The 57671-nt window shown below is 68.6% G+C and carries 53 protein-coding genes and 1 tRNA gene (2 of these 54 only partly in view); 25 read left to right on the forward strand and 29 right to left on the reverse strand.

Going from position 1 to position 57671, the window contains the following annotated elements; all coding sequences use genetic code 11:
• A protein-coding gene (locus tag ACWDXS_RS14505) for a PucR family transcriptional regulator (protein WP_378995345.1) crosses the window boundary here: on the reverse strand, positions 1-569 show its 5' end (the start). It extends 625 nt beyond the left edge of the window; 569 of the gene's 1194 nt are visible here — the first part of the coding sequence; the start codon lies at positions 567-569; its stop codon lies beyond the left edge, outside the window.
• Positions 570-775: 206 nt separating this feature from the next.
• On the opposite strand from ACWDXS_RS14505, the gene ACWDXS_RS14510 reads away from it, so the two are divergent.
• The 6 genes from ACWDXS_RS14510 to ACWDXS_RS14535 all read left to right on the forward strand — a co-directional run bounded on the left by ACWDXS_RS14510 (position 776) and on the right by ACWDXS_RS14535 (position 6686).
• A complete protein-coding gene (locus tag ACWDXS_RS14510; protein ID WP_449965767.1) occupies positions 776-1693 on the forward strand; it encodes an SMP-30/gluconolactonase/LRE family protein in 918 nt (305 codons plus the stop codon).
• Between the two features lie 49 nt (positions 1694-1742).
• On the forward strand, positions 1743-3002 hold the full coding sequence (locus ACWDXS_RS14515; RefSeq protein ID WP_449965770.1) for an acyl-CoA dehydrogenase family protein: 1260 nt from the start codon (positions 1743-1745) through the stop codon (positions 3000-3002).
• A 2-nt stretch (positions 3003-3004) separates the two neighbouring features.
• Positions 3005-3796, forward strand: a complete 792-nt coding sequence (locus tag ACWDXS_RS14520) for an SDR family NAD(P)-dependent oxidoreductase (RefSeq protein WP_449965773.1) — start codon at positions 3005-3007, stop codon at positions 3794-3796.
• Positions 3793-4542, forward strand: a complete 750-nt coding sequence (locus ACWDXS_RS14525) for an SDR family oxidoreductase (RefSeq protein WP_449965776.1) — start codon at positions 3793-3795, stop codon at positions 4540-4542. Before ACWDXS_RS14520 ends, ACWDXS_RS14525 begins: the two co-directional genes overlap by 4 nt.
• Positions 4539-5618 carry a phosphotransferase family protein gene (locus ACWDXS_RS14530; RefSeq protein ID WP_449965779.1) on the forward strand — a complete coding sequence of 360 codons (1080 nt, stop codon included), beginning with the start codon at positions 4539-4541 and terminating at the stop codon, positions 5616-5618. Before ACWDXS_RS14525 ends, ACWDXS_RS14530 begins: the two co-directional genes overlap by 4 nt.
• A gap of 147 nt (positions 5619-5765) precedes the next feature.
• Entirely contained in the window at positions 5766-6686 is a 921-nt protein-coding gene (locus ACWDXS_RS14535; RefSeq protein ID WP_449965781.1) for a 3-methyladenine DNA glycosylase, read from the forward strand.
• Here the strand turns inward: ACWDXS_RS14535 and ACWDXS_RS14540 are convergent.
• Complete coding sequence (locus ACWDXS_RS14540) at positions 6683-8425, reverse strand: BCCT family transporter (RefSeq protein ID WP_378995238.1); 1743 nt, start codon at positions 8423-8425, stop codon at positions 6683-6685. The genes ACWDXS_RS14535 and ACWDXS_RS14540 overlap by 4 nt on opposite strands.
• Before the next feature lie 229 nt (positions 8426-8654).
• Between ACWDXS_RS14540 and ACWDXS_RS14545 the strand changes: the two genes are divergently transcribed.
• Positions 8655-10304, forward strand: a complete 1650-nt coding sequence (locus ACWDXS_RS14545; RefSeq protein WP_449965785.1) for an LVIVD repeat-containing protein — start codon at positions 8655-8657, stop codon at positions 10302-10304.
• Entirely contained in the window at positions 10301-10927 is a 627-nt protein-coding gene (locus tag ACWDXS_RS14550; protein ID WP_449965788.1) for a DUF305 domain-containing protein, read from the forward strand. Before ACWDXS_RS14545 ends, ACWDXS_RS14550 begins: the two co-directional genes overlap by 4 nt.
• 25 nt (positions 10928-10952) lie before the next feature.
• Here ACWDXS_RS14550 and ACWDXS_RS14555 read toward each other — a convergent pair whose 3' ends face one another.
• From ACWDXS_RS14555 to ACWDXS_RS14570, 4 genes are all read right to left on the reverse strand, one after another.
• Complete coding sequence (locus tag ACWDXS_RS14555; protein ID WP_449965791.1) at positions 10953-11807, reverse strand: isocitrate lyase/PEP mutase family protein; 855 nt, start codon at positions 11805-11807, stop codon at positions 10953-10955.
• Between the two features lie 147 nt (positions 11808-11954).
• Positions 11955-12611 (reverse strand): GntR family transcriptional regulator, encoded by a 657-nt coding sequence (locus ACWDXS_RS14560; RefSeq protein ID WP_378995249.1) that lies wholly within the window; start codon positions 12609-12611, stop codon positions 11955-11957.
• The gene (locus ACWDXS_RS14565; protein WP_449966239.1) at positions 12598-13329 is read right to left on the reverse strand and encodes a maleate cis-trans isomerase family protein; all 732 of its coding nucleotides are present in this window, start codon (positions 13327-13329) and stop codon (positions 12598-12600) included. Before ACWDXS_RS14565 ends, ACWDXS_RS14560 begins: the two co-directional genes overlap by 14 nt.
• 10 nt (positions 13330-13339) lie before the next feature.
• Positions 13340-14080, reverse strand: coding sequence for a maleate cis-trans isomerase family protein (locus ACWDXS_RS14570; RefSeq protein ID WP_378995253.1), 741 nt, complete (start codon positions 14078-14080; stop codon positions 13340-13342).
• Positions 14081-14166: 86 nt separating this feature from the next.
• Here ACWDXS_RS14570 and ACWDXS_RS14575 point away from each other — a divergent pair, with 86 nt between their 5' ends.
• Positions 14167-15132, forward strand: coding sequence for a D-2-hydroxyacid dehydrogenase (locus ACWDXS_RS14575; RefSeq protein ID WP_449965795.1), 966 nt, complete (start codon positions 14167-14169; stop codon positions 15130-15132).
• A gap of 12 nt (positions 15133-15144) precedes the next feature.
• Positions 15145-16539 (forward strand): amidase, encoded by a 1395-nt coding sequence (locus ACWDXS_RS14580; protein WP_449965798.1) that lies wholly within the window; start codon positions 15145-15147, stop codon positions 16537-16539.
• Positions 16540-16606: 67 nt separating this feature from the next.
• On the opposite strand, the gene ACWDXS_RS14585 is transcribed toward ACWDXS_RS14580, so the two are convergent.
• Complete coding sequence (locus ACWDXS_RS14585) at positions 16607-17101, reverse strand: DUF3830 family protein (RefSeq protein WP_378995259.1); 495 nt, start codon at positions 17099-17101, stop codon at positions 16607-16609.
• A 94-nt stretch (positions 17102-17195) separates the two neighbouring features.
• The gene (locus ACWDXS_RS14590) at positions 17196-18437 is read right to left on the reverse strand and encodes an aspartate aminotransferase family protein (protein ID WP_378995261.1); all 1242 of its coding nucleotides are present in this window, start codon (positions 18435-18437) and stop codon (positions 17196-17198) included.
• A gap of 106 nt (positions 18438-18543) precedes the next feature.
• Between ACWDXS_RS14590 and ACWDXS_RS14595 the strand changes: the two genes are divergently transcribed.
• The 3 genes from ACWDXS_RS14595 to ACWDXS_RS14605 all read left to right on the forward strand — a co-directional run bounded on the left by ACWDXS_RS14595 (position 18544) and on the right by ACWDXS_RS14605 (position 22553).
• Positions 18544-20037 (forward strand): NAD-dependent succinate-semialdehyde dehydrogenase, encoded by a 1494-nt coding sequence (locus ACWDXS_RS14595; protein ID WP_449965802.1) that lies wholly within the window; start codon positions 18544-18546, stop codon positions 20035-20037.
• A gap of 9 nt (positions 20038-20046) precedes the next feature.
• On the forward strand, positions 20047-21120 hold the full coding sequence (locus ACWDXS_RS14600) for a tartrate dehydrogenase (RefSeq protein WP_449965804.1): 1074 nt from the start codon (positions 20047-20049) through the stop codon (positions 21118-21120).
• A 224-nt stretch (positions 21121-21344) separates the two neighbouring features.
• Positions 21345-22553, forward strand: coding sequence for a molybdopterin-binding protein (locus ACWDXS_RS14605; protein WP_378995267.1), 1209 nt, complete (start codon positions 21345-21347; stop codon positions 22551-22553).
• 72 nt (positions 22554-22625) lie between these two features.
• Here the strand turns inward: ACWDXS_RS14605 and ACWDXS_RS14610 are convergent, their stop codons facing one another.
• On the reverse strand, positions 22626-23867 hold the full coding sequence (locus tag ACWDXS_RS14610) for an SPFH domain-containing protein (protein ID WP_449965808.1): 1242 nt from the start codon (positions 23865-23867) through the stop codon (positions 22626-22628).
• A 2-nt stretch (positions 23868-23869) separates the two neighbouring features.
• Positions 23870-24301: an NfeD family protein gene (locus ACWDXS_RS14615; RefSeq protein ID WP_378995269.1), complete on the reverse strand. Its 432-nt coding sequence runs from the start codon at positions 24299-24301 to the stop codon at positions 23870-23872.
• Between the two features lie 107 nt (positions 24302-24408).
• On the opposite strand from ACWDXS_RS14615, the gene ACWDXS_RS14620 reads away from it, so the two are divergent.
• Positions 24409-25233 (forward strand): DUF3097 domain-containing protein, encoded by an 825-nt coding sequence (locus ACWDXS_RS14620; RefSeq protein WP_387443058.1) that lies wholly within the window; start codon positions 24409-24411, stop codon positions 25231-25233.
• A gap of 112 nt (positions 25234-25345) precedes the next feature.
• Complete coding sequence (locus ACWDXS_RS14625; RefSeq protein ID WP_378995273.1) at positions 25346-26158, forward strand: hypothetical protein; 813 nt, start codon at positions 25346-25348, stop codon at positions 26156-26158.
• Positions 26159-26223: 65 nt separating this feature from the next.
• Here the strand turns inward: ACWDXS_RS14625 and ACWDXS_RS14630 are convergent, their stop codons facing one another.
• The 10 genes from ACWDXS_RS14630 to ACWDXS_RS14675 form a co-directional block, all read right to left on the reverse strand.
• On the reverse strand, positions 26224-26718 hold the full coding sequence (locus ACWDXS_RS14630) for a hypothetical protein (RefSeq protein ID WP_449965812.1): 495 nt from the start codon (positions 26716-26718) through the stop codon (positions 26224-26226).
• Positions 26719-26806: 88 nt separating this feature from the next.
• Positions 26807-27202, reverse strand: coding sequence for a hypothetical protein (locus ACWDXS_RS14635; RefSeq protein ID WP_378627168.1), 396 nt, complete (start codon positions 27200-27202; stop codon positions 26807-26809).
• An 86-nt stretch (positions 27203-27288) separates the two neighbouring features.
• Positions 27289-28338 (reverse strand): ferrochelatase, encoded by a 1050-nt coding sequence (locus tag ACWDXS_RS14640; RefSeq protein WP_379313301.1) that lies wholly within the window; start codon positions 28336-28338, stop codon positions 27289-27291.
• Complete coding sequence (gene inhA / locus ACWDXS_RS14645) at positions 28338-29174, reverse strand: NADH-dependent enoyl-ACP reductase InhA (RefSeq protein ID WP_266290283.1); 837 nt, start codon at positions 29172-29174, stop codon at positions 28338-28340. Before inhA ends, ACWDXS_RS14640 begins: the two co-directional genes overlap by 1 nt.
• Before the next feature lie 127 nt (positions 29175-29301).
• Positions 29302-30018, reverse strand: a complete 717-nt coding sequence (gene fabG1 / locus ACWDXS_RS14650) for a 3-oxoacyl-ACP reductase FabG1 (RefSeq protein WP_387443050.1) — start codon at positions 30016-30018, stop codon at positions 29302-29304.
• Between the two features lie 84 nt (positions 30019-30102).
• Positions 30103-31107 carry a VWA domain-containing protein gene (locus ACWDXS_RS14655; RefSeq protein ID WP_056810311.1) on the reverse strand — a complete coding sequence of 335 codons (1005 nt, stop codon included), beginning with the start codon at positions 31105-31107 and terminating at the stop codon, positions 30103-30105.
• Positions 31104-32060, reverse strand: coding sequence for a DUF58 domain-containing protein (locus tag ACWDXS_RS14660; RefSeq protein ID WP_378627164.1), 957 nt, complete (start codon positions 32058-32060; stop codon positions 31104-31106). Before ACWDXS_RS14660 ends, ACWDXS_RS14655 begins: the two co-directional genes overlap by 4 nt.
• A 23-nt stretch (positions 32061-32083) precedes the next feature.
• On the reverse strand, positions 32084-33244 hold the full coding sequence (gene moxR1, locus ACWDXS_RS14665) for a chaperone MoxR1 (RefSeq protein WP_378995282.1): 1161 nt from the start codon (positions 33242-33244) through the stop codon (positions 32084-32086).
• A gap of 176 nt (positions 33245-33420) precedes the next feature.
• The gene (locus ACWDXS_RS14670; protein ID WP_378995347.1) at positions 33421-34788 is read right to left on the reverse strand and encodes an NlpC/P60 family protein; all 1368 of its coding nucleotides are present in this window, start codon (positions 34786-34788) and stop codon (positions 33421-33423) included.
• Between the two features lie 322 nt (positions 34789-35110).
• Positions 35111-35662: an Rv1476 family membrane protein gene (locus tag ACWDXS_RS14675; RefSeq protein ID WP_379313297.1), complete on the reverse strand. Its 552-nt coding sequence runs from the start codon at positions 35660-35662 to the stop codon at positions 35111-35113.
• Between the two features lie 283 nt (positions 35663-35945).
• Here ACWDXS_RS14675 and acnA point away from each other — a divergent pair, with 283 nt between their 5' ends.
• The 3 genes from acnA (at position 35946) to ACWDXS_RS14690 (ending at position 39550) form a co-directional block, all read left to right on the forward strand.
• Positions 35946-38756 (forward strand): aconitate hydratase AcnA, encoded by a 2811-nt coding sequence (acnA, locus tag ACWDXS_RS14680; RefSeq protein WP_449965821.1) that lies wholly within the window; start codon positions 35946-35948, stop codon positions 38754-38756.
• 131 nt (positions 38757-38887) lie between these two features.
• Positions 38888-39457: a TetR/AcrR family transcriptional regulator gene (locus tag ACWDXS_RS14685; protein WP_358072240.1), complete on the forward strand. Its 570-nt coding sequence runs from the start codon at positions 38888-38890 to the stop codon at positions 39455-39457.
• A gap of 17 nt (positions 39458-39474) precedes the next feature.
• A tRNA-OTHER gene (locus tag ACWDXS_RS14690) sits at positions 39475-39550 on the forward strand.
• Positions 39551-39619: 69 nt separating this feature from the next.
• On the opposite strand, the gene ACWDXS_RS14695 is transcribed toward ACWDXS_RS14690, so the two are convergent.
• Positions 39620-40120: a MarR family winged helix-turn-helix transcriptional regulator gene (locus ACWDXS_RS14695; protein ID WP_378995289.1), complete on the reverse strand. Its 501-nt coding sequence runs from the start codon at positions 40118-40120 to the stop codon at positions 39620-39622.
• 65 nt (positions 40121-40185) lie between these two features.
• On the opposite strand from ACWDXS_RS14695, the gene ACWDXS_RS14700 reads away from it, so the two are divergent.
• On the forward strand, positions 40186-40680 hold the full coding sequence (locus ACWDXS_RS14700) for a cupin domain-containing protein (RefSeq protein ID WP_378995291.1): 495 nt from the start codon (positions 40186-40188) through the stop codon (positions 40678-40680).
• Between the two features lie 76 nt (positions 40681-40756).
• On the opposite strand, the gene ACWDXS_RS14705 is transcribed toward ACWDXS_RS14700, so the two are convergent.
• From ACWDXS_RS14705 to dpgA, 6 genes are read right to left on the reverse strand one after another with little or no spacing between them, the layout of a single operon-like run.
• Positions 40757-44593 carry a type I polyketide synthase gene (locus ACWDXS_RS14705; protein WP_449965826.1) on the reverse strand — a complete coding sequence of 1279 codons (3837 nt, stop codon included), beginning with the start codon at positions 44591-44593 and terminating at the stop codon, positions 40757-40759.
• Positions 44594-44640: 47 nt separating this feature from the next.
• Complete coding sequence (locus ACWDXS_RS14710) at positions 44641-45687, reverse strand: ketoacyl-ACP synthase III family protein (RefSeq protein ID WP_449965829.1); 1047 nt, start codon at positions 45685-45687, stop codon at positions 44641-44643.
• 32 nt (positions 45688-45719) lie between these two features.
• Entirely contained in the window at positions 45720-46532 is an 813-nt protein-coding gene (dpgD, locus tag ACWDXS_RS14715) for an enoyl-CoA-hydratase DpgD (RefSeq protein WP_449965832.1), read from the reverse strand.
• The gene (gene dpgC, locus ACWDXS_RS14720) at positions 46529-47845 is read right to left on the reverse strand and encodes a (3,5-dihydroxyphenyl)acetyl-CoA 1,2-dioxygenase DpgC (RefSeq protein WP_378995300.1); all 1317 of its coding nucleotides are present in this window, start codon (positions 47843-47845) and stop codon (positions 46529-46531) included. The genes dpgD and dpgC overlap by 4 nt, the downstream gene beginning before the upstream one ends.
• On the reverse strand, positions 47842-48513 hold the full coding sequence (gene dpgB / locus ACWDXS_RS14725) for an enoyl-CoA-hydratase DpgB (protein WP_449966242.1): 672 nt from the start codon (positions 48511-48513) through the stop codon (positions 47842-47844). The genes dpgC and dpgB overlap by 4 nt, the downstream gene beginning before the upstream one ends.
• 48 nt (positions 48514-48561) lie before the next feature.
• The gene (gene dpgA / locus ACWDXS_RS14730) at positions 48562-49707 is read right to left on the reverse strand and encodes a 3,5-dihydroxyphenylacetyl-CoA synthase DpgA (RefSeq protein ID WP_449965836.1); all 1146 of its coding nucleotides are present in this window, start codon (positions 49705-49707) and stop codon (positions 48562-48564) included.
• 451 nt (positions 49708-50158) lie between these two features.
• Here dpgA and ACWDXS_RS14735 point away from each other — a divergent pair, with 451 nt between their 5' ends.
• From ACWDXS_RS14735 to ACWDXS_RS14745, 3 genes are read left to right on the forward strand one after another with little or no spacing between them, the layout of a single operon-like run.
• Positions 50159-51220: a hypothetical protein gene (locus ACWDXS_RS14735; protein ID WP_379314670.1), complete on the forward strand. Its 1062-nt coding sequence runs from the start codon at positions 50159-50161 to the stop codon at positions 51218-51220.
• The gene (locus ACWDXS_RS14740; protein WP_449965840.1) at positions 51217-52395 is read left to right on the forward strand and encodes a sensor histidine kinase; all 1179 of its coding nucleotides are present in this window, start codon (positions 51217-51219) and stop codon (positions 52393-52395) included. Before ACWDXS_RS14735 ends, ACWDXS_RS14740 begins: the two co-directional genes overlap by 4 nt.
• Entirely contained in the window at positions 52395-53000 is a 606-nt protein-coding gene (locus ACWDXS_RS14745) for a response regulator (protein WP_449966245.1), read from the forward strand. The genes ACWDXS_RS14740 and ACWDXS_RS14745 overlap by 1 nt, the downstream gene beginning before the upstream one ends.
• Positions 53001-53083: 83 nt before the next feature.
• Here ACWDXS_RS14745 and ACWDXS_RS14750 read toward each other — a convergent pair whose 3' ends face one another.
• Both ACWDXS_RS14750 and ACWDXS_RS14755 read right to left on the reverse strand, forming a co-directional pair.
• Positions 53084-53905: an alpha/beta hydrolase gene (locus ACWDXS_RS14750; RefSeq protein WP_387443031.1), complete on the reverse strand. Its 822-nt coding sequence runs from the start codon at positions 53903-53905 to the stop codon at positions 53084-53086.
• Between the two features lie 144 nt (positions 53906-54049).
• On the reverse strand, positions 54050-55936 hold the full coding sequence (locus ACWDXS_RS14755; RefSeq protein WP_378995310.1) for a thiamine pyrophosphate-binding protein: 1887 nt from the start codon (positions 55934-55936) through the stop codon (positions 54050-54052).
• A 461-nt stretch (positions 55937-56397) separates the two neighbouring features.
• On the opposite strand from ACWDXS_RS14755, the gene ACWDXS_RS14760 reads away from it, so the two are divergent.
• The 3 genes from ACWDXS_RS14760 to ACWDXS_RS14770 all read left to right on the forward strand — a co-directional run.
• Complete coding sequence (locus ACWDXS_RS14760) at positions 56398-56817, forward strand: acyl-CoA thioesterase (protein WP_378995312.1); 420 nt, start codon at positions 56398-56400, stop codon at positions 56815-56817.
• Between the two features lie 289 nt (positions 56818-57106).
• Positions 57107-57526, forward strand: a complete 420-nt coding sequence (locus tag ACWDXS_RS14765; RefSeq protein WP_378995314.1) for a hypothetical protein — start codon at positions 57107-57109, stop codon at positions 57524-57526.
• A 15-nt stretch (positions 57527-57541) separates the two neighbouring features.
• Positions 57542-57671 carry the start of a hypothetical protein gene (locus tag ACWDXS_RS14770; protein ID WP_449965846.1) on the forward strand. 830 nt of this gene lie beyond the right edge of the window, so 130 of the gene's 960 nt are visible here — the first part of the coding sequence; its start codon is at positions 57542-57544; its stop codon lies beyond the right edge, outside the window.

A 57671-nucleotide genomic window follows, 5' to 3' on the forward strand; every position in this document is an offset into this window, starting at 1 on the left:
GCCTCGGCGCGCAGCACCGCGGGCGCTACCGTGCCGTCGACAAGGCTGCGCAGAAAGTCGGCGCGCCGCGCGGCCCCGGCCACTGCCCGCTCCCGCAGCACCCGGTGCACGGCGGTGGCGGACGCGGTCGCCCATTCCCAGGTGAGGTCCTGCATCTCGTCGATCTCGGCGGCAGGCACCCCGTGCGTGGCGGCGCGGCGACGGATCAGCTCGAAGATCCGGCGCGCGCCGATCTGCAGGCTGTGCGCCACCAGATCCAGGGGGATCTGCTGGTCTGCCCAGGTTCTCGCCAGGGTGGTGAGCTCGTCGAACCCCGCGTGCGCGGCTCCTTCGTCGCCCAGTTGCGCCACGACGATGCGCAACACGGCACGGGTGTTGGTCTCGATCGAGGCCGCGTCGACCTGGTCGTAGACCGGGATGTTGTCGCGGTACAGCCGCGTCAGGTCCGCGGCCATCTCGTTGAGTGCCGGATCGACCTCCGCGATCATCGCGGCGATGCGCGCCGCGATCTTGCGCCGGTGCGGTCCCAGCGCCAGCGCGGGCACCGGCTCGCTGGTGTGCATATGCACAGTCAACTCGGTTTCCTCGCCTATTTCAACGCCGCTGACTGGACCCAAGAATGGCATGTGCACAGAGAGCGCGGCAGCGGGCGGCGCTCGATCGGTGGGAGGCACGCATGGTCGTCGGTGTTCGGTCCGCACCTGGGATGGCGCCCGTTCGGTGGTCACCGCCGACGGTGACTCCCCGCGCCGGGCAGCGCCGAAGTACGCCACCGATGCCCCCGGTCCGGCGGATCGAGCTCCCCGGCGCCGGCCCCGAGGATGTGGTTCTCGGCGCCGACGGCCTCGTCTACACCGGCATCGCCGACGGCCGGATCCTGCGGGTCGACATCGCCACCGAGAGTGTGGAGGTGGTCGCGAACACCGGTGGCCGCCCGCTGGGGCTCTGCGCGGTCGGCGATGGGTCCCTGCTCATCTGCGACGCGCACCGCGGCCTGCTGCGCTGGACCGGTACCGAGATCGAGGTCCTGGTGGGTGCCGTCGACGACGGCCCGCTGAACATGGCCAGCAATGTCGTCGGGGATCCGCGCGACGGCACCGTCTATTTCACCGCGTCGTCGCGCCGTTGGCCGCTGGATCTGTGGATGGGCGACCTGCTCGAGCATTCCGGTACCGGCCGCCTGTTCCGGCATTCCCACGACGGGACGACCGCGACCCTGCTGGACAACCTCCAGTACGCCAACGGCATCGCCTTCGCACCCGATCGGGCATCGCTGATCGTCGCCGAGACGGCGGCCTACCGGCTCAACCGCTACTGGGTGCGCGGCCCGAAAGCCGGTACTCGCGAGGTGCTGATCGAGAACCTGCCCGGCTTCCCCGACAACATCGCCCTCGGCTCCGACGGACTGATCTGGGTCACGCTGGCCGCACCGCGCAATCCCCTGCTCGATCGCCTGCTGCCCGCACCGGCGGTCGCGCGAAAACTGTTGTGGCGGGTACCCGATCGGCTCAGGCCACGCCCCGCCCGTACTGCCTGGGTGATCGCGGTCGATCACGCCGGGACCATCGTCTACGACCTGCAGCGCGACGGCGCGGACTACGCGATGGTCACCGGCGTGGCCGAGGCGAACGGCACGCTCGTGCTGGGCAGCCTGGACGAATCCGCCCTCGGTCTCACCCACCGACCCTCCTGAATTCCAGCGGGATCCCCCGCCGCCGTTCCCCTTCACCGAAAGCAGAGACATGGACTTCGCTCCCAGTACCCGCGCCACCGACCTGGTCGGCCGAGTACGCGGCTTCATCGCCGAGGAGATCGCCCCGATCGAGGCGGACTATCACCGCAGCGTGGCCGCGCTGCGCGAGACCGGCGCCGACCCGTGGGATCCCCTGCCCGTGCTCGGCGAGCTGCGCGCCAAGGCCCGCGCGGCGGGTCTGTGGAATCTGTTCCTGCCCGCCGCCCATGCCGGCCGGTACGCCGCGCGCTTCGGGACCGACGGCGGCACCGGCCTCACCAATGTCGACTACGCGCCGATCGCCGAGGAGACCGGGCGCTCGTTCCTGGCGCCGCACGTCTTCAACTGCAACGCACCGGATTCCGGGAACATGGAGGTGCTGCTCCACTACGGCGACGCCGCGCAGCGCGAGCGGTGGCTCGAACCGCTGCTCGACGGCAGCATTCGGTCTGCCTTCGGGATGACCGAACCCGGCGTCGCCTCCTCGGACGCCACCACGATGGCGGCCACCGCCGTCCTCGACGGCGACGACGTCGTCGTGAACGGCCGCAAATGGTGGACCACCGGTATCGGCCATCGTGACTGCGCGGTCGTCCTCTTCATGGGCCTGACCTATCCCGAGGCCGAGAAACACCGTCGGCACACGATGGTGCTCGTACCGGTCGGCACTCCGGGCGTGAAGATCGAACGGATGCTGCCCGCGATGGGCCGCTACGACGAGCCGTTCGGGCACGGTGAGGTGTCGTTCACCGACGTGCGTGTGCCCGCCGCGAACATCGTCCTCGGTCCCGGCCGAGCGTTCGAGATCGCCCAGGGCCGTTTGGGTCCCGGCCGCGTCCATCACTGCATGCGGCTGATCGGCCTGGCCGAGGCCGCGCTCGCCGCGGCCTGCGAACGCGCGACGACGCGGACCGCGTTCGGCAAGCCACTGGCCCGGCTCGGCGGCAACCGGGAACGCATCGCCCGGGCACGGATCGCGATCGATGCCGCGCGCCTGCTCGTCCTGCACGCGGCATGGAAGCTCGATACCGTCGGTGCGTTCGGCGCGCTCAGCGAGATCAGCCAGATCAAGGCGCACGTGCCGTCGATGGCGCAGGACGTCATCGACTTCGCCATGCAGATCCACGGTGGTGCGGGACTTTCCGACGATGTGCCGCTGTCGGCGGCCTGGACGACCGCCCGGGCGATCCGCCTGGCCGACGGTCCCGACGAGGTGCATCTGGACATGGTCGGACGGCTCGAGCTCGCCGAGTACGGGCAGGGGCGGTAACCATGTCCAGAGTGCTCATCACCGGTGGCGCATCCGGTCTCGGAGCCGCGCTGGCGCGGCGCTTCGCCGCCCGCGGTGACCGCGTCGTGGTCACCGATCTCGCCGACGACGCCGTGGTCCCGCCGGGTGCCTCGTATCTGCGCGCGGACATCACGTCCGAGCAGGACTGGGACCGGGCCCGCGACACCGTGCAGGCCACCATGGGCGGCCTCGACATCCTGGTCAACAACGCGGGTATCGCCGCGGGCGGGCGCATCGACCGGGTGCCCGCCGAGGAATGGGCCCGGGTCATGACCGTCAACGTCCTCGGCGTGGCGACCGGGTGCCGGACCTTCACCCCGATGTTCGAAGCGCAGGGCGGCGGTCACCTGGTCAATATCGCCTCGATGGCGGGACTCGTCCACCCACCGGCCATGGCGCCCTACACCGCCGCCAAAGCGGCCGTCGTCGCACTCAGCGAGAGCCTGCGCTACGAACTCGCGCCGCACGGCATCGACGTCTCGGTGGTGTGCCCGTCGTTCTTCCGCACCGATCTGGCGTCTTCGCTCGGCAACGCCGATCCCCTGATGACCGAAGTCGCCCGTCGCCTGATCGACGGCGCCGAGGCCGACGCCGACGACATCGCCGAAGCCGCGCTGGCCGGTATCGACGCGCGCCGCTTCCTCGTCCTCACCGACCGACCCGGGCGCGTGGCCTTCTGGACGAAACGACTGCTGCGCCCGCTCTACGACCGGCAACTGACCGCCATGGGCCGTCGCATCGCGACCGCCGACGACAAGGAGACCTCCCGATGAGCACCGGCACCATCGTCATCACCGGCGCCAGCTCCGGCCTCGGCGCCGAGATGGCCCGCCAATTCGCCGAGCGCGGTTACGATCTCGGGCTCTGCGCCCGCCGGGTCGACCGCCTCGACACGCTGCGCGACGAACTCCTCGCCACCCACCCCGGCATCGTCGTGCGCACCGCCGCGCTCGACGTCACCGACGATGCCGCCGTGCAGACCGTGTTCGAGAAGTTCCGGGCCGAATTCGGCGGCCTCGACCGGGTCGTGGTCAACGCGGGCCTCGGCCACGGGGCCGCATTGGGCACCGGTGGGCACGCGGCCAACCGGCGCACCGCCCTCACCAATTTCGTCGGCGCGCTCTCGCAGAGCGAACACGCCCTGGCGGTGTTCCGCGCGCAGGGCCGTGGCCACCTGGTCCTCGTCTCCTCGTTCTCCGCACTGCGCGGCATGCGCCGGTCGATGACCACCTATGCCGCGAGCAAGGCGGGGGTCGCCGCGCTCGCCGAAGGCTTGCGCTCGGAACGCATTCCCGGCGTTGATATCTCCCTGATCTGCCCCGGCTACATCCGGTCGGAGATGACCGACGGCAAGGAAGGTCGCACCACCTTCCTGGTCGACACCGAACCCGGCGTCGCCGCGATGGTCCGCGCGATCCAAGCACGCAAACCCGTCGCCTACGTCCCGGCCTGGCCATGGGTTCCGCTGTCGGTCGTGGTGAAGCTGCTCCCCGTGTCCCTGCTGCGGCGGCTGACGTGACCGAGTCCTCCTCCCCCGCCGATGCCCGTGCCGTCCGCACCGAGGACGCCTTCGATGTCGCCGCCCTGACGAATTGGCTACGCGCCGAAACAGGCGAATCACTGACCGGCATCGCACAGGTGCGCCAATTCTGTGGCGGCGCTTCCAATCTCACCTACCTCGTGCAGTACCCCGAGCGCGATCTGATCCTGCGCAGGCCGCCCGGCGGACACCGCGCCGAGGGCGCACACGACATGGCTCGCGAGTACCGCGTGCAAACCGCCCTCGGCCCGGTGTTCGACTACGCGCCGCCGACAGTGGCGTTGTGCGAGGACGACACTGTGCTCGGCTCGCCGTTCTACCTCATGGAACGTCTCGACGGTCTCATCCCCAGGAAGGAACTCCCGCCCGACCCCTCCTGGACGGCATCGCGGGTGCGCTCGCTGTGCACCAATGTGCTCGACGTCCTGGTCGACCTGCACACCATCGACCCCACCGCCGCAGGGCTGAACTGGATGTCCAAGGGCCCCGGATACATCACCCGGCAGGTGTCGGGCTGGTCCGACCGCTATCGCCGCGCCCGCACCCGCACTGTCGGCTCGTTCGAATCCGTGATGGCGTGGCTGGCCGCCAACCAACCGCCCGATCGCGCATCGGTGCTGATCCACAACGACTTCCGCTTCGACAACATCGTGCTCGATCCCGCCGATCCCACCCGTCCGATCGGGTTGCTCGACTGGGAGATGGCCACCATCGGCGACCCGCTGATGGATCTCGGCGGCGCCCTGGCCTATTGGGTCCAGGCCGACGACAACCTCGCCTTCAAGTTCTTCCGGCGCCAGCCCACCCACGTTCGGGGCATGCTGACCCGCGACGAAGTGGTCGAATACTATTGTCGCCGTACCGGCATCGGTCTCACCGACCGCGAGTGGGCCTTCTACGAAGTCTTCGGCCTGTTCCGTCTGGCGGTGATCTGCCAGCAGATCTACTACCGCTACTATCACCGCCAGACCACCAATCCGGCCTTCCGCTCCTTCGGCCTGGCCGTCCTGCTCCTGGAACGGCGCTGCCGCGCCGTCATCCGGCGCGACAAATAGGCGCGTCGGGACCACAGATCTCGTCGGATGCGGAAGTCCCCGGATCGTTCGAGCAACCCAGGAGATGCGTAGTCCGGCCGGGGTCGCGCCCCGAGACCTGATTCAGGGCGAATTCGCCGGGGAAAGCCGGTGCGGGAGAATATCCAGGTGAGCACGAACGGCGACCTCGACCACGCTCTCGACTTGCGGGTATTACCGGCGGTCGAGTGGCGGGCCGCCGCGCGCGCACATCGTGACCGGCTCGATCGGTTGGTCGGGCCGTATCTGGAGCGGCGGGCGGCGGGGACCACCCATCCGGTCATCGATTTCCTTTTCACCTACTACGGCCATAAGCCTTCACAGCTGCGTCGGTGGCATCCGGGGTTCGGGATCGGGCTGCGTGCGGCGGGCGACTACAAGGGTGCGCGGGGGTATGCCGAGCATCCGGATGAGCACGGAGTGTTCGCGGCCGATCCGGCCTACCTGGCCAAGCGGCGCGACACGATCGGGTTCGTGTCCGGCCTGCTCACCGCTACCGCGCGCCGTCCGGCGCAGTTGTCGTGTTTCGGGCTGCACGAATGGGCGATGGTCTATCGCACCGACGACGTGCGGCATCAGCAGGTTCCACTGCGTCTGGGACACGCGGGGACGGACGCGGTGGTGGAGTCGATGTCGTTGCGGTGCACGCACTTCGACGCGTTCCGGTTCTTCACGCCGGAGGCGGTGGGGCGCAATGCCGAACCGCTCACCCGCGCGGACCAGGTGCAGCGGGAGCAGCCGGGGTGTTTGCACGCGAATATGGATCTCTACAAGTGGGGATTCAAGCTCGCGCCGCTGATCTCCTCGGACCTGCTGCTCGATTGCTTCGAACTCGCTTGCACCGCACGGGAACTCGACATGCGGGCCAGCCCCTACGATCTGTCGGGCTTCGGCTACGAGCCGGTGCGCATCGAAACACCGGCCGGACGCGCGGAGTACGTCCGATCCCAGGCGGCGATCGCCGAATCCGCTGACGCACTGCGGGACCGCCTGCGGCTGGCCTGCGCCGACTTGTCGTCGGCGCAGGCCAGGATCGACACTGCGGACTAGCCGCGTTCGGTACCGGCGACGGGGGGATCGTCGGCGACGTCGACCTTGTCCGGCGAGGCCTCGGTGACGAGGGCGAAGTCGCCCTCGTGCAGTTCGGTGCCCTGGTCGACGGCGACCTCGACCAGTTCGATGCCGCGATCCATGCGCAGGATCAGCGGGTCGTCGCGCAGGTCCTTGTACAGCGACACACACATCGCCACCATCACCACCAGGAACGGCAGCGACACCACGGTGGTCAACGCCTGGAGGCCGGTCAGAGCGCCGCCGAGGTTGTCGGAATCGGCGATCACCAGCATGATCGCGGCGACCGCGCCGGTGGCCGCGCCCCAGAAGATGACGACCCACTTCGACGGTTCGATGCTGCCGCGTTCGGACAGTGTGCCCATCACGATGGAGGCCGCGTCGGCACCGGAGACGAAGAAGATCGCGACGAGGATCATCACCACCACCGTGGTCACCGAGGTGATCGGATACTGGTCCAGCAGGTGGAACAGCGCGAAGTTCGAATCGACCGAGCCGTCCGGTTCGGTGAGGTCGCCGTGTTCGGCCTGTTCGGCGATGCCCGCGCCACCGAAGATCGCGAACCACAGCAGACTCACCACGCTCGGCACCAGCAGCACGCCGGTCACGAACTGGCGGATGGTGCGGCCGCGGCTGATCCGCGCGATGAACATGCCGACGAACGGCGTCCACGAGATCCACCAGGCCCAGTAGAAGATGGTCCAGCTCGACAGCCATGTCTGCATCGCGTCGTCGCCGGCGCCGGTGCGTGAGGCCATGGTCGGCAGGCTCTCGATGTAGTCGCCGATCGAGGTGGGCAGGATATTGAGCACGAACAGCGTGGGGCCCGCGATGAACACGAACGCCGCGATGGCAAGGGCCAGCACCATATTGATGTTGGACAGCCACTGGATGCCGCGTTCGACACCCGAGACCGCCGACAGCACGAAGGCCACGGACAGGCCCGCGATGATCGCCACCAGACCGATCTTTCCGATGCCGTCGATCCAGCCGTTGAACTCCATGCCCGCGCCGATCTGCAACGCGCCGAGACCGAGTGACGCCGCCGAGCCGAACAGGGTCGCGAAGATCGCCATCATGTCGATCGCCCGGCCGCCGATCCCGTCGGCGTGCCGGCCCAGCAGCGGCCGGAACACCGAGGAGATCAACTGCGAGCGGCCTTTTCGGAACGTGCCGTAGGCGATGGCCAGGCCCGCGACGGCGTAGATCGCCCACGGGTGCAGTGTCCAGTGGAACAGCGTGGTGGCCATGGCGACTTCCGCGGCGGCCGGTGATCCGGGCTCGGCGGTATGCGGCGGGGGGTTCACGAAGTGCGACAACGGTTCCGCCACACCCCAGAACATCAGACCGATGCCCATGCCCGCGCTGAACATCATCGCGATCCACGACACGGTGCGGAATTCGGGTTTCTCGTCGTCGGCGCCCAGCGGGATCCGGCCGTAGCGGCTGACCGCCAGCCAGATCACGAACACCACGAACGCGGTGGCGGTGAGCACGAACAACCAGCCGGTATTGGTGATGACCCATTTCTGCGCGGTACTCGCCGCGGAGGCGAGGCTCTCGTCGTCGAGGACACCCCAGGCGACGAAGGCGAGTGCGCCGATCGCGGTGGCGCAGAAGATGAGCAGATCCAGCCTGGGCTTGCCCGGCGACCCATCGGCTACCGATCCGCCCGGCGGCGGTGCGGTGCCGGAACTTCCTACGACATCGTTCGACATGGGTCCGAGTCCTCTCCGATCGCGGAAACTCCCCGCCTTTTCAGACGCGCTGGTCGTGCAGAGCAACCGTACAGCGTATGGGCGGCGACCCGAGGTAAGCGCGAGCCCGCCCCACACCCTGTTCCCCGAAACACCCTTCGGCAACCATTCGATCGCCTTACTATTCGTGATGCGGCACAACTGTCTGAGCCAGTTGTGTTGTCCGCATCTTTGATTCGGGAGGGCAACGATGCCATCACGTCCGCACACCGACACACGACCCGAAGCCGGGTCCGCGAACCCGCCGGGCGATTCCGGCACGGCACCGCCGAACAGCCGACGACATTCGCTGCTGCGTGCTGTGGCGGCGGCCGCGATCACCGCACTCGTGGCCGTCGGCCTGCCGTCCGGTGCGTCGGCCGATTTCGGCGCCGACCTGACGGGCGCGGTGCAGGAATTCCTCGATGTGGGCCGAACGGCGGTGCCGCGGGCCGACTGTGGGCCCGGATCACTGCCGGAGACCGGATTGCAGGGCGACGTCCCCGCCGGTGACCGGGACAGCGGGCGCAGCACCCAGGGCTATCGCTGCAACATGTCGATGGTCGGGGGCTACGCCGGGCGCGGAGCGGGCATCACCTCCACCAGTTTCGAGCACTGCGCCTACATGGGCACGTTCTTCCCCGGCAACATGCTCAGCGAGCACCCCGGCGTCCAGGTCCTCGATGTCTCCGATCCGGCGAATCCGCGGCTGACCGCGACGCTGGCCGAACCCGCCATGCTGGCAGGCACCTGGGAGACGTTGAAGGTCAACACGGCTCGCAAACTGCTCGTCGGAACGGGTGTGCCGGTCGGCATCGGAGCCGGATACCTGTCGGTGTACGACATCTCCGATTGCGCGCATCCCCGGCTGCTCAATCCCGGAACCGGCTCGAATCTGCTGATGCCGCTGCCGATCACGACACACGAGGGCGGCTTCTCGCCCGATGGACGTACGTATTGGGCGTCGGGCCTGGTCCCCGGTTTTCTCAGTGCGATCGACCTCACCGACCCAGCGAATCCCAGGGTGATCTGGCAGGGGCTGACGGGGATAGAGGCACACGGGCTCGGGGTGAGTCCCGACGGAAACCGGCTCTATATCTCCGCCCTGGGCGGATTCACCGTGCTCGACGTGAGCGCGGTGCAACGCCGCGACCCGAATCCACATGTCCCCCACCTCGGCCGCACATTCTGGACCGACGGCTGGGCCACTCAGCACAGCGTGCCCGTGACCTATGACGGTGTGCCCCATCTGTTCACGGTCGACGAGGGCGGCTCCGGTGGCGTGAAACTCATCGACGTGTCCGACGACAGCGCGCCCAGGATCACCGCGAAGATCAAACTCGAGATCAACCTGCCCGACAATATCGACGCGGGCATCGGTTCCTCGATGGGCGGTTCGGCGTTCTCCTACGAATCGCACTACTGCACCGCCGACCGTCCCGACAACCCGACCGCCCTGGCCTGCGGCTGGATCTCCTCCGGTATCCGGGTGTTCGACGTCCGCGATCCCGGCGACATCCGCGAGATCGCCTACTTCAACCCGCCTGCCCGCACCGGACGCAATCTCGAGATCTGGAACTCGCCCCACGCCCTGGCCTCGATCATCGGCATCCCGGTGATGAGCGCCCCGGCGGCACTGCGGTCGATGGCCGAGGGGTTGTTCGATCCCGCGCAGGTGCTGACCGCCCGGGCAGGCGATATCGCGTTCGGCGACCTGTCCACGGACTGGTGCCTGTCCCCGCCGGAGTGGCGTGGCGATCAGCTGTATGTCACCTGTTCCGACAACGGGTTCATGGTGTTGCAGCTCGACAACGAGGTGTACACACCGCCCGCGAACCAGCAGTCCACGGTCGGGTCGTGACCGTGAACCGGGTGATCCGCCTGGCGTTCGCCGGGGCCGCCGTCCTCTTCCTGCTGGCACTCGGGGCGGCCCTGCGACCGCTCTTCGTCACCGAGACGGCCACGCCCGCACCGGTTCTCACCACGACGGAACTGGGCTTCGTCCAGGACATGACCGCACACCACCAGCAGGCGCTGATCCTCACCGAGCGCCTCGACCCGGCCGCGGATCCCACCGTGCGCAGGCTGGCCGACCAGATCGCCGACACTCAGCGGGTGGAGATCGGCACCTTGCTCGGCTGGACCCAGCTGGCCGGCGCCGCACCCACGGCCGATGTCCCGATGACCTGGATGGCGGGAACCCACCACCACTCGAGCGCCGCGCCGACCACGATGCCCGGTATGGCCACCATCGCCGATCTCGACACCCTCGCGGGGGCCCGTGCGGCCGACGCCGAAACCCTGTTCCTGCAACTGATGTACCGCCATCACGCGGGCGGCGTCACGATGGCCCGCGCCGCCGACACCCTGCTCACCTCGGGTCCGGTGAAGCAGGCCGCCCGCGCGATGGCCCAATCCCAAAGTCAGGAAATGGGGTACCTCGGCATGCTCCTCGACCTGCGAGGTGCCCGGCCTACTTCCTGATGAGGCCCCCGTGCGAGCTCGCCCGTCAGGTGCGGGCGGTGAAGTGGGCGTTGAGCGCCGTCTGGGTGAGTTGGGTGTCGCCGTAGGTGAAAGTGCCGTGCTCGGAGAGCTCGGTGGCCGCGTCGAGGAGGTGGCGGTAGAGCAGTCGGGCGATGCTGCCGCCGACGGTGACCCGGCGGACGCCGAGGTCGGCGAGTTCGGCCATCGACAGGCCGCCACCGGTCAGGCCCATGACGACGTTGAGCGGTCCGTCGATCGCCTCGACGAGCGTGGCGATCGTGGCGGCGTCGGCCGCCCCGGGAACGAAGGCGCAGTCCGCGCCCGCGGCGAGGTAGGAGTTGGCGCGCCGGATCGCCTCGTCGAGACCGGCGTCCACCAGCAGCGCGTCGGTCCGGCCGACGAGCACGAACGGCACACCACTGGCGGCCACCGCCGCGCGCGCCGCCCGGACCCGGTCCACCGCGTGCACCTCGTCGAACAGCGGGGTGGTGCGGTCGCCGGTGAAGTCCTCGATGTTGCCGCCCGCCGCACCGGCGTCGATGGCGAGGGAGAGGGTGGTCACCACCTCCTGGGCGTCCGGCCCGTACCCCTCCTCGAGATCGGCGCTGACGGGCACCCGCACGGCGGTGGTGATCTCGTGGATCCGCCCCATCATCGTCGAACGATCGACGCGACCGTGCGCACCGTGCTCGGTGAAGAAGTCGTGGTCGGGGCGACCGAACGAGAAAGCGACCCCCGCGCTGGTGGTCGCGATCGCGGGGAATCCCACCGACTCCAGAATTCGCGCACTCCCCGCATCCCAGGCATTCGGCAGCAGGAAGCAGCCTTCGCGGTGCAGATCGACGAAAGCCTGTGCGCGTGTGCGCTGTTCGCTGTCCACGAGAGCTCCTGCGGGGAGTCGAGGTGATCGTACGGGTCCATTGTGCCCGTCGCGCACGATCACCTCGCACGTCGCCCGCTCACTCTCGGCGCACTGCGGCCGCGGCTGCGGACGGACACCCTGATGCCCTCCCCCGAGCCGCGGCAGCTAGCGGTCGCGCAAGCGCCGGACCGCGTCGTCCATGTGCTCTACGAGCAGGGCGCGGGCCCGCTCGGGTGCACCCGAGCCGATCGCTTCGTGGAGTTCGACGTGTTCGCCGGCTTGTTCGCGCAGGTCGGGGTAGGTGGTTTGGAGGGCGCCCAGACACATGCGGGTTTCGATGAGCAGGGTGCGGGCGGCACGGACGAGGCGGGGGCTGTCGGCGGCGGTGACGAGCGCTTCGTGGAAGGCCTGGTCGGCGTCGGAGACACCGGCGGCATCGCCGGCCTCGGCGGTGCGCCGCATGGCGGTGACGCTGGGTCGCAGTGCGGCGTAGGCGATGTCGCGGCGGCCGTCGAGGATGAGGTCGAGCGCGCCGCCTTCCAGGGCGGTGCGGGCGCGGTAGATGTCGATGACGTCGTCGGTGGTGAGTTCGATGACGAAGATGCCGCGGTTGCGGATGCTGAACAGCAGGCCCTCTTGCACGAGACGTTGCATGGCTTCGCGCACGGGTCCGCGGGAGACACCGAAACTGGTTGCCAGATCGGCTTCCCCGAGCTGGGCGCCGGGTGCCAGCGCACCGCGCATGATCGCCTCGCGCAGGCGGTCGGCGATCATCTCCGCGGTGGACTGCTGATTGACCGGCTCGAAATCAATGATCGACATGGCGACTCCCCTCCGCGAACAACGCGCCCAGCTCGGGAGCGACCGCGGTGACCCCGGCCAGCCGCAGACCTTCCCAGATGGTGACCTGGTTCGCCGTCAGCACCGGCTTGCCGAGCGCGGCCTCGAGTTTCGGAAGCACCTCGAGAGTATGCATGGCCGTATCCGGGATGAGCAGTGCCTGGGCATCGGGGTGGTCGTTGGTGACGGCCAGGGTCAGGACCTGGTCGGGAGTGAGGGTGCCGACCTCCGCGGCGGTGTCGATCCCGGCGCTCGACATCGACACCACGTCGATGCCCGCGTCGGCGAGGAAGTCGACGAACAACCGTGCCACCTCCTCGGGGTAGCTCGCGACCACGGCCACGCGCCGCACACCGAGCGCCCGCGCCGCTTCGACGAACGCGAAACTCGTACTGGAGGCAGGCACTCCCGCCGCCTCGGCCAGGCTGTCGACCTGACCCCGCGCACCCTGTGGCCCGTAGACGAAACTGCCCGAGGTGCACGCCCAGACCACGGCGGCGGGGTCTTCGGCCGCGAGCAACGAAGCGCCGTGGCTCAGCTTCTCCGGGCTGCCCAGATCGAGCAGTTCGGGAACGGCGTGCAGGTCGGTGCCGTAGATGTGGGCCACCGGCAACGCGGCGCCGAGCAGGGCCGCGGCACGCGGGTAGTCGTCCTCGGCGGCGTGGTCGGGGTAGATGAATCCGATGGTCGGCATGTGCATCTCGCTCCGTTCAGAAGACATTGACGAGCCATTTACCTGGGCCCATCATCGGGAGTTTCATCCGGCCGAGGCAGGCCCACATGGTCAGTTGGTTGGCGGTGAGGACGGGTTTGCCGAGTGCCTGTTCGAGTGGCTCGATCACGTCGTAGGTCGGCAGGTTGGTGCAGCTGACGAAGATCGCTTCCGAGCGGGGGTCGTCGGCGCCGAGTATCCGTTCGGCGATGGTGCGGTAGTTGACCTTCCAGATGCCGCCGCCGAGCCCGAGATGATCGGACTTGATCGTGGTGCAGCCCGCTTCGTCGAGGAAGTCGTGCAGTTTGCCGGTGAGGATCTCGTCGTACGGGGTGATCACCGACATCCGGGTGATGTTGAGGTGCTTGATCGCTTCCACCAAGGCGCCGGAGGTGGTCACCGCATCCGGTGCGCCGGCCAGGCAGATCGTTTCCCGCAGGGATCGTTCGTAGGCGAGACCGTTGATGAAACTGCCCGAAGTACACAGGTAGGCAACGACTTCCGGCTCCACGTGCAGCACGTCGTGGGTGGCCGCCGTGAGATGCAGCGGATTGGACACGAGTTCGGCCATCGCCAGGGATACCGGCACCGGTTCATAGGGTGTGCGGGCCAGGTGCAGACTCACCTCGAGGGGCGCCCACCGCCACAGTTCCCGTTCGAGGGCGAGGTCGAACGGCGCGATCACGCCGATACCTCGTTGGGCTACCGGCCCGTCGATGTCCGGGAAGCTGAACTCCACTGCGGCCCCTCTCGCGCTCAGCCGGGCAGACCTCCGAACACGATCGGATTGTTGACAATCATACGATCTGATCGTACGGTGTCAATGTGGAAAACGGGCCGATTGTCACCGTCCTACATCGTGACAGCCTGCCCGAATCGGACCTCATGGCCCCCGTTGCCGAGCGCGCCGACGTGCGCTACACCGAGGCCGACGGGCTCGCCGACGCGCTACGCGGCGCCGATGTGCTGTTCGTCTACGACTTCCAGACTCGTGCCGTTCCCGGCGCGTGGCCCAGCGCCGATCGCCTGCGCTGGCTGCACATGGGCGGTGTGGGCGTGGACCCGGTGATGTTCCCGGAGCTGCGCGCGTCCGAGGTGGTGGTCACCAACACCCGCAATGTCTTCGATACGGCCATCGCCGAATACGTCCTCGGACAGATCATCTCGTTCGCCAAGGACCTGCCCGGCTCGATCCGGTTGCAGCAGCGGCACGAGTGGCGGCACCGCGAATCCGAACGCGTGGCCGGGACCACGGCACTGATCGTCGGGACCGGCTCGATCGGCCGCACCACCGCGCGATTGCTGCGCGCCGCGGGCATGACGGTGCGCGGGGTCGGGCGCCGCGCCCGCTCCGGTGACCCGGATTTCGGCACCATCAGCGACGACCTGCACGCCGAACTGCCCGGCGCCGACTACGTGATCGCGATCGCGCCGCTCACCGCGCAGACCCGGCACATGTTCGATGCCGCCGCGTTCGCGGCCATGAAACCGCATGCCAGGTTTGTCAATGTCGGGCGCGGGGAATCAGTGGTTACCGACGATCTCGTAGCCGCGCTCGGCAACGGTTCGATCGCCGCGGCCGCACTGGACGTGGTGGATCCGGAACCGCTGCCCGCGGACCATCCGCTCTGGGATCTACCGAACGTGGTGCTCACGCCACACAATTCGGGTGATTTCCACGGCTGGCGCACCGAGATCGTCCGCGCATTCACCGACAATTTCGGCAGGTGGGCAGCCGGACTGCCGCTGGACAACGTTGTCGACAAGACGCTCGGGTACGTGCCCGGCTGAAGGAGCCCCGCCATGACGCAGCCCGATCTCCCCACCGATCCCACCGTGATGACGGCGGTTCAGCTGGTCTCGGCCTATGCGGCCGGGCAGCTGTCCCCCGTCGAGGCAGCGCAAGCCTGCCTGGATGTCATCGCGGCCCGCGACGGCGCGCTCAACGCGTTCTGCCTGGTCGATCCGGACCGGGCGCTGGTGCAGGCGAAGGACTCCGAGGCGCGCTGGCAGTCGGGCCATCCGCGCGGGTTACTCGACGGCGTGCCGATTTCCATCAAGGACATCTTCCTGACCGAAGGCTGGCCGACCCTGCGTGGTTCCACCTGCGTCGACGCGGGCGGGCCGTGGCTGGTGGACAGCCCGGTCGCCGCTCGGCTGCGCGAGGACGGGATGGTGTTCGTCGGCAAGACGACCACCCCGGAGATCGCCTGGAAGGGCGTCACCGACAGTCCACTCACCGGCGTCACCCGCAATCCCGCCGATCCCGCGACGACCGCGGGCGGATCGTCCGGTGGCAGCGCGGCAGCGGTGGCGGGTGGGATGACGCCGGTGTCGGTGGGCACCGACGGTGGCGGCAGCATCCGTATTCCGGCCTCGTTCTGCGGGATCGTCGGCTTCAAACCGACGCACGGGCGGGTGCCGCTCTACCCGGCCAGCCCGTTCGGTCCCCTCGCCCATGCCGGGCCGATGACGCGCACCGTCGAGGACGCGGCGCTGCTGATGGATATCCTCTCGCTGCCGGATCCGCGGGACCCGACGGCGCTGGCCCCCACCTTGACAACCTTCCGCAGTCAGATACAGCGGGATGTACGCGGGCTGTCGGTCGGCTATTCCGCCACGCTCGGGTACGCACAGGTGGATCCGGAGGTGGCCGAGATCGTCGAGAGGGCGGTGCAACGGTTGGCCGCAGCCGATCTGACCATCGATGCGGTCGATCCCGGATTCGCCGACCCGCGCGAAGCCTTCGAAACTTTGTGGGCGGCGGGTGCGGCAACCATGCTGTCGAAGTTCCCGGCCGGGTCCCGGGCGAAGGTGGATCCCGGCTTGGGCGCGGTCTGGGCTCGCGGCGAAGCTGTCAGCGCCGTGGACTATCTCGACGCCCGCCATGTCGCGGCGGAAGTCGGTATCACGATGGGCACCTTCCACACCGCCTACGATGTGCTGATCACCCCGACCATGCCGATCACCGCGTTCGAGGCCGGACACGATGTGCCGCCGGGCAGCGGACTGCGCGGCTGGCCGGACTGGACCCCGTTCACCTACCCGTTCAATATGACGCAGCAGCCCGCCATCAGCATCCCGGTCGGCACGACTCGCACCGGAATGCCGGTGGGCTTGCAGATCGTGGGACCCCGGCACTCCGATGACTTGATCCTCGCGGTGGCCAGGCACGCCGAGTTCGTGCTGAACTCCTGAAATATCTAGGGCGCTCACCTCTTTCGACGCCGCCGAGGGATTCGACGGCGTCGGAGCGGTCGCTCTGTCAGGCGCGGGCGAAAGCCAGCGTCTCACCCTCGACACCGCGCAACCACAACCCGTTGCAGGCGGCCGCCAAGTCCGCGAGACCGTCCTCGATGGTGGCGAAGACGCTGCCGGGAACCCAGCCGAGGTCGCCGTTGATCAGGAGATTGTTGCGGCCATAGAACAGGGCGAGGTCGGTGGCGCCCTGGGCGTGATGGGCGGCGGAGCCCGGTTCGTAGCCGTAGGCGGGGTTGCCGATTTCCCACGGTTCGAAGTCGAAGAGGCAGACGTCGCCGGGAATCGGTGTGACGGTGGGGTTTTCGCGATGCGGGGCCGCGGTGATGCGGGGCACCAGCGCGTAGACCTCGTTGCGGGCGTATTTGGCGTGGAAGGCGTCGCCCTCCTGCGGGAGCGCAGCCCAGACGGCGGCACACGTGCGCGGAGCCTCGTCGTCGAGCAGGCGCGCGCGGCAGGTGACGCCGGCTTCGGTGAGGGTGATGCTCATGTAGCGGGCCATCGGCTCCTACTTCCTGTGCGGTGCGGGATTTCGCGATTGTCCCGGTTGTGGTGCGAGTCCCCGCCCGGAACCCGAGCGGGGACAGCGTGGCGGACTACAGCTCGGCGAGGACTTCCGACCAGATCGCCAGGGCATCCTGCACCTGCGTTTCGGTGACGATCAGCGGCGGAATCATGCGCACGACGTTCATGTGCGCCCCGCAGGTGAGCAGCAGCAGTCCCTTGTCGACGGCGGCCTTCTGGGCGGCTGATGCCGTCGCGGTGTCGGGTTCGCCGGTCGGCGTGGTGAACTCGGCGCCGACGAGCAGACCGAGGCCACGGACGTCCCCGATCGCCTTCGTGGCGAGACTCCCGACGCCGGAGAGCAATTGCGCTCCACGAACGGCGGCGTTGTCGACGAGACCCTCGGCCTCGATCACCTCGAGTGTCGCGACCGCGGCGGCACAGGCCACCGCGTTGCCGCCGTAGGTCCCGCCCTGTGAGCCCGGCCAGGCCTTGGCCATCAACTCCCGCGACGCCGCGATGCCCGACAGCGGGAACCCGCTGGCCAACCCCTTGGCGATGGTGATCACGTCGGGGCGCACGTCGAAGTGCTGGTGGCCGAAGAACTTTCCGGTCCGGCCGAAGCCGGTCTGGATCTCGTCGAAGACCAGCAGGATGCCGTGCCGGTCGGCGCGCTCGCGCAGGCCCTGGAAGAAGCGGGTGTTGCCGGGGATGTAGCCGCCCTCGCCGAGCACCGGTTCGACGATGAACGCGGCGGTCTCGGCGGGCGAGGTGAGGGTGGCGAGCAGGTAGTCGAGCTCACGCAGCGCGAAGTCGGTGGCTTCGGCTTCGCTCCACCCGTAGCGGAAGGCGGTCGGAAACGGGGCCACGTGCACCCCGGACATCAGCGGGCTGAACCCCGCCGAGAACCGGGTCCCCGAGGTGGTCATGGTCGCCGCGGCGACGGTGCGGCCGTGAAATCCGCCGTGGAAGACGACCACGTTCGGGCGCCCGGTGGCTTGGCGGGCCAGACGCAGCGCGGCCTCGACCGCCTCGCTGCCGGAATTGGCGAAGAACAGCGTGTCCAAACCCTCGGGCAGCACCGCGCCGAGGCGCTCGGTGAGCTCGAGCAGCGGTCGGTGCAGCACCGTGGTGTATTGGCCGTGGATCAGGCTGGCGACCTGGGCCTGCGCCGCCGCGACCACGGTGGGGTGACAGTGCCCGGTACTGGTGACGCCGATCCCGGCGGTGAAATCCAGGTAGCGGCGACCGTCGGTGTCGTAGAGGTAGCAGCCCGCGCCGTGGTCGACGTGGACGGGCGTGGCCTGCTTCAGGACGGGAGACAGCTCGGTCATCAAGGACTCCCCAGATTGTCTATTGTCGGATTGTTGACAATATGCATAACATGGCGGCAGGGTTCACAGCAACGGTTGATCCACCGCGTCGGGAGGCAGGCACCGCATGGACGAGTCCGGGGGCAGCGCGCAGCTGCTCGACATCCTGAGCGCCGCCGAGCGGGCCGCGATCGACAGCGTTCCGCAGGGGTTGTTCATCGGGGGCCGATGGCGTGAGTCCGTCGCCACGCTGCCCGTCCTCGATCCCGCGACCGGCGCGCAGCTGTGCGTGGTGGCGGACGCGACCGCGTCCGACGGACTCGACGCGCTCGCCGCGGCCGCCGCCGCCCAGGCCGCCTGGGCCGGCACCCCGGCACGCACCCGCAGCGACGTCCTCATGCGCGCGCACCACGCGCTGCTGGCCGACACCGAACGCCTCGCCTTGGTCATGACGCTCGAGATGGGCAAGCCGCTCGCCGAGGCGCGCGGCGAAATCGCCTATGCCGCGGAGTTCTTCCGCTGGTTCGCCGAGGAAGCCGTCCGCCTCGACGGCGGGTACATGCCCGCGCCGACGGGGGGATCCCGGTTTCTGGTGACGAAGCAGCCGGTGGGGCCGAGTCTGCTCATCACGCCGTGGAACTTCCCGATGGCGATGGGCGCCCGCAAGATCGCGCCCGCGCTGGCCGCCGGCTGCACCTGTGTGGTGAAGCCCGCCGAACAAACACCGCTGTCGATGCTGGCGCTCGCGGCGATCCTGGCCGAGGCGGGTGTGCCCGATGGTGTGGTCAATGTGGTGACCACCGCCGACCCCGGCGCGCTGATGACACCGCTCATCGCCGATCCGCGCTCCCGGAAACTCTCCTTCACCGGGTCCACCGCCATCGGGAAACTCCTCCTGGAACAGTGCGCCCGCACCGTGATGCGCACCTCGATGGAACTCGGCGGCAACGCACCGCTGCTGGTGTTCGACGATGCCGATCTCGACGAAGCGGTCGAGGGCGCGCTCGCCGCCAAGATGCGCAACATCGGCCAGGCCTGTACGGCCGCGAACCGAATTCTGGTGCAGCGCGGCATCGCTGCGGAATTCGCCGAACGACTGGCCACGCGGATGGCGGCATTGCCGATGGGCCGTGGCACCGAGCCGGGCGTTGTCGTCGGGCCGCTCATCGACGCCGAGGCCGTGGCCAAGGTGGAACACCTCGTGGCCGACGCCCGGCAGCGCGGCGCCCAGGTGCGGCTCGGTGGCACGGCGATCGACGGACCGGGCACCTTCTACCCGGCGACCGTGCTCACCGGCGTGCCCGACGACGCCGAGTTGTGCCACACCGAGATCTTCGGACCCGTCGCCGCGATCGGCACGTTCGACACCGAGGACGAGGCGATCACCCGCGCCAACGACACCCCGTACGGGCTGGTGGCGTACGTGTTCACCGAGAACCTGCGTCGCGGCCTGCGCGTCTGCGAAGCGCTCGACACGGGAATGGTCGGCCTGAACCAGGGCGTGGTCTCCAATCCGGCCGCGCCGTTCGGCGGGGTGAAGGAATCGGGGCTCGGGCGTGAGGGCGGTTTCACCGGGATCGACGAATTCCTCGAGACCAAATACATCGGCGTCAAGGTTTAGGGAGACAGCGTGCGCACATACCGGATCGCGACCATTCCGGGCGACGGAATCGGCGTCGACGTGACCGTCGAGGCGGTGAAGGTGCTCGACCGGGTCCTGCCGGGAATCAGCTGGACCGAGTTCGACTGGTCCTGTGAGAACTATCTGCGGACCGGCGCGATGATGCCCGCCGACGGGCCCGAGCAGCTCGCCGGGTTCGATGCGATCCTGCTGGGCGCCGTCGGATTCCCCGGGGTACCCGACCACATCTCGCTGTGGGGCCTGCTGATTCCGCTGCGGCGCGCCTTCGGCCAGTACGTCAACCTGCGGCCGGTACGACTGCTGCCCGGCACGGAATCGGCGCTGCGCGACCGCACCGCCGAGGACCTCGACATTCTCATCGTGCGGGAGAACTCCGAAGGCGAGTACTCCGAGATCGGCGGCATCCACAACCCGGGCAGGCCGGACGAATTCGTGCTGCAGGAATCAGTGTTCACCCGCACCGGCTGCGAACGGATCATCCGCTATGCGTTCGACCGCGCCGCCGAACGCTCGGGCAAGCTCTGTTCGGCGACGAAATCCAACGGGCTCATCCACTCGATGCCCTACTGGGACAGCATTGTCGAGCGCGTAGCCGAGGAGTACCCGACGGTGCGGACCCGGCAGATGCACGTCGACGCCCTCGCCGCCGAAATCGTGCTCCACCCCGATCGCCTGGATGTGATCGTGGGCTCGAACCTGTTCGGCGACATCCTCTCCGACCTCGCCGCGGCCGTCACCGGCGGACTCGGGCTCGCGCCCTCGGGCAACATCAACCCCGCGGCGGACGCGCCGTCGATGTTCGAGGCCGTACACGGTAGCGCGCCCGACATCGCGGGCATGGGCATCGCCGACCCCGTCGCCCAGATCCTCGCCGGGGCCATGCTGCTCTCCCACCTGGGCGAGCACACCGCGGCCGCCGCCGTCGACCGCGCGGTCTGCGACGTCCTCGCCGCGGGCACGGTTCGCACACCGGACCTGGGCGGCACCGCCACCACCGCCGAGCTGGGCACCGCCATCGCCGGCCGCGCCGCCGAGCTGGCGAACGCCCTCACCGAAGCGTGAACCCCGTCGGCTTCTCCCCCACCGCTGACCGCCCGGACGTCGGGGCACCCAGCCCGGCAGACCTGCGGGTCACCCACTCGTGACGCCCGAACTGCGCACCGAGCGGCACGCGTGTGCGTGAGCACAACGTCATCGCGCGGCAACTGCCCAGAAAATCGCAGGCAATCGGTGGTGCGCACGATGAGTCCCAGTATCGGTGATGGGTCCTCGGAAGGCGGAACGTGGTGACGAGCGCACGGGTGGGCGTAGTTGCGGCGGTGCAATGTGGGCTGGGGCTGGTGCGCGCGCGAATAGCCGCCGAGCTCGAGCCGATCGCGGTGCGTGAACGACCCGTGGCCGAGGCCGTGGGGGCAACCCTGGCTGTCGCCCTCGCGGCGGGCACTCCCCTGCCGCGGGTGGACAGCGCCGCCATGGACGGTTACGCGGTGGCGGGCCCCGGACCGTGGTGGCGGCTACACCAGCAGGTGAGCTACGCCGGGCGCGGCTGCTCGGTGGTGCTGGCGCCCGGCGAGGCGGTGCGGATCGCGACCGGCGCGGCTACCCCGCTGGGTACCACGGCGACTTTGCGCGACGAACACATCGTGACCACCAGCGTGTCCGGCAAACCGGTGGTGATGCGCGCGCCCGGCGCACCGGTGCGCGACGACACCCGCCGCCAAGGCGAACACTGGAGCAGCGGAACGGAATTGGCGCGCGCTGGGGCCCGCGTCTCACCGGCCCTGGCTTCGGCGGCCCTCAGCGCCGAAGCCGAAACTGTCACCGTGCGTGGTCCTTTGCGCGCCGATGTGGTGATGACCGGTGACGAGATCCGCGCTGTCGGCCCGCTCGGTCCGGGCGAAACCCGCGACTCCCTCGGCCCGGTCATGCCGGAGTTCTTGCGCTGCTGCGATATCGAGAGCACCGGCCTGTGGCACCTCGCCGACAGCCGCGACCTGCTGCGCTCCTGGCTCACCCTGAAATCCCACGCCGACCTGGTCGTCATGGTCGGCGCCACCGGTCGCGGCGCCGCCGATCACCTGCGCACCCTGCTCGCCGACCTCGGCGCGCGCATCATCGTCGAACGGATAGCGATCCGCCCCGGCGGCTCCACCCTCGTCGCCCAGCTCCCCGACGGCCGAGTCCTGCTCGGTCTGCCCGGCAACCCCTTCGCCGCCGTCGCGGCCCTCTTGGCCGTCGGCCCGGCCATCGTCGACGCCCTCACGCTGCGCACGCCCGGCCCCACCATGTGGGGCCGCCTCTCCGACGCCGGCGTCATGGAAGGCGAAGCCACCCGGATAGTCGGCGTCCAGCAACACCCCGGCGGCGTCTGGCGCAGCACAGGCCCCGCTCACACCCCTCACCTGGCCGGTCTCATCCCCTGCCAAGCCCTGGCCATCCTGCCGCCCGGCACCGGCCGAGGCTCCCTCGTCGAACTCCTTCCCCTCCCGCACTGACCCGACAGCGCTGCCGCACAACAGAAACGGCCCCGGAGTGGAAGTTCACACCGGGGCCGTACCCTGCTCGGATCAGCCGTGTTGCGGCGGCTGCCAGGGGCGACCGTAGGGGTCGTCCGGGCGCGGGGCGGGGTGTTCCGCCGGGGCGATCGGAGGTGGGGTCGGGGGTTCCGGGTCCCCCTTGGCCACCGAGGTTTTGGGCCGGGGTACGGGGGAATCGAAACCTTCGACGGGGGTGCGGGCGGTGGCTTCCGCGGCGCGGACTGCTTCGGCGATCTTGGGGTCCGAGGCGGTTTCGAACCAGTCGGCCACGTCGGTGTCGTCTTCGATCTTCACCGGGGCTTCGTCGGCGGACGGTTCGTAGCGGAAGACACCGTCCTCGCCCTTGGTGGCGAAGTTCTGGGCGAAGCCTTCGAGCGCCTTGCCGAAATCGCTGGGGACCAGCCACACCTTGTTCGCATCGCCCTTGGCCACCATCGGCAGGGTCTGCATGTACTGGTAGGCAAGCAGTTCCGGAGTCGGCTTGCCGTTCTTGATGGCGGCGAACACCTTCTCGATCGCCTTCGCCTGCCCCTGGGCCTGCAGGTAGGAGGCGGCGCGTTCGCCCTGGGCGCGCAGGATGCGGCTCTGGCGTTCACCCTCGGCCGACAGGATCGAGGACTGCTTGCCGCCCTCGGCGGTCAGGATCGCCGCCTGCTTGGCGCCCTCGGCGGTCTTGATCTGCGCTTCGCGGTTACCTTCGGCGGTGAGGATCGTCGCGCGCTTCTCGCGATCGGCCTTCATCTGCTTCTCCATCGATTCCTGGATCGACGGCGGCGGATCGATGGACTTGAGCTCCACCCGGGCCACCCGAAGGCCCCAGCGGCCGGTGGCCTCGTCGAGCACACCGCGCAGCTGGTTGTTGATCTGATCGCGCGAGGTCAGCGTCTCTTCCAGGGTCATGCCACCGACCACATTGCGCAGCGTGGTGACGGTGAGCTGCTCGACCGCGGCGATGTAGTTGCTGATCTCGTAGACAGCGGCCTGCGGGCTGGTGACCTGGAAATACACCACCGAGTCGATCTGCAGGGTGAGATTGTCCTGGGTGATCACCGGCTGCGGCGGGAACGACACGACCCGCTCGCGCAGATCCACCTTCGCGCGGACACGATCGGCGAACGGGACGAGGAACGTCAGCTGACCGGACACGGTGCGCGAATACCGCCCGAGCCGTTCGATCACCGCCGCCTCGGCCTGCGGGACGAGAGCGATCGATTTGAACACCACCACCACGACCAACAGGACGAGGACGGCGGCCACGATCAAGGCAACCATTGCTAGGGACCCTTCCAGACGACGGCGGTCGCGCCATCGATCTTCATCACATAGACAGTCACACCGGCTTCGTACACTTCACTCGGGTCGAGCGGACGCGCGGTCCAGACCTCGCCACCGAGCTTGACCTGACCCGAATACTCCGCGACCTGCTCGAGCACCAGCGCCGACTTCCCCGGCAGCGCATCGGCATTCGTCGGAGTGGGCGGCGGGGTACCGAACTTGCGGCGCAACAGCGGGCGCACCCCGACGAACAGCACGCCGGCCATCGCGGCGAACACCAGGGCGTCTCCCCAGACCGGAAGGTCGGTGGCGGCGCTGATCCCCGCGGTGCCGAGTGCGGCCACCCCGAGGGTGAGCAGCGTGAGGTCCCCGGTGAGCATTTCCGCCGCCGCGAGAACGATGCCCGCGATCAGCCAGACTATTGCGGCCACCCTGCCAGCCTAGCCTCGATCACCGGTTCGGGGGCGGGCTCGCGTAATCGCCGCCTCCCGGTGCGCCGGTACCGCGCGCGCTGGTGCGCGCGCGGTAGTTTCGGGGCGTGAGTGCGCGAGACAGCTACGGCGACATCTATTCCGGACACGATCGGACCAAGAAGAAGCCGGTGCCGACAGTGAACGCCGAACGCGATCTGGTGGTCGAGGACGCGGCGAGCGGATTCTGCGGTGCCGTAGTGGGTTTCGATCGCAGCTACGACGGCGAGTTCGTGAAGCTGGAGGACGCGCGCGGGGCGGTGCGGCTGTTCGCGATGCGGGAGGCGGCGTTCCTGATCGACGGGAAACCGGTCACGCTGATCAAGCCCACCGCGACCGCGCCGAAACAGCCGGTGCGGTCGGCGTCGGGGTCCACCCGCGTCGAGGGCCTGCGGGCAAGAGTCGCGCGAACCAGCCGGATCTGGGTGGAGGGCGTGCACGACGCGGCGCTCGTCGAACGGGTGTGGGGCCACGACCTGCGGGTCGAGGGCGTGGTCGTCGAACACCTCGAGGGCCTCGACAACCTCGGTGCCCGGCTCACCGAGTTCGAACCCGGCCCCGGCGCGCGGGTAGGCGTGCTCGTCGACCACCTGGTGACCGGCTCGAAGGAGACGCACCTGACCGCCGGCCTCGGCCCACACGTGCTGGTGACCGGCCATCCCTACATCGATGTCTGGCAGGCGGTACGCCCCGCCGCGCTCGGCATCGATGCCTGGCCGACAGTGCCGCGCGGCGAGGACTGGAAGACCGGAATCTGCGCGCGCCTCGGCTGGGGAACACCGCAGCAGGGCTGGCGCCGTGTCTACGATGCGGTCGGCTCGTTCCGGGATCTGGAAGCCCCACTCATCGGCGCGGTCGAACGGCTCATCGACTTCGTGACCGAGCCGGAGTGAACGCACAGCAGGTCAGACGGATCGTCGCGCCGAAATCGGTGATCCGCGTAGGCACCATCGACCACCTCGGTGCGCGCACGCGATCGCGGGCGAACCTTTATGCTCGATGATTATGTGCTCTCCCAGTGCCACGCTGACGCTGTGGGCCGGCTCCTGGCTGGCCGGTACCAGCGCGCCCGACGACGTGCTGGAGGCACTGCACGCCTGGGCGCCGCACCACACCATCGCGGCGGGCGACCCGGTCACCGGCGGACGCACGGACCTGCCGTGGACCTCGCGCGGTGCGGCGGGCAACGGAGCCATGCCGCTGCTCAAGGTGATCCGCGAGGCGATGGCTCCCGCCGGGGCGCAGCTGCGCCTGGTCCTGCCCGCACCGGGTGACGTGCGCGGGCTGCCGGTCGGCACCGCGTTCGCGGCCGACGCGATCGACGCCGAGGAGGGCTTGCTGCTCGGCGTGCCCGGCGAGCCCGGCACCGGCCTGATCCCGCAGTGGGACGACGACGACACCCTGCAGTGGACCGTCTACGGCGTCGATCTGCCGCGTATCGCGGGTCACGACATGTCGCTCGGCGAGGCCGAGTACACCATGCGCGAATCGGTGCGCGACGCCGCCGACGCCCTGATGCAACTGCACACCACCTCGGTCGGCAACGGCGACGACGATCCGCGTGAACAGATCGAGGCCCAGCTCGCGGCCTATGCGCGCCACGCCTATCCCGACTCGATCCCGTTGCGCGCCAAGCGAATTCTCGATACGGCCGATCATGTGGCCGCGATCCTCACCGTCGCTCAGCACGAGCCGGCGTCCTCACCCACCTCGGCCACCGCGCTCGGGGCGCACGAATCCCTGCTGCGGCCGCTGTGGAACACGATCCGCGAGGCCCGCCTCGTCGCGGTCCACGCCGCTGCCCGCCGCGACGGCTGACCTTCCGCATTCGGGACGGACGGGGGTAGTCACCGAATCCGGTGGCGCACGCCGGAGCCGATCCGTCAGTGCCGATAAGGCTGCTGGTACTGCGGTTGTTGTGGATACGGCATCTGCTGCGGGTACGGCTGCTGCTGCGGGTACGGCATCGGCTGCTGCTGCGGATACGGTTGCGGGTACTGACCCTGCGGATACTGCGGCGAGTACTGTGCCTGCGGGTAGCCGGGGCCCGACGGGTGCTGCTGTGGGTACGGCTGCTGGTACTGCGCCGGGTACGGCTGCTGCTGATGTGCCATGTGCTGTGGCGGCATCTGATGTGGCGCAGCCTGATTCGAGGAACCGCTGAACGCGCGGATCAACACGATCACCACGATGAGCACAACAACGCCGATGATCAGGTACCAGACCCATTCCGGGACCCCGCCACCACCGACGCTGACGCTGCTACCGCCCCCACGACGGGCCAGCACCGCCTCCGCATCGCCCGCGCGTATGTCGTCGCCGGCGAGAAGACCACCTCCCCGAGCCAGTGCGGTCAGCATCATGTCGGCATGGTTCATCGGGCCCTCCCCGTAGCGTCACCCGACCTTCGGGCGAAGGTCTGCGGCGATGCTAACGCAGAGATACGCCGAACGGGGAAGCGCCAGTTCAGAATCCGCCGAGGGCGACTTTGAGATCGGGCACATCGAGCGACCTGAGCGTCGCATCGCGGACCTGCGGGCAGGTGCGGATGGTGACGGTGTCGACGATGTGGCGGTTGTAGGCGATCGCGGCGTTGGCGACGGTGTCGTTGACCGTCCACAGCTTCATCGCGCCGGTGAACGCCACCCGCGCGACGCGCGGGCCCAGCGCCTTCCACGTCCCCTTCTGTCCGTCGAGGATGCCGCACAATTCCTCGACGGATGCCTGCGAGATCGTGGGCTCGGTGGGCTGCGGGGGCTGGGTCTGATAGCCGGAGTCCCCGCCACAGCCGGTCAGACCGAGCGCGGCGGCGGTCAGCACCAGGGCGAACCCGGCAGCGCGGCGCGGCGTGGTCGAAATCATCGGAAATCCTCCGATCAGTCGAGCGCAACTGTGAAAAGGCTACTCCTCGAACCGGGGACTACCGGTGAATGGTTATCCGGTTGTGTTCAGCGCCGGACCGGGCGCGCGGGCGGTTCGCAGCAACCGGGGGCGCACAGGGCTCCGTCGACGGTGCAGCCGTACCCGGGGACCGTGCCGAGTTCGCGCACCGGACCGGCGCTCACGCGTTCGGCGATCAGTTCGACGATCATCCGGGAGAATCGCGGATCGGTGCCGGGTGTCCCCGCACGGGCAAACGCCATGCCGAGCTCGGCGGCGCGGGTCGACGCTTCGTTGTCGAGGTCCCAGATCACCTCGAGATGATCGGAGACGAAACCGACCGGGCACACCACCACGGCGTCGATGCCCTTGCCGTGCAGCACATCCAGGTGGTCGACGATGTCGGGTTCAAGCCACGGTACCTGCGGCGGGCCCGAACGCGACTGCCACACCACGTCGTACTCGGCGAAACCGGTTGCCGCGGCACACAATCGGGCGGCCTCGGCGACCTGCCTGCTGTAGAGGCGGCCACCGTCGGCCGGCGGGCCCGCCGACAGGTCGGCCGAGACGGGGATGGAGTGTGCGGTGAAAACCAGGCGCACGCCGTCGCGGCGCTCGGCCGGAATCTGTTGCACCGCAGCGGCGATCGCGTCGGCGAACGACTCGATCAGCAGCGGGTGATCGAAGTACTGGCGCAGTTTCACCAGTTCCGGGGCACCGGCACCGACCACCGTGCGGGCGCGGGTGATGTCCTCGTCGTACTGGCGGCAACCGGAATACCCACCCCACGCCGACGTCGGGAAGACCAGTGCCGAACGCACGCCGTCGGCGGTCATCCGCGCGACCGTGTCCTCGACCATGGGATGCCAGTTGCGATTGCCGAAATAGACCGGCAGATCCAGCCCGGCATCGGCGAGGTCGGCCTCCAGCGCCGCGATGATCTGCTGATTCAACGCGTTGATCGGCGAGACCCCGCCGAAATGCAGGTAGTGCTGCGCGACCTCGGCGAGCCGTTCGGGGGGCACCCCACGGCCCCGAGTGACGTTCTCCAGAAAGGGGATCACGTCCTCGGGGCCCTCGGGACCACCGAAGGACAGCAGCAGCAGGGCGTCCGGCATCAGCTCAGGGACATGTTCTCCGGGAACCACATATTGTGGCTGGCGCCGCCGTCGACGTAGATGATCGAGCCGGTGGTGGCGGGCAGCCAATCCGAGAGCAGCGCCACGATCGACTTGCCGACCGCGCGCGGATCGTTGCCGTCCCAGCCGATCGGCGACGCGCCGTCCCAGTACTGGTCGAGCTGGACGAGCTGCTTGGCATCGTCGGTCGCGGTGCCGGCGATGGCCTTGGCCGCGAGGGTCTTGATCGGACCCGCGGCGATCAGGTTGGAGCGCACCTTCTTGGCGGCACCGACCTCACGCGCCACATAGCGGTTCACCGACTCCAGCGCCGCCTTGGACACGCCCATCCAGTTGTAGTACGGCATGGCCACGCGCGGATCGAAGTCCATGCCGACGAGCGAGCCGCCCTCGTTCATGACGGGGAGCACGGCGCGCGCGAGCGAGGCGTAGCTCCACGCGGAGATCTCGAACGACTTGGCGACATCGGGGCCGGGGCCCTCGAGGAACGGCAGCGCGCCGGGGCCCATGATCGACCGCGGCGCGAACGCGATGGAGTGCAGCGCGCCGTCGATGCCCTCGGGTGCCAGTTCACGCAGCTTCTCGGTGAGCGCGGCCAGATCCTCTTCGTTGGTCACGTCGAGGCCGATGGCGGGCGGCACTTCCTGCGGCAGCCGCTTGGCGATGCGGTCGATGAGCCGCAGTCGGTCGGGAATACCGGTGATGATCACCCTCGCGCCCTGCTCCTGCGCGATCGCGGCCGCGTGGAACGCGATCGACGAGTCGGTGATGATGCCGGTGACCAGGATGGTCTTGCCTTCGAGCAGTCCGCCCATGAGTTTTCGGTTCTCCTGAAATCAGTATGGTTGCCGCCACCTTGTCGGTGGCGCGGGGCGATCCGTTAGCGGATCAGTGACCCATGCAATAGCAGTCGTCGACGTGGACGACAGCGCCGTTATCGGATCAGTGACCCATGCCCATGCCGCCGTCGACCGGGATGACCGCGCCGGAAACGTAGCGGGAGTCCTCGGACGCGAGGAAGCTGACCACGGCGGCGATGTCTTCCGGCTGGCCGAGACGCTGCAGCGGAATGTACTTCTTCGCCATGGTCTTCAGATCGTCGGGCAGGTCCGCGGTCATGTCGGTCTCGATGAAGCCCGGGGCCACCACGTTGGCAGTGATCGAACGCGAGCCCAGCTCCCGAGTGAGCGACCGCGCCATGCCGATGACACCGGCCTTGGACGCCGCGTAGTTGAGCTGACCGGCCTGACCGGCCATGCCGACCACCGAACCGAGGAAGATCATCCGGCCCCAGCGCCCCTTGAGCATGGCGCGGTTGGCGCGCTTGGCACAGCGGAAGGCACCGGTGAGGTTGGCGTCGATGACCCGCTCGAACTGGTCCTCGGTCATGCGCATCAGCAGGGTGTCGTCGGTGATGCCCGCATTCGCGACCAGCACCTCGACCGGACCCTGGTGCTCCTCGACCTCGGTGAACGCGCGATCGACCGAATCACTGTCGGTGACATCGCATTTCACGCCGAACAGACCCTCGGGTACCCCCGATCCACGATGGGTGACGGCGACCTTGTGGCCGTCGGCCTGCAGACGCTGCGCGACCGCGAGACCGATACCGCGGTTACCGCCGGTGACCAGGACCGACCGGGATGTGACGTTCGACATAGGGTCCAACCTATCTGTTCCGATTCGTGCGCCCCGCGTCAGGGTCGCGCCGTTGCGACAGCTCACAACGCGGGGCGGTGGGAGCTAGGGCAGGCGTTGACGATAGAGCAAACTGACCACGACTCCCGCCGCGATGGCCAGCATGCCGAACAACAGCCACGGGCGGCTCGCATCGCCCCGCGTGGTCTCGTAGCCGATCTGTTCCTCGAGGGTGTCGTAGACCGCGGTGAGTTCGGCCAGCGACGACGCGGTGTAGAAGTCGCCGCCGGACAGCTCGGCGATCTCGCGCAGCGAGTCGTTGTCGACCGGCACCTTCACCCGCTGGGAACCCTTGCCGTCGGAGTCCGGGATCTCGACCGTGCCCCATTCGGTACCGAAGGAGATCGTCGAGACCGGGATGCCCTTGTTCTTGGCCAGGCGCGCGGCGGTGAAACCGTGGCGCGGGTTGTCGACGTCCTTGTCGTCGGGCACGGTCTGCTTGCCGTCCGACATCAGCACCACGCGCGCGGGCGGGGGCGTCTCGGCGCCACCGAGCACGGCGGCCAGGGTGTCGATCGATTGCAGTGCGGTGAGGACGCCCTCGCCGGTGGCGGTGCGCTCGGCCAGCTTGATGTTGTCGATCGAATGCTTGACCGCCTCGCGGTTGGTCGTCGGCGACACCATCACCGAGGCCGTGCCCGCGAACGTGACGAAACCGAGGTTGATACCGGGGGTCAGCCCGTCGACGAAATCCTTGCCTGCCTTCTGCGCGACCTGCAACCTGTTCGGCTCCACGTCGGTGGCTTCCATCGACAGCGAAACATCCATCACCAGAACCACAGTCGCGCGGTTACGCGGCACCTTCTGCACGGCGGTCGGACCGGCCGCGGCGATCGTCAGCAGGACCAGGCCCGCCAGGATCAGCGCGATCGGGACATGGCGCATCGGGCTCGGTCGCGACGGGGCGACCCGCTCCAGGATGGCCATGTTGCCAAACTGCAGCATCCGCTTGTGCCGGGCGCGCTGTACCAGCACGTAACCGAGCACGAGCAGGGCGACGACCGCGAGGAAACCGAGCCAGACGACGGCCGTGAAATGCGAAATACTCACTGGCGAGGCACCCGCCCGCTCGGGGCGCCGAGGCTGTGGCGCCGGGTGGACACGAACCGGACCACGTCGGCGATCCAGTCCCGATCGGTCTGCAGGGTGAGCACCGGCGCGCCGCAGCTGCGCAGCGCCTGCGCCACCTGCTCACGCTGGGCTCGGGCCGCGGCCGCGAAATCGGCCCGCAGCGTGGGAGTGACGCTGAACTCGCGGGTGCGGCCCGATTCGGGATCGTGCAGCACCACGTCGCCGCCGTCGGGCAGCGCGACATCGAGGGGGTCGAGCACTTCCACGGCGAGGAGGTCGTGGCGGGCGGAGATCGCGCGCAGGGAGCGCTGCCAGTCGACGTCACCGAGGAAGTCGCTGATCACCACGGCCAGACCGCGTTTGCGTTGCGGACGGCGCAGCGATTCGATCCCGGCCTTGAGATCGCCGCGTACGCCGTCGCGGGCGTGCGGGGTGGTGGCGATGCCGCGCAGCAGGGTCTGGGCGTGCATGCGTCCGCTGCGCGCGGGGATGCGTACCAGATCCTGACCGGTCGCGACGACCGCGCCGATCCGGTTGCCGCCCCCCGAGGTGAGGTGGGTGATCGCCGCGGCCGCCGCGATCGCGAGATCGCGTTTGTGTACCCGGCCGGTGCCGAAGTCCAGGCTCGACGACAGGTCGACGACGAGCCACGTCTCGAGCTCGCGGTCGGCGATCATCTGCCGCACATGCGGATGGGTGGTGCGGGCGGTGACCGACCAATCCATCTGTCGCACATCGTCACCCGGCTGGTACAGCCGTGCCTCCCCCGGTTCCGAACCCGGTCCGGGGATCAGCCCCTGGTGGTCGCCGTGCAGCACGCCGTCGAGGCGGCGCCGCACAGTCAACTCGAGGGTCTTGAGCGCGGCGGCCAGCTTCGGGTCGGTCAGTTCACCGGCACGGAACGAGGGCGGAGCGTGAGACGACACGGGCACGCGGACAACGGGTTCCGGCGCACTCACTGGGGCGCGACGGAGCCGGCGGGCTGGGACTGCTGCCCGTTCACCGCCTGCGGCACCGGCTGCTGCTGGGGCGGCTGGGGCACCGGCGGCTGCTGCGGTGCGGCCTGGCCGTTGGCCTGTGGGGCGACCTGCGGCAGGCCGACCGTCTGGAGCACGCGCTTGATGACGTCCTCGGGTGACACCTCGTCGGCCAGTGCGTCGTACGACAGCACCAGACGATGACGCAGCACGTCCGGGATGACCTCGACGACGTCCTGCGGAACCACGTAGTCACGGCCACGGATCAGCGCGACCGAGCGCGCCGCGGCGATGATGCCCAGGCTCGCGCGGGGGGACGCGCCGTAGGAGATCCAGCTCGCCACATCCTCCATGCCGAAGTCGGCGGGCGTGCGGGTCGCGGTGATCACACGGACCACGTAGTCGACGAGCGCGTGGTGCACGAAGACGTTGGCGGCCACCTTCTGCAGGCGGATGATGTCCTCGGGGTCGAGGATCTGGTTCGGTTCGGGCGCGCTCACACCCATCCGGTAGATGATCTCGCGCTCTTCCTCGACCGAGGGGTAGTCCACGACGACCTTGAACAGGAAGCGGTCGCGCTGCGCCTCGGGCAGCGGGTACACGCCCTCGCTCTCGATCGGGTTCTGGGTGGCCATGACCAGGAACGGATCGGGCATCGGGTAGGTCTTGCCGCCGATCGACAGCTTGCGCTCGGCCATCACCTCGAGCAGTGCCGACTGCACCTTGGCGGGCGCGCGGTTGATCTCGTCGGCGAGCACGAAGTTCGCGACGACCGGGCCGAGCTCGGTGTCGAATTCCTCGCGGCCCTGCCGGTAGATGCGGGTACCGATGAGATCGGTCGGCACCAGGTCCGGGGTGAACTGCACCCGGGAGAACGAGCCGCCGACGACCTTGGCGAAGGTTTCCACCGCAAGAGTCTTCGCGACGCCCGGCACACCTTCGAGCAACACGTGTCCGCGTGCCAGAACACCCACGAGCAAACGCTCGACGAGTCGGTCCTGACCGACGATAACCCGCTTGACCTCGTAGATCGCCTTCTCGAGAGTCTGGACGTCACGCTCCAGGGTGCTCGGCGTGGCCGTACCGGCGTCCTTCGCCAGCTTCGGCCCGCTCACACCTTCCGTCGAAGTCACCAACATCCCCGCTTTCGCTTTGGTCCTGTGCGTGCGGCACCAACTATTCCATTGAATCGCCCGGTGCGCCGCAACCGGCCAGTACTAGACGGGGATTCGTCATGCTCGTGACGCCGCTCACGCGCAGCGGCGACTGTGGCGCACGCTGCATCGATCGCGGCCCTACCAGCGGCGATGGACACTCAGCCGGTGACGATGCGGACCGCGTACGGCATGATGCCGTCTTCGCGGACCGGGGAAATCTTCACGACATCCCCGGATTCAGGGGCCTCGATCATCTTGCCGTTGCCCAGATACATCGCCACATGGGCGCTGCCACCGGGACCCCAGAACAGCATGTCGCCGCGCTCGCGGTCCTCGACGTCGACCCGGGTGCCCGCGTTGTACTGATAGCCGCTGTAGTGCGGCAGCGACACGCCGATGCCGGCGAAGGCGTAGAGCATCAGGCCCGAGCAGTCGAAGCCGACCTTGTTGAAGTCACCGTGGGCGTCGCCGGTGCCGCCGTCGCGGATGCCGAGGGTGGGACCGTCTTCGTCGCCGCCGCCCCAGGCATAGGTGACGCCGAGTTGCGACATCGCGCGGTCGACCACCGTTTCGATCGCGGCCGAACCGGTGACCTGCGGTTGCGAGGGTCGCGGTTTGGTTCGGCGCGGGGAGGCCGGGGTCGACTCGAGGTCGGCGTGCGGGCGCTGGCCCTCGTTGAGCTGGGCGGCGCGGTCGCGGGCGGCTTTGTCGGCGGCGGCACGCGAGGCGGCGGCGTTGGCGGCGGCCAGCAGGGCCATCACCTCGGCTTCGCGTTGGTCGTCCCAGGCCAGGAAGATCTCGCGCTGGCTCTGCAGCCCGGCGACGGTCGAGCGGGCGACGTCGAGAGCGGACTGTGCCGCGCTGCGGTCGCGACGCAGGGTGTCGCGAGCCACGGCCTGGGTGTCGAATTCGGACTTCGCGATGTTCACCGCGGCTTGGGCGGCGTCGCGCTTCTGCTCAGCGCCGGCGGCGGCGTTGTCGGCGTCGGTCTTGGCCTGCCGCGCGGCGGAGTTCTGGTTGGCCTGGGCGACCTGGGCGCGGCGCAAGCCGTCCAGGACCTGTCGCTGATTCTTCGACACCATGCCGAGCACCTGCGCGCGATCCATCGCGGCATCGGGGGTCGAGGAGGCGAGGTAGGTGACGACCGAACTGTTGGCGGGGCGCACGTACGCCTGAGTGGCGACCTGATCGAAATCCTGGCGTGCCGCACCGACTTTCACGCCCGCGTCGGCCAGCTGGGTCTGGCTGTCGGTGACGGCGGCCGCGGCGGCGTCGGCGGCGTCGCGCGCGGTCTGCAGGTCCACGAGTGCCTGGTTGACCGCTTCCCGTTTGCCCGCGAGCTGGTCGTCGAGTTCGCGTAACTGCTGATCGGCCGCCGCGACGCGATTGATCAGTACACCGATCTCGGTGACCCGCGCGTCGACCTGGGCGCCCGCCCCGGCGATCTCACCGTCGGACGGATTGGGGGGAGGGGGTGGCACAGCAGCGACCGGTCCCGCGGCGAGCAGCACTGCCACTACCGCCAGCAAACCGATCGCTATTCGTAATAGACCTGGTTCGTCCTGCCTGCCCGCACTGCGCACGGCACCTCCGAGTATCTCGACTCGACATACGCCACCGGCGCATCAGTCGAAACACCGACCACAAGAGTCGACCAATGCCCCCTGTACCACTGCATTCACGATCGCGTTCATCGCAACCGTACGACACATAGTTCACAAAGGAAACATCCGTCACAGTGGGGCGCGGCATCAATTCACAGATTGCTCGGAATTAGCCTGACGAAAGACAGTTTTCTACCGCAGAAAACAGACCGTTGGTCTGGAAATGTGACTGCAGTGAAACCAGTTAGTTGGTGGAACCCGCATCGACGCGCGAGGACGTGGGGGCTGCCGGTGCGTCCACATCGGGACCGCGGCGGACCTTCACCAGGTACAGCCCGGCGATCACGAGTGCCATCAGGGTCAGCAACACCGTGGTGATGACGCCCCAGGAAACGCCCTCCGGCTGCTCGAGCCGGTCGACGAAGGCCTGCACGGCCTCTTCAGGATGATTGCCCTTGTACTTGGCCGCATCCTCGGCCCATTCGAGCCGCACCCGGCTGATGGTGTCGCTGTAGGTGCCCAGCCAGTCGTCGCTGAACACGGCGACAGTGCCGTGGGTGTTCTCGCCGACCTCGGTGGCCAGGTCACGTAGGCTCGAGTCGTGGCCGGGATTACCGGGAACGATGACGACGCTGAGCGGGATCCCCTCGGATCGTGCCTGCGCGACGATCGCCGCCAGTTTCTCCTGATCCTGACCCTTGGGGGCCGCGACGTGATTGTCGGCGAGGTCGGACGCGACGCTGCTCAGCACGGTGTTCGGCGGCAGTTCGGCCGCCATCGGCGCAAAAGTGGTCATGTTCCATCCGGTCTGTCGAGCCACGATCGCCGGTGTCGCGACGGGCGTCCAACACTGCCAAGGTGAGCGTCACTGCGTCTTCCCCGACTTCGCTCGTCAGGCACAGTACGCGACTCGGCCCCCGGCTACGCCTGCGCGGCACCACCCACGGCCCCCGCGTATTTCATAGGACAAGCGTACTGTTAGGATCGTACGGCGAGGAATCAGGCATCTCACGGTGCCGGATACCCCCTCCGAAGACGCGAGTCGCCGGCACAGCCCCGCCGGCGGCACACCCTCACACATGAGTGGAGCTGACGTGACGAAGATTGATACCTTCGGCGCCAAGGGCACGCTCGAGGTCGGAAGCAACTCCTACGAGATCTTCCGTCTCTCGGCTGTTCCCGGCACCGAGAAGCTGCCCTACGCCCTGAAGGTGCTGGCAGAAAACCTGCTGCGCACCGAGGACGGCGCGAACATCACCGCCGATCACATCCGCGAGATCGCGAACTGGGACCCCTCGGCACAGCCGAGCGTCGAGATCCAGTTCACCCCCGCGCGCGTGATCATGCAGGACTTCACCGGCGTGCCCTGCATCGTCGACCTGGCCACCATGCGTGAGGCCGTCACCGTCCTCGGTGGCGACCCGAGCAAGGTCAACCCGCTCTCGCCCGCCGACATGGTCATCGACCACTCGGTGATCCTCGACGTCTTCGGCCGCGCGGACGCACTGGAGCGCAACGTCGACCTCGAGTACGAGCGCAACGGCGAGCGTTACCAGTTCCTGCGCTGGGGCCAGGGCGCCTTCGACGACTTCAAGGTCGTCCCCCCGGGCGTCGGCATCGTCCACCAGGTCAACATCGAGTACCTGGCCCCCACCGTCATGGTTCGCAACGGTCAGGCCTACCCCGACACCTGTGTCGGCACCGACTCCCACACCACCATGGTCAACGGCCTCGGCGTGCTGGGCTGGGGCGTGGGCGGCATCGAGGCCGAGGCAGCGATGCTCGGCCAGCCGGTCTCCATGCTGATCCCGCGCGTCGTCGGCTTCAAGCTGACCGGTGAGATCGTGCCCGGCGTGACCGCCACCGACGTGGTGCTCACCGTCACCGACATGCTGCGCAAGCACGGCGTGGTCGGCAAGTTCGTCGAGTTCTACGGCGCCGGCGTGTCCGAGGTGCCCCTCGCGAACCGCGCCACCCTGGGCAACATGAGCCCGGAGTTCGGTTCCACCGCGGCGATCTTCCCGATCGACGAGGAGACCATCAACTACCTGCGCCTGACCGGCCGCACCGACGAGCAGCTCGCGCTCGTCGAGGCGTACGCCAAGGAACAGGGCATGTGGCACGACGCCGACAACGAGCCCGCGTACTCGGAGTACCTGGAGCTGGACCTGGGCACCGTCGTACCCTCCATCGCGGGCCCGAAGCGCCCGCAGGACCGCATCCTGCTCAGCGAGTCGAAGTCGGCGTTCCGCTCCGACATCGGCGACTACGTCACCGGTGACTTCACCGCGCTCGACGAAGGCGTCGACGAGACCTTCCCGGCCTCGGATCCGGTCTCGGTGTCGGCCGCCTCGGCCAACGACAGCTACACCCCCGCCCACTCGGCCGCCAACGGCGCCGCGGGTCGCCCGTCCAAGCCGGTGCAGGTGCGCTCCCAGGAGCGCGGCGACTTCGTCCTCGATCACGGCGCCGTCGTGGTCGCGGGCATCACCTCCTGCACCAACACCTCCAACCCGTCGGTCATGCTGGGCGCCGCCCTGCTCGCCCGCAACGCGGTGGAGAAGGGCCTGTCGACCAAGCCGTGGGTGAAGACCAACATGGCGCCGGGCTCGCAGGTCGTCTCCGACTACTACGAGAAGGCCGGTCTGTGGCCCTACCTCGAGAAGCTCGGCTTCTTCGTCGGTGGCTACGGCTGCACCACCTGCATCGGCAACACCGGTCCGCTGCCCGAGGAGATCTCGGCCGCGATCAACGACAACGACCTCTCGGTCACCGCGGTGCTCTCGGGTAACCGCAACTTCGAGGGCCGCATCTCCCCCGACGTGAAGATGAACTACCTGGCCTCCCCGCCGCTGGTCATCGCCTACGCGCTCGCGGGCACGATGGACTTCGACTTCGAGACCGACGCGCTCGGCACCGACACCGAGGGCAACGAGGTGTTCCTGAAGGACATCTGGCCGTCGCCGCAGGAAATCGACGACACCATCAAGTCCTCGATCAGCCAGGACATGTTCCGCAACTCCTACGCCACCGTCTTCGACGGTGACCAGCGTTGGCAGGGCCTGGCCACCCCGGAGGGTGACACCTTCGAGTGGGACGAGAAGTCGACCTACGTGCGCAAGGCGCCGTACTTCGACGGCATGTCGATGGACCCGTCCCCCGTCACCGACATCTCCGGCGCTCGCGTGCTGGCGCTGCTGGGCGACTCGGTCACCACCGACCACATCTCCCCGGCGGGCCCGATCAAGCCCGGCACTCCGGCCGCGCAGTACCTCGACGCCAACGGTGTGGCCCGCAAGGACTACAACTCGCTGGGCTCGCGTCGCGGTAACCACGAGGTCATGATCCGTGGCACCTTCGCCAACATCCGGCTGCGCAACCAGCTGCTCGACGACGTCTCGGGTGGTTACACCCGCGACTTCACCCAGGACGGTGGCCCGCAGGCGTTCATCTACGACGCCTCGCAGAACTACCAGGCCGCGGGTATCCCGCTGGTCGTGCTCGGCGGCAAGGAATACGGTTCGGGCTCCTCGCGTGACTGGGCCGCCAAGGGCACCAGCCTGCTGGGCGTGAAGGCCGTCATCACCGAGTCGTTCGAGCGCATCCACCGCTCCAACCTGATCGGCATGGGCGTTGTGCCGCTGCAGTTCCCGGCCGGGCAGTCCGCCGCGTCGCTGGGCCTGACCGGCACCGAGACCTTCGACATCGCGGGCATCACCGCCCTCAACGAGGGTGTCACCCCCAAGACCGTCAAGGTCACCGCCACCGCGGAAGACGGCAAGGTCACCGAGTTCGACGCGGTCGTGCGCATCGACACTCCCGGTGAGGCCGACTACTACCGCAACGGCGGCATCCTGCAGTACGTGCTGCGCAACATGATCCGCGGCTAACTGCTCGATCCGGTGGCGTGACATCGTGAGATGTTGCGCCACAAGGGCATTCGTGTGCCCGTGAATAATGCGACAGCCCCCGTCTCGGTTCGCCGGGGCGGGGGTCCGTGTATCCGCTAGTTGGAGGAATCATGCCCAAGGTCAGCGACGACCACCTCGCCGCGCGCCGCAGCCAGATCCTCGACGGTGCACGACGCTGCTTCGCCGAATACGGCTATGACGGCGCCACCGTGCGCCGCCTGGAGGAGGCCATCGGCCTGTCCCGCGGTGCGATCTTCCACCATTTCCGTGACAAGGACGCTCTCTTCTTCGCCCTGGCCAAGGACGACGCCGAACGCATGGCCGAAGTCGCCGCCAACCAGGGCATCGTCCAGGTGATGCGCGATATGCTCGCCCGCCCGGAGGAATTCAACTGGCTGGGCACCCGCCTCGAGATCGCGCGCCGAGTCCGCACCGACCCCGAATTCCGCGCGGGCTGGACCCAGCGTTCGGCCGAACTGACCGCCGCGACGCTCGCCCGCCTGGAGCGTCGCAAGGCCGCCGGAGCCCTGCGCGACGACGTCCCCACCGACGTCCTGCTCGGCTACCTCGACCTGGTTCTCGACGGCCTCATCGCCCGCATCGCTTCGGGCCACACCAACGAAAACCTTTCCGCCGTACTGGATCTCGTCGAAGCCTCGGTGCGGCGCAAGGAATCCTGAGTTAGGCTCGGCGTGGCCATGGAGTAGTTCAGCAGGTAGAACGCCGACTCCACAGGACGGATGTCGCGGGTTCGATTCCCGCCTCCATGGCCACCGAACTTTCCCCGATTGCGCACGGCGGGATCACCACGGGGCGCCCTTTCCCCGGCCGGGATCGGCGGGTCAGCTCGCCCAGCCATCGAGCAGGGTTCGCGAGATCCGGTCCAGGGCGGCCCGATCCGCGGGCGTCAGCACCGACAGCATCGCCGTCTCGTTTTCGGTGTGCGCCACGACCACCGTGTCGACCAGCACCCGGCCCTGCTCGGTGAGCGCCACCCGCACGGCGCGACGATCCTCGCGGTCGGCGATCCGGACGACCAGGCCCGCCGCTTCGAGCCGGTCGATGCGGCCGGTCATCCCCGCGCGCGACAGCATCAGAGTGTCGGCGAGCACCGACGGGTTGAGTTCGAAGGGCGAGCCCGAACGACGCAGTGCCGCAAGCACATCGAACTCACCGCGCTGCAAACCGTGTGCGGCGAAGACGTTTTCGATCCGAGCCATGGCGATGTTCATCAGCCTGCCGAGCCTGCCGAAGACCGCCATCGCCTCGAGTTCCAGTTCGGGTCGCTCCCGCTGCCACTGCGCCGTGATCGCATCCACCACGTCCGGTTCGCGTTCATCCATGGACACGATTCTATTCGCTGAGATATAGTTCGGTAGCGAATTATCAACCGACGAACGGAATGGTCATGACGAACACCCGCGACATCGCCCTCTGCCTTCCCGAGGATGCCGAGACACTGGGCACCGAGAACGTGCGGATGCGCCTGCTCACCGACGCGAACGCCAGCGACGGCGCGGTGAGCACCCTCGAGGTCACCATGGCGCGGGGTGCCGACGGCGCCGCTCCGCACTTCCACACCCGTTCCGACGAGCTGTTCTACGTCGCCGACGGCGAACTCCAGGTCATGGCGGGCGATCGCATCCTCACCGTCGGCGCGGGCGGCTCGCTGGTCGTCCCACGGCAGATGCCGCACGCCTTCGGCGCCACCCCGGACAGCGGCGCGCGCATCCTCATCGCCCTGATGCCCGGCGTCGAACGCTTCGAGTACTTCCGCCTGCTCGATCGGCTCATCCACGGCACGGCGACCCACGAGGAATTCGTCGCCGCCCAGGAGGAATTCGACAACCACTTCGTCGACGCGCCCGCGTGGTGGGACGAGCGCAACGCCCATCGAGTTTGAGCCGTGGCGCAGAACGCGGCCCTTGCCGCCGTACCGGGCCTGATCGAGGTCCTCGGCACGGCGGCGGGACACTGATCTACGCCGTCAGCATCTCCGTCAGATGATCGGCGATCGCGACAACGGTCGGCTGCTGCCAGAAGACGGTGGCCTGCAACTTGTGACCGAACCGCTTCTCGAGCTTCTTGCGAATGGTCACCGTCATCACCGAATCGAGTCCCTGTTCCAGCAGCGGACGGCGCGGATTCAGATCCGCCGGATCGGGCAAGCGCATCTCGGCGGCGATCGTGCCCGACACCTCCGCCGCGATCAGCTCCCGCACCTGCTCGGTGGTCAGGTTCTCCAGCGACAGCACCGGACCGGACAGCGCCGAGCCTGCCGCTGAATCGTCCTCGGCCGGACGGTCGATGACCGGATACTCCATTCCGCTGACCCGGGCGATCACCGTGCCGTCCGTCGACGCGACCAGCCCGTCCACGACATCGGTGCGCTTCGGATCCAGGGCCACCTCGATGATCACCTCGTCGGCCGGCTCACCGGCACAGCGCACGTCATCGATCTGGACCACCATCCGCAGGACCGGTTCGCCGCCGAACGCGGCGGGCGCGATCGACATCACCGCATCGAGTACCGGTGCCCAGGTGGCGCTGCCGCCTTCCGCGACGCGCACTCGCGCGCGCACCACGTCGGCGCCGAAGAGCAATTCCTCGACACGCCACTCGAACCCGGTTTCGGGCACCCCGACCGCGGCCAGTCGCTGGTGGACCACGCCCGGTTCGACCGGGAACATCCGGCGCGCCGCCGGGTCGTCCAGGGCCGTGGGCAGCGGCACCCCGGCTGCGACCGGCACCGAGGATGCCTCGGCGTGGATCAGCCAGGCGGCTTCCTGCTCGGGGTCCTCACCCGGTGTCCGCGAAGCGATCCGCAGCAGCCCACGATCCGGATCGTGCACGACCTGCACCTCACGCTCACCGTCGGTCAGCAGGGGATGGCGCATCGCCACCCCGGCGAGCTCGATCGCGGCGTCACCGAGCGCACCCGCCTGCCGGAAGGTCTCGACCAGCACGGCGGCGGGCACGATCTCGGCGCCGTTGAGCGCGTGGCTGCCCGGATAGGGGCGGTTCTCGTCCACCAGCACCGTGTTCCAGATCCGCAGATCGCTGCCCGCGACGGTGCTCGGGGTGCCGAGCAACGTGTGCGAGGCCGCGGCGTGCCCCTGGCCGGGGACCCGACCGGCCACCGAGGGGGCGTGCCACAGCCGACGTCCCTGCCACGCGTAGCCGGGCAGATCCGCCTGCGCCGCGGGCGGCTGCAGGCGGTCCAGGTCGACGAGCAGTCCCCGGCAGTGCACGGTGCCGAGCGCGGCCAGGAAGGCCTGCTGCTCCGGCACGTCGCGACGCAGGGTCGTGCCGACGAACGCGTCGTCGATTCCGCTCTCGCCGAGCGTTTCCCGAATCGAGTGGGCGACGACCGGGTGCGGCGAGATCTCGAGGAAGTCGCGGAATCCGTCGGCCAGCGCGGCTTCGACGGCGCCCGCCAGCCGCACGGGATTTCGCAGGTTCGCGACCCAGTACTCGGCGTCGGCCGCCGGTTCGGCACGCGCGTCGAGCAGCGCGGTCGAGTACATCCGCACCGAATGCGGGCGATAGTCCAGGTCGGCGCCCGCCGCCGCGAGCTCGGCGAGCAGCGGGTCCATGTGCGGACTGTGGAACGCCACATCGGAGGCGACGCGGCGCACTCCGATCCCGTCGTCGGGCCACTGCGCGAGCACCTCCTCGATCGCGCTCGGGTCACCGGAGAGCACACTCGACACTGTCGACGACGCGATCGCGGCGACCAGATCTGTTCTGCCGCCCAGCTTTTCGTCGGCATCCCGCAACGACATCGTCACCATCGCCATCGCGCCGTTGCCCGCGACCCGGCGCAGCAGGATCGAACGCCGGCAGATCAGCCGGGCGCCGTCGGCGAGCGGCAGCGCCCCGCTGGCCACGGCGGCGGCGATCTCACCGACGGAGTGGCCGATGATGGCGTCCGGGGTCACCCCGTACGCTCGCCACATCGCGGCCAGACCCGTCTGCATCACGAAGATCATGGTCTGGATCCGGTCGACGCCGTCGATTTCGTCGTCGATCAGTACCTGTCGCGGCGAGAAGCCGATCTCGGCCAGGAAGATCGGCTCCACCTCGTCGACCACCGCCGCGAACTCGGGCACGGCGAGCAGCTCGCGTCCCATTCCGCGCCACTGTGAACCGTGTCCGGAGAAGACCCACACCAGGCCCTTACCGAATTCGGCGGCCACGGTTCCCGTCACGACGCCGGGGTCCGGCCGTGCGGCGGCCAGTTCCCGCAGTCGTGCGATCAACTCGTGCTCGTCGCGGGCCACCACGGCCGCGTTGTGGTTCAGTCGCGACCGGTGATGGGACAGGGTGCGGCCGACGGCGTCGAGCGACACCGCGCCCGCCCGGTCGCTGACCCACTCCGCGAGCCGATCCGCGTACGCGCGCAGGGCGGCATCGGAGGCCGCCGAGAGCGGAAACAGCCGGAGCCCGTCGAGCTCGGTCCGCGGCGGCGCGACCGGTGGCACGGGCGCGGCGGGCGCTTCCTCCAGCACCAGGTGCGCGACGGTGCCGCCGTAGCCGAAGCCCGAGACGCCCGCGCGCCGCGGACTGCTGCCCTCGGACCACGCGGTGTGCTCGGTGGCGAGCCGAATACCCGAAGTGTCCCAGGGGATCTCCGGATTGAGCTCGGTCGACAGCGGCGTGCGCGGGATCTCGGCGTGCCGCAACGCCAGCACCGTCTTGATCACACTGGCCACGCCCGCGGCCCCCTCGAGGTGGCCGATGTTCGATTTCACCGACCCGATCAGGCAGGGGTCGCCGACCGGACGCACCGATCCGTACACCGAGGCGAGCGCCTCGGCTTCCATCGGGTCGCCCAATCTGGTCCCGGTGCCGTGCGCCTCGACGAAATCGACTGTGGCCGGGTCGATTCCGGCGTTGCGGCAGGCCCGCGCCATGACGTGGGCCTGCGCTTCGCCCGACGGCGCCATGATCCCGTTGGTCCGGCCGTCCTGATTCACCGAACTGCCCCGGATGAGCGCGAGCACCTCCTCGCCCGCGCGCTGCGCGCTGTCCAGGCGGCGCAGCACCACGACGCCGCAGCCCTCGCCCCGGCCGTAACCGTCGGCCGAGGCGTCGAAGGCCTTGCTGCGGCCGTCGGGGGCGAGCGCGCCCGCCGCGTCGAGGGTGATCGTCTGGCCGGGGGTGACGATCAGGTTCACCCCGCCCACGATCGCCAGATCGCAGTCACCGTTGCGCAGGCTCTGGGCGGCCAGGTGCAGCGCCACCAGCGAGGCCGAGCATGCCGTGTCAACCGCGATGCTCGGTCCGCGCAGATCGAACGAGTGCGACAACCGGTTGGCGACAGCGCAGGTCGCCGCGCCGATGCCGGTCCATGCCTCGATGCTGGCCAGGTCCTCCAGCATCAGCGCACCGTAGTCACCCGTGCAGACGCCGACGAACACACCGGTCTCGCTGCCCGCGAGTTCTCGCGGCGCGATCCCGGCCTGCTCGAGCGCATCCCAGGTGACCTCGAGCAGCAACCGCTGCTGCGGGTCCATCAGCGAGGCCTCACGCGGGGAGATGCCGAAGAATTCCGCGTCGAAGCGCTCGATCTCGTCGAGGAAGCTGCCTCGGGTCACGGTGTTCTGGATGGCGGTCGCGAATTGTGGTGTGCGGTGCCGATATCGCGACCAGCGCTCCGGCGGTATCTCGCCGTAGGTGTCGCGCCCGGCCGAGAGCAGTTGCCAGAAGTCGGCGGGGGAACCGACGCCGCCGGGGAAGCGACAGCCGATGCCGATCACCGCCACCGGATCTACCGGGGTGTGGGAGGCGTTGTCGGAGACAGGGTGGGACATAGCGTTCTCGTTCCTGGATGCGACGGACGTGAGATCGGGATGGACGCTCACGCGGTCCACCCCGGATCACGCAGAACCTTGATGACCGCGGCCGACAGCAGCACGCCGGGCGCCGAGCCGAACAGCAACATGTATTGACCGGGCCCGAGTTGACCCGTGGTGATCAGATGTTCGAACGACAGGATCTGATCGCTGGCCGAGCAGTGGCCGATGTCGCGCCCGAATTCCCAGGTCGACATCTCCATGGGCAAACCGAGCGGCACCATGCACCGCTGTTCGGTGGCCTCGCGCGAACAGTTCAGGAACGCGACGCGGGCGATGTCGCCGAGCTCGATGCCCGCATCGGCGAGCGCCTGGCCGACCACCACCGGGATCTGCTCGCGCACCCGCGCCAGGGCCGCGCCCAAGGGCGAATCGGGCGCTGCGGCCACCTTGGCGGTGATCTCCTGCAGCCGGGCGAAGAAGTCGGGCGACTTCCCGAGCGAGACACCGGGCGGGAACATCGGTTCACTGGCCCGGTGGATCTCCTCGGCTTCGGGAATCGAGGTGTGGCACACCGACAGCAGCTGGGCGAAGCCGTCGGTCTTGCTCAGCACCACCGCGGCGGCGGCGTCACCAGCGACGAACAGCGCCGACATCTGCCACCGGTCCATCAGCGGGGTGCCGAAATTGTCGGCCGCCACCAACAGCGCGGTCCGCCGGTCAGGATCGGCGCGCAGGTAGTCGAATGCCATCGACAGGCCGGCGAACATGCCGTTGCAACCCTGCCGGATCTCCAACGCCGGGATCGGCCCGACGAGATGACGTTGCAGGTAGGGGTGCGGCAGCCAGCCTTCCGGGCCTTGCAGCCAGGTGCTGGCGTACAGCAGCAGATCGAATTCGTCGGCGGCCAGACCGGACCGTTTCACCGCGACTTCCGCGGCGCGCAACGCCATCTCCGGGGCAGGGATCGGACCGGCCACCGCCGCGCCGCCGAGCTCGTGGATCTCCGCGGTCTCGGCGGAGTACAAGCCCTGTGCGACAGCCTGTTCGGTGGTGACGGTCGAGGGGAGGAACGAGCCGAGGGCGGCTATGTAGGTATCGGGTGTTCGCATGAAGATCCTCAAGCAATCGAGTCGGTCTGGTCCTACCGCCCGGTCCAGTGCGGTAGACGTTTCTCGGCGAAGGCCAGCGGGCCCTCGGTCGCGTCGGACGAGTCCGCGCGGACGCGCTCCCACGGGTAGTCGGCCTCGAAGGCGGCGGGCAGTGGCAGATTCGCCGACAGCGCGGCGGATTCCTTGATCGCGCGAATCGACAGGGGCGCGCAGGCGAGCACGTCGGCGGCCCAGCGGTCGGCGCACGCGTCCAGTTCCGATTCGTCGATCACCTCGTTGACCACCCCGAGCTCGTAGGCCCGGGTGGCCGACATCGGGCGGCCGGTCAGCAGATGCCCCATCGCGACGCGGTAGGGCACCTGCCGGGGCAGCCGGAAGACCCCGCCCGCGCCCGGGATCAGCCCCAGTTTCGCCTCGGGGAGCCCGAATCGGGCGTCGGTCGACGCGATCACGATGTCGCAGGCGAGCGCGAGCTCGAACCCACCGCCGAGCGCGTACCCGGACACCTTCGCGATGATCGGTTTCGCGAAGGAGAAGCGTTCGGTCAGCCGCGGATACCCCGGCTTTCCCGCGCTGCCGAACGAGGACCGGGTCGGGGCGCCGTCGCCGATCCGCTCGGCCAGTTCCGTCAGGTCCTGCCCGACCGAGAACGCCCGCCGCCCCGCCCCGCTCAGCACGACGGCCCAGATGTCGTCGTCGGCTTCGATGTCGTCCCAGATCTCGGCCAGCTCGGCGTGCATGGCGCGATTCATCGCGTTGAGCACCCGCGGCCGGTTGAGTTCCACGGTCGCGAGATGGCCGTGTTTGCGGTACTCGACGGTGCTCGACGGCGCCACGGTGGTCATCGCGGCGCCTTGCGGTCGAACCGCTCGGTCTTGGCCATGACGTCCGGGGAGTACAGCCGCAACGCCTGGTGCAGCGCGAATTCCGCCAGATAGCGGCGGAACACGTCCTGTGGTTCCTCGGCGACGACCAGCATGTGCTTGTTGGCGACCACGGCGGGCGAGGCGAGTCTGGCTGCGGCCTTGCCGATTTCGAGGTCCATGTCGGCCGGTTCGGCGACGGTGTCGATCAGCGACCGCGCCTCCGGTTCGGTCGCCCAGATCTTGCGGCCCCACAGGATCACCTCCCGCGAGAGCCGGAAGTTCGCCGATCGTCCCAGGCGCAGGTTCGCGACGCCCGGGATGATGCCCTCCTGCGCGGCGGGCAGGCTGACGTAGCTGTCGGTCGCCGCGATGACCCGATCGAAGACCATGAGCAGCTGTGCTCCGCCCCCGATCGCGAACGAATCGACGGCCGCGACCCAGGGTTTGGTGACCGGGACGGCGGGCCAGCGCGCCGCGTCCTCGGTGTGTCCGCGCAGGATCTTCGCGATGTAGCCGGTCTCGCGTCCGAGCAGGAAGTCGAGGAAGGAGATCTTGCCCTGGTGCAGGTGGGCGAGATTGATGCCCGCGCTGAAGACTCGGCGACCGCGATAGCGCGGATGGTCCATCACGCCGCCGCGGACCACGCCGACCCGGGTCTCGGGGTCGAGCAGTACCAGGTCGACCGCGGTTTCCATATCGGCGACGTGCTGGTTGTCCTCGGCGTTGAGGCACTCGGTGTTGGTGATCGTGATCGTCGAGGTGCTGCCGCTGCGCTCGAGGCGCGCGGCAGGCAGTGCGATCGAGCCGGTGGCGCGGAAGTCGGCGAGCAGGTCGAGGGCGGCCTCGGTGGGCGCGCGCATCGCGTCGAGCAGGTGATTGCCGAGGACCGGGTCCGCGAACACGGCCTGGAAGAAGATGCCCTGATCGATCTCCCAGCCCTCTTTCGCCGGCTGCGGCACCGCGGCGTCGGCGTGCACCTGCGCGGTGCTCGGGAGCAGGCCGGGATACAGCACAGTCACGGCCGCGGCGAGCGCGCTCAGCCGAAGACCTCGCCGCAGGTCATCGGTGGCCGTCCCGTAGACGACAGCGAGGTGCCGTCGCAGGAACTGCCGACGCAGGCGGCGCAGCACGTGGTGCGCGGCCGCGGCCGCGGCGGCCGCCGTCTCGTCCCGGTCGGGAACCGGTCCGAGCGACTCCAGCAAGGCGGCGTGTTCGGTTGCCGCAGCGCGCAATTCGGCCATGTCGTAGTCGAGCTGACCCACGATCGTGCGCGGGGTGATGACGATGGTCACGATGCCGCCCGTTCACGTCGCAGCGCGCGGTCCGAGGCGGCCAGATGCGCGCCGAGCGCGTCTTCGAACCGGGTGCTCGGCGCGTCGAGCAGCAACCTGCGCCGGATCGCGATCTCGATTCCCGAGACCGCGCCGAACAGCGCGGCGCCCGCGGCGATCGAGTCGGCGTCGGCGCCGGGTTCGATCACGGCGTCCACCAGGCCGCAGTCTCTGGCCCGCTCGGCCGACAGCGCCCTGCCGAGTACCGCCAATTCCCGGGCCGGACCACCGCCGGCCTGACCGGCCAGCCGGTAGACCGCCATCGCGGGCCACACCCCGCCGTCACTCGCCGCCAGCTCGAAGACCGTGCCCGCCGCCATGATCCGGTAGTCGGCCACGAGCAGGAGCTCCGCGGCGGGCCCGTACGCGTCGCCGTCGACGAGGGCGATGACCGGCGCGGGGACCTGTTCGAGACGGCGCAGCGCGCCTTCCCATTTGTTCACGTCGCCGACGCTGACCGGGCCCGGCCAGGCGAATCGCGCACTCGGTGCCGCACCGCCGATGCGCAGGACCACCGCGCACTCTCCCCCGGCCGCCGACGCGTCCTCGGCCCGCACCGCTGCCGCGAGCACGCTCGCGGTCAGTTCCGGTGCGAGCGCACCGTCGGCTGCCACTTCGGTGGTGATCATCTCAGTCACGAATTGCCTTTCCACAGCATGGTTTTCGCCCTTCGGCGCTCAGAACCGCAGCAGCGCGGTCTCGATCTGCGATCCCGGACCCATCGTCATGAGGACGCAGTAGTCGCCGGGCGCCACGCGCCCCTCGGCCAGCAGCCGCTCATAGGAGAACAGAAACGATCCGCTGGACAGATTCCCGAAATCGCGCATGACGCTCACGGTGTGGCGCAGGTCGTGCGTGGTCAGACCCAGGTTGATCTTCACCGCGTCGATCACCTTCTTGCCGCCGGAGTGCACGATCCACTGGGCGATGTCCTTGCGCCGGAGCCCGGCGTCGCCGAGTAGTTCGTCGACGACCCGCTCGACGTGGGCGCCGACCTCGTAGGGAACCTCTTTGTCGAGATAGAAGCTGAACTTGCCGGCATCGTCGTCCCAGTCGTAGCGCATCGCGTCCACCGCCCGCGTGATCATGTAGCTGGCGCGCCCGATCAGTTGTGGCGCACCGGATCGCGTGTCCGTGCCGGCGCCTACGTAGGATTCGCCGGTGCTGATCGCGAGGGCGGCGGCGCCGTCGCCGAACAGGCTGTTCACCACGGCGGTCCGCATAGTTCCGTCGAAAACGTAAGCCGCCGAACATGCTTCGGAGCAGGCGAGGACCGCCAGCCTGCCCGGGTTGGCGGCCGACCAGGAGGCCACCGCGGTCAGGCCGTTGAGCCCCGCGTTGCACCCCATCCCGACGACGTCGAGGCGCCCGGTGCTCGGCGCGAGACCGAGCTCGTTGATCAGCAGGGCGCTGAAACCCGGGGTGAGAAATCCGGTTGTCGTCACCGCCACCAGGTAATCCACGTCCTGCGGCTGTCTGCCGATCTCGGCCAGGCATCGCCGAATCGCCGCCGCACCGGTGTCCACGCCGTGCCGTCGATGCTTGCGCAGCAGGTCACCTTGCGACTCGGACCGGAACTGTCCCGCGTCGTCGACCGGCGGCAGGGTGAGATAGCGGTGCTCGATCCCGCCGTTGAGGAAGACACCGCGGATCTTCGGGTCGTCGATGGCCAGCAGATCGACCAGCTCGCGCTGGCTGTACCGCGTGGGCGGATTCGCCGACGCCACCCCGAGCAGGCGCGGTGTCGTCGATGTGGTGCCGGATTCGGTGTCGCGATCGGCGCCGTGCACGCGTCGCGCGAACAGATGCTCGATGGTTGTCATGATCGAGGTCCAATCTTGTGCGATAGACACCGCAAAGCCGCGAATGACGGCCTATCGCAGTTGCAGTCGAGCGAGAAACAACAGTGCTTGAAGCACGCATCGACGGTGATGTGCGCGTGGTATGGCGGCGATCGCCCGAACCTGCCCCCGCAAGGTCCCGGTCCCGGTATCTATGCCCCCGCGACCCGATGTTCAGCCCAAACCTACTGTCGCCCAATAGATTTCACCAGGCCCCAATTTCTTGGGGGATGAATTCGTTACCAGGTGACCGCCGCCCCGATGCATGGCCGATTCCCACAATCCCGCACGGTCTCGAACCACGGCTAGAGATAGATGTGGACATTCGTCGATGACGAATGTCATCGGTGAACGTCTACATTGGTTTCTGGCGGGCGGTCGCGGCTCGCGGAACAGTCATGGGGTGGTAGCGGTGATACTGGAACGTGCGCCCTTGTCGAACGCGACCCGGCCCGATCGGACCGGCGCCGCCCTCGGCGTGCTGCGTGGGCTGTCGGCGCGGATTCCCCGCGACGCCGTGGACATCGCCGCGGCGGGCACTGTCGTGGCCGCGCTCGCGCTCGGCACCCTGACGCTGATCGCGACCGTCACCACCGACACCGGGCATCGACCCGACCTCGCCGTCACCGCCGCTCTGCTCGCGGCGAGCCTGTCGCTCTACCTCCGTCACCTCGCCTTCGCTGTCCGCGACGCCGTCCCACCGGCAGCGCCCATCACCTCGGCGCTGCTGGCTGTGCTGGTGGTCGGGGCGGCGCCGGTCCTCGGTGTCGCGTGGCTGAACACCGTGCACATCGTGGCGGTGGTCGTCGCGCTGACGCTGCGACCCGTGCTCGCCCTGCCGATCGCGGTGGTGCTGATCGCCGCCGTCGCGCCGTCGGCGGCACTGCTCGGCGCGACCGAGCAGGAGGCGATCTGGTTGCTGGTCACGACCGCGATGCGGGTGGTCGCGGTCTACACGCTGGTCTGGATGGTCGTCGCGTTGCGCCGACTACGCAGTGCCGGTGCGGCGCTCGCCGAACAGGCCGTCGCCCGCGAACGACTGCGAATCGACCGCACGGTCACCCGAACTGTCCATACCGCACTGGTGGCGATCACCGAGTCCGCCGATCGCGCGGCGAGTTCCGCCGCGCGGAGCGACCATGTGTCGGCGCGCGCCGAACTCGGCGAGCTCGTCGCCACCTCGCGCAGCGGCCTCGCCCAGGCGCGGCAACTGATCCGCAGTGTCCAGCAGACCGACTTTCGCCGTGAGCTCGCTTCCACTACAACGCTTCTCGCCGCAGCGGGCGTGGTTGCCCGCATCGACCTGCCCGCCGAAGGACCACCGGCACAGTACGAGGAACCACTGCGCGCCGAACTGCGCCACCTCCTTGCGCGGCTCCTGCGCGACGGGCCGACCGAACCGGTGCTGATCACTGTTCGCCAGGTGGGGGCACGCTGGCAGCTCGACTGCGCCATCGAGCCCAGAACCGCCACCACGGCAGGGGAACTCGGATGACCGAGGTGTCGCGCCCGCTCCTCGGCCCCTGGCTGGCGACCGCGCAGACCGCGCGGTTCCTCCTGGTCGGGACCACCTGCGCTACCGGTGCGCTGGCGCCCGCACGGGCGACCTTCGCCGGAACCGAGCAGGCCGGCCCGGCCTCGCTGTGGTGGATACTGGCGGTCGCCGTGGTCGCCGTGCACCTGTACCACGCCTTCGGCACGGTCGGCACGGTCGGCGCGGACCGCGAGCCCGGTAGCGCCGACGACCCTCGCCCGCGGGGCTGGCCCATGACCTTCACGCTGCTGAGTGGTCTCGTGTACCTACCGATGGTCTGGTCGCCGACGGCGTGGGGCATCAGCCAGGTGTTCTTCGTCGCCTCGGCCGCACTGCTCGTACGCGGCCTGCCTCGCGTACTCCTCTGCGCGGCCCCGATCGCCGTCACCGCGGTCGGCACGCTGTTCGCCGCCGACCGCATCGCGTCGCGTCACCCGGTGGCGGCCGCCATCGAGGTGGTGGTCGTGTTCACCGCCATCGCCGGGTGCCTCGTCGGCGTGGCCCTGCTGGTCCGCGCCGTGGCCCAACTCGAACGCACCCGCACCGATCTCGCCGAGCAGGCCGCGGGCCGAGAACGCCTTCGGGTCTCGCGCGACCTGCACGATCTCCTCGGGCAGAGCCTGTCGGCCGTCTCGCTCAAGGGCGACCTGGCCGCGGCGTTGCTGCCCAGCGATCCGGGCGCGGCACGATCGGAAATCGACGGCATCGCCGCACTCGCCCGCGAGACCCTGCAGGCGATGCGACGAGTCACCCTCGGCGAGCACACCATCTCCCTGCGCACGGAAGCCGCCGGGGCCACCGCCCTGTTGTCGGCCGCCGGGATCGACACCCACCATCACATCGATCTTCCGCCGCTGGCGCCCGAGGTCGACGACGCGTTCGCGTGGGCCACTCGCGAAGGCATCACCAATGTGCTGCGGCACAGCACCGCCCGCACGTGCTGGATCGAAGCCGGTCGGCGGGACGGCACGCTGTTCTTGGAGATCGTCAACGACGGGGCGCACCGCAAGCCGGGTTCCGGGAACGGCCTGTCCGGACTGGCGGAGCGGACGGCGGCGTTGTCGGGTACCGTGTCGGCGCGACACAGCAAGGACGGCCTGTTTCACTTGCGCGTCGAGATCCCAGGGGGGACATGATGATTCGCGTGCTCGTCGCCGAGGACATGCACATGATCCGGGGCGCGCTGGTGGCGCTGCTGTCCCGCGAGCAAGACATGGACGTGGTATCGGAACTGGACCGTGGCGACCATGTCATCGACGAGATCCTGCGCACGCGCCCGGATGTCGCGTTGCTCGACATCGACATGCCGGGCCTGGACGGACTCAGCGTCGCCAAGCTCATTCACGAACAGGTCCCCGAAACCCAGGTGCTGATCCTGACCGGACTCAGTCAGCCGGGCTATCTGCTGCGCGCCCTGCACGCGCAGGTGCGCGGTTTCGTCGTCAAGGACGCACCGGCGCAGACACTGGCCGACAGTATCCGCAAGGTTGTCGCCGGCGAGCGGGTGATCGACACCGACCTGGTCGCCGCGGCCCTCGAGACCGGTACCAGTCCGCTCACCACCCGTGAGGCCGATGTGATCCGGGCGGCCGAGACCGGGATCAGCACCGACGAGATCGCCACCACGCTGTTCCTGTCACCGGCGACGGTGCGCAACTACTTGTCGAACGCGATCACCAAGATCGGTGGGCGCAACCGCATCGACGCGATCCGCATCGCCCGCAATGCCGGCTGGCTGTGAGCTCGACCGGTCGCGACAGCACCTGGCCGGGACGCCGGAAAACCCGACGGCACAGTGCCGTCGGGTTTCGGCGCTTCGCTGGTTCAGCGGGCGGCCGCGGTGATGGTCGCGACCACCTCGTCCGGATGTGACACCGGCGACGCGTGCGAGGACTTCACCTCACTGACCTGAGCTTTCGCGCGATCGGCCTGGAAGCGCTGCGCCGCGGGCGGCAGGATCTGATCCTCGGTCGAGATCAGGTACCACGACGGAGTCGACGCCCATGACGGGTCCCCGCTCGGCTCGGCCTGCGCGGCCGCGGAGGTAGGCCGCTGACGCGCGGCGAGCTGCGCCGCGACATCGGCGCTGACGTCCTGAGCGAAGACCTCACCGAACTGTTCGGGTTTCAGCGTGACCTCGGCTCCGGTGTCGGTGGGCTTGATCTGCAACGCCGGACCGATCTTGCTGCCCGGGTACTTCGCGGGATCCGAGAGCGCTTGTACCGGTTCGCCTTTCGCCGGGGCGAAGCCCGCGATGAACACCGCGGACTTGACCTCCGGACGGTGCATATTGCTGATCACGGCACCGCCGTAGGAATGCCCGACCAGCACGACCGGCCCGGTGACATTCGCGATCGCCGAGGTGACGGCGGCCGCGTCCGAACTCGGTCCACGCAACGGATTCTCCGGCTGGACCACCTGGTAGCCCTGCGCCCGTAGTTTGCCCGCGACCGTGTCCCAGCTGGAACTGTCGGAGAACGAGCCGTGCACCAGCACGATGGTCGGCTTCGCCACGGCGGCAGCGGCGGTCGTAGTGGGCGCCGGCGCGTCGGCCGATTCGGTGTCGCTGCCGCACGCGGCGGTCGCGAACACCGCGGTCGCGGCCAGCACTGTCATGACATTTCGGAGCCGGACAAGCTTGTGCATAGCGTTCCATTCTCGTAGGCGTCGGTCTCTCGACTGAGAATCGCAGTCCGCTCCGATGGCAGGTAGATACCGATGTGGACGGCGACCGATGGCAAATGTCACGGTCGCCGTCCACTCGGCAGCACAATCAGCTGACCCCGGGGATCACGGAGGGCCGATATCGCGCAGCTTCTCTACGTATTCCGCGTCGGCACTCGACCTTTCGGCCAGCAGGACATCCACCGCGGGCGGCAGCGCCGGGGGCAGGGCAGGGGTGGTGCGAATATCGAGGACATAGGGCTTGCCGTCCGCGACGGCCCGGAATCCGCGTTCGATCGCGCGCTGCAGCTTGCGGCCGTCGTCGACCACCTTTCCGTCGATGCCGAAGGTCTTGGCGATGTCGACGAAATCCTGCTCGGGTTCGCCCAGGCTCAGATAGGTCGCCGGATTGGTCGGCCGCCAGCCGTAGACGCGTTCGATCAGCCCGAGCCCGATCACCAGCGACGAATACTGCGCGTCGTTGACGACGATGTACAGCACCGGCAGATCGAATTTGGCGCTGGTCCACCAGGAATTGGTGTGGAACAGCGCCGAACCGTCGCCGATGACATTGACGATGTAGCGCTCCTCCCGCACGGCGAGGGAGAATCCGATCGACGCGGGCAACGAGAATCCCAGCGAACCACCCGAGGTGCAGAAGTAGGCGTCCGGCGAATCGTACTGAACCACCTTCTGCAAGCTGCTGGCGATCGAGAACGCTTCGTTGAGTACGGTGATCGGCCGATCGAGCGTCTTCTGCACTTCCGCCAGCGCGAACGCCACCTGCTGACCGGGAATCGGCACAGGGGCGTCGACGACAGCGGTCTTCGATTCTTCCGAAACCACCGAGTCGACGGTCTCGAGTTCGGCAACCGCCGCCGAATCGAGCAACTGGAATTGGTCGGCGTCGGCCGAGAACGCGGCGTCGCGTTGCGCGCCGAGCCGCAGAATGTTCGCATTGCGCGCTTGCGCCGACGCGAGGTCGAAGTGCGGGCTCGCGGCGATACCGGAAATGATCGGTGGCAGCGTCTTCTTGATGTCACCGAGGACACCGACCTCGGTGAAGTAGTTCTTGCCGATCTGCCACGAATCATTGTGCAGCGCCACCTGAACCAGGTCCGCGGGCAGGATCGGGCCCTTGTCCCACCGGAAGATCGAGATCTGGGCGTGCGAGTTCACCCCGATCAGGAAGATGGTGTCGTAGCCGCGCAACTGCATGTGGATGCCGTCTTGGATGGGTGCCAGTTCACCCTGCCAGTGCGGCAGGTCGTTCGGATAGTTCATCCGGCTCGCCTGGAACTCCGAGTACACGGCCGCGCCGAGCAGGTTCGCGAGACCTTCGATCTCCGGCCACGCGCCGGCCTCGCCGACGCCGTCGCCGACCAGCAGCACCGGATTGTTCGCGTTGGCGAGAGTCTCGACGGCCGCAGCGATCCCGGCCTCGTCGCCGGTCACCGCGTGCGCGATCCGAGTGGAGCGGGCCGGTTCCTGCAAGGTCGGCTGCTCGATCAGGAAATCCCACGGCACCGAGACGAACACGGGCCGGAACGGCGGCGTGAACAATTCTTTGAACGCACGCTGCATGACGAGCGGAATCTCGTCCGCGCTGCGGATCTCGTGTGCCCACTTCGTGTATTGGCCCGCGGTTCGGACCAGATCCGATCCCAGCAGCGGCTCCTGGATCAGCAGATCGCTGTGCTGCTGGCCGCACAGGACGAGGACCGGGATATTCGAGGTGTACGCGTCGAAAAGGTTTCCGACGATATTGGCGGCGCCAGGGGTGATGTGGACCAGTGCGACGCCGGGCTTGCCCGACGCGCGGGCATAACCCATCGCGGCGCCCATCGCGATGTTCTCGTGCAGGGTCGGGATGTACTCGACACCGTTCTCCGGAATGGTGGTGGCGTCGATCAGCGGGATTTCCTGGGTGCCGGGAACACCGAAGATGTACTCGATGCCGGCGTCGCGAATGTAGTCGAAGATGACATCGCGCCCTAGTTTGGGTGAACTCATTGCAGTCCTGTCATACGGTCGAGATCGGGAGATGTTCTCGGTGCCGGTCGCAGCCTGGCGATGCCCATTTCGCCCCGTTCGGGCAGCAAAAAAGCCCTGACCGAAAGGCCGGGCTGATGGGGTCGTCGAGAGTGCGCTGCGAGGGGCCGAGAAGCGGGGGTCACCGGCGTAAGCGCCGTAGAAGGCCCAACCTGGCCGGAACTTCGTTGTCTCACAACCATTTTGAGCACGCGAATGCCCGCTGGCTCAATGATGACCCAGCGCGGGGGCGCCGTCAATGGCAAGCGCGAATCCGATCGAACAACCTGGTAGAGCCCGCGCGCGTCGTGAAATTTCCGGTCGGCGTGGCGACGATCGCGATGGGCGTAAGGCCACGGCAGCCATACCGGACCGCTCGGAATGTGTCCGAGATTGCACACACACCGGGAACAAGCACGCGCGAGCCGCCGGTTATACACCGTATGACGTTCTCCGTACCGGTCCTCGTCCGCGGCTACGAGCTCGACACCCAGGGCCATCTCAATCACGCCGTCTATCACCAGTACGGCGAGCACGCCCGGTGGGAGCTGCTGCGCGCGGCGGGCATCCCGCAGGACAAGTTCATCGCCAGCGGCGTCGGTGCGGTGGTGCTCGAGTCGACCATCAAGTACAAGCGCGAACTGCGCGGTGGCGACGAGGTCACCGTGACTTGCGTGTTCGACTGGAAGGAAGGCGAGAAGGTCTTCCGCTTCCACCACCAGATCATCAAGCTCGACGGAACCGTCGCCGCGGAGATCACCGTCGTGGCGGGCGCGATGGATCTGACAGCCCGCCGGCTCGTCGCGAACCCGGCCGAACATTTCCGCGAGCTCGCCGAGAATCCCGAACTGCTCGGCCTCTAGCGACCACACACGGCGCGGCAGGCACCCTCCAGCACGGACCCGGGGGACGCCCGCCGCGCCGTTGTCATCTGCGTTTGCTGCCGGATTGCCGGTGAGAACACGCTTGCAACATCCGAGTTGTCCGAAATTCTTTCCCGGCAAGGCGATCACGCGCCGCTCGGCGGTTTGCCCGGCACTCCGCAAATCTCGCGAACCGGCTCGGCGGACCACCTGTTCACGTTATGATCCGAAGCACCTTTTGGGGTTCTGGCAAATCGCGAGCAGACGAGAAAGATCGGAGTGAGTGCCCATGACCGACGCCATCCACCTCCCCGCTACCGCGTCGTCCCGAGATCGGGGCCCCGCCTTGCGCGGATTGCTGGTGGCCGAGTCCGAGCGCGACATCTCGGTGCGCGTCGACGGTGGAACCTGGACATTCGACCGCAACGACGTCGTGCGACTCACCGAAGACCGCGTGGGCGCGGGTGAACGTCAGGTACGGGTCGATATCCGTCCCGGCGCCACCGCCGACTTCACCCGACGGATGCGCGTCGATCTGGTCGACCGGCCGATCACCCTCGCACCGGAACCGTCGGAGGCGCTGGGCGACGAGCAGCTGGCCCGCGCCACCCGCAGCTGGGCGACGAAATTGCGCATCGCCGAACGAGGTGGTGTCACCGGGGCGACCTTCACCTTCCGCGACGGCATCAACTGCGACAGCCTCGACTGAAACGGCGCGCAAGTGATGGAAGGCGCTACCGACGCCGTGCTCATCGTCTCCGAAGCCGACGACCTGCACGCCGATGCGCTGGCGTCGACCCTGCGAGACCACCACGGGCTCGATCCGATCCGGCTCGACCTGCGCGACTTCCCCA

The organism is Nocardia sp. NPDC003183, assembly GCF_053590715.1.

Excerpts from the sequence above, each read along its gene's own strand:
- ACWDXS_RS14510 (WP_449965767.1), top strand. The coding sequence starts at position 776 with ATGCCCCCGGTCCGGCGGATCGAGCTCCCCGGCGCCGGCCCCGAGGAT.
- ACWDXS_RS14515 (WP_449965770.1), top strand. The coding sequence starts at position 1,743 with ATGGACTTCGCTCCCAGTACCCGCGCCACCGACCTGGTCGGCCGAGTA.
- ACWDXS_RS14520 (WP_449965773.1), top strand. The coding sequence starts at position 3,005 with ATGTCCAGAGTGCTCATCACCGGTGGCGCATCCGGTCTCGGAGCCGCG.
- ACWDXS_RS14525 (WP_449965776.1), top strand. The coding sequence starts at position 3,793 with ATGAGCACCGGCACCATCGTCATCACCGGCGCCAGCTCCGGCCTCGGC.
- ACWDXS_RS14540 (WP_378995238.1), bottom strand. The coding sequence starts at position 8,425 with ATGTCGAACGATGTCGTAGGAAGTTCCGGCACCGCACCGCCGCCGGGC.
- ACWDXS_RS14545 (WP_449965785.1), top strand. The coding sequence starts at position 8,655 with ATGCCATCACGTCCGCACACCGACACACGACCCGAAGCCGGGTCCGCG.
- ACWDXS_RS14560 (WP_378995249.1), bottom strand. The coding sequence starts at position 12,611 with ATGTCGATCATTGATTTCGAGCCGGTCAATCAGCAGTCCACCGCGGAG.
- ACWDXS_RS14565 (WP_449966239.1), bottom strand. The coding sequence starts at position 13,329 with ATGCACATGCCGACCATCGGATTCATCTACCCCGACCACGCCGCCGAG.
- ACWDXS_RS14580 (WP_449965798.1), top strand. The coding sequence starts at position 15,145 with ATGACGCAGCCCGATCTCCCCACCGATCCCACCGTGATGACGGCGGTT.
- ACWDXS_RS14585 (WP_378995259.1), bottom strand. The coding sequence starts at position 17,101 with ATGGCCCGCTACATGAGCATCACCCTCACCGAAGCCGGCGTCACCTGC.
- ACWDXS_RS14590 (WP_378995261.1), bottom strand. The coding sequence starts at position 18,437 with ATGACCGAGCTGTCTCCCGTCCTGAAGCAGGCCACGCCCGTCCACGTC.
- ACWDXS_RS14595 (WP_449965802.1), top strand. The coding sequence starts at position 18,544 with ATGGACGAGTCCGGGGGCAGCGCGCAGCTGCTCGACATCCTGAGCGCC.
- ACWDXS_RS14610 (WP_449965808.1), bottom strand. The coding sequence starts at position 23,867 with ATGGTTGCCTTGATCGTGGCCGCCGTCCTCGTCCTGTTGGTCGTGGTG.
- ACWDXS_RS14625 (WP_378995273.1), top strand. The coding sequence starts at position 25,346 with ATGTGCTCTCCCAGTGCCACGCTGACGCTGTGGGCCGGCTCCTGGCTG.
- ACWDXS_RS14630 (WP_449965812.1), bottom strand. The coding sequence starts at position 26,718 with ATGAACCATGCCGACATGATGCTGACCGCACTGGCTCGGGGAGGTGGT.
- ACWDXS_RS14635 (WP_378627168.1), bottom strand. The coding sequence starts at position 27,202 with ATGATTTCGACCACGCCGCGCCGCGCTGCCGGGTTCGCCCTGGTGCTG.
- ACWDXS_RS14640 (WP_379313301.1), bottom strand. The coding sequence starts at position 28,338 with ATGCCGGACGCCCTGCTGCTGCTGTCCTTCGGTGGTCCCGAGGGCCCC.
- inhA (WP_266290283.1), bottom strand. The coding sequence starts at position 29,174 with ATGGGCGGACTGCTCGAAGGCAAGACCATCCTGGTCACCGGCATCATC.
- fabG1 (WP_387443050.1), bottom strand. The coding sequence starts at position 30,018 with ATGTCGAACGTCACATCCCGGTCGGTCCTGGTCACCGGCGGTAACCGC.
- moxR1 (WP_378995282.1), bottom strand. The coding sequence starts at position 33,244 with ATGTTGGTGACTTCGACGGAAGGTGTGAGCGGGCCGAAGCTGGCGAAG.
- ACWDXS_RS14675 (WP_379313297.1), bottom strand. The coding sequence starts at position 35,662 with ATGACCACTTTTGCGCCGATGGCGGCCGAACTGCCGCCGAACACCGTG.
- acnA (WP_449965821.1), top strand. The coding sequence starts at position 35,946 with ATGAGTGGAGCTGACGTGACGAAGATTGATACCTTCGGCGCCAAGGGC.
- ACWDXS_RS14685 (WP_358072240.1), top strand. The coding sequence starts at position 38,888 with ATGCCCAAGGTCAGCGACGACCACCTCGCCGCGCGCCGCAGCCAGATC.
- ACWDXS_RS14695 (WP_378995289.1), bottom strand. The coding sequence starts at position 40,120 with ATGGATGAACGCGAACCGGACGTGGTGGATGCGATCACGGCGCAGTGG.
- ACWDXS_RS14700 (WP_378995291.1), top strand. The coding sequence starts at position 40,186 with ATGACGAACACCCGCGACATCGCCCTCTGCCTTCCCGAGGATGCCGAG.
- ACWDXS_RS14705 (WP_449965826.1), bottom strand. The coding sequence starts at position 44,593 with ATGTCCCACCCTGTCTCCGACAACGCCTCCCACACCCCGGTAGATCCG.
- ACWDXS_RS14710 (WP_449965829.1), bottom strand. The coding sequence starts at position 45,687 with ATGCGAACACCCGATACCTACATAGCCGCCCTCGGCTCGTTCCTCCCC.
- dpgD (WP_449965832.1), bottom strand. The coding sequence starts at position 46,532 with ATGACCACCGTGGCGCCGTCGAGCACCGTCGAGTACCGCAAACACGGC.
- dpgB (WP_449966242.1), bottom strand. The coding sequence starts at position 48,513 with ATGATCACCACCGAAGTGGCAGCCGACGGTGCGCTCGCACCGGAACTG.
- dpgA (WP_449965836.1), bottom strand. The coding sequence starts at position 49,707 with ATGACAACCATCGAGCATCTGTTCGCGCGACGCGTGCACGGCGCCGAT.
- ACWDXS_RS14740 (WP_449965840.1), top strand. The coding sequence starts at position 51,217 with ATGACCGAGGTGTCGCGCCCGCTCCTCGGCCCCTGGCTGGCGACCGCG.
- ACWDXS_RS14745 (WP_449966245.1), top strand. The coding sequence starts at position 52,395 with ATGATTCGCGTGCTCGTCGCCGAGGACATGCACATGATCCGGGGCGCG.
- ACWDXS_RS14750 (WP_387443031.1), bottom strand. The coding sequence starts at position 53,905 with ATGCACAAGCTTGTCCGGCTCCGAAATGTCATGACAGTGCTGGCCGCG.
- ACWDXS_RS14755 (WP_378995310.1), bottom strand. The coding sequence starts at position 55,936 with ATGAGTTCACCCAAACTAGGGCGCGATGTCATCTTCGACTACATTCGC.
- ACWDXS_RS14760 (WP_378995312.1), top strand. The coding sequence starts at position 56,398 with ATGACGTTCTCCGTACCGGTCCTCGTCCGCGGCTACGAGCTCGACACC.
- ACWDXS_RS14765 (WP_378995314.1), top strand. The coding sequence starts at position 57,107 with ATGACCGACGCCATCCACCTCCCCGCTACCGCGTCGTCCCGAGATCGG.